Source organism: Bradyrhizobium sp. SZCCHNS3052 (genome assembly GCF_032484495.1).
Classification (GTDB): Bacteria; Pseudomonadota; Alphaproteobacteria; order Rhizobiales; family Xanthobacteraceae; genus Bradyrhizobium.
This window is the reverse complement of sequence record NZ_JAUETB010000004.1, coordinates 398,819-456,489: the sequence shown is the minus strand read 5'-3', so window position 1 is coordinate 456,489 and position 57,671 is coordinate 398,819. Positions and strand designations below refer to the sequence as shown.

The 57,671-nt window shown below is 61.4% G+C and carries 46 protein-coding genes, 1 tRNA gene and 1 pseudogene (1 of these 48 cut by a window edge); 31 read left to right on the top strand and 17 right to left on the bottom strand.

Annotation, left to right across the window (positions count from 1 at the left end):
* Positions 1–57 precede the first annotated feature (57 nt).
* Positions 58–300, top strand: a complete 243-nt coding sequence (locus QX073_RS16970; RefSeq protein ID WP_315751895.1) for a hypothetical protein — start codon at positions 58–60, stop codon at positions 298–300.
* 103 nt (positions 301–403) lie between these two features.
* The gene (locus QX073_RS16965) at positions 404–664 is read left to right on the top strand and encodes a DUF1488 domain-containing protein (RefSeq protein ID WP_315715133.1); all 261 of its coding nucleotides are present in this window, start codon (positions 404–406) and stop codon (positions 662–664) included.
* A 156-nt stretch (positions 665–820) separates the two neighbouring features.
* Here the strand turns inward: QX073_RS16965 and QX073_RS16960 are convergent, their stop codons facing one another.
* Positions 821–1,303: an MmcB family DNA repair protein gene (locus QX073_RS16960; RefSeq protein WP_315751894.1), complete on the bottom strand. Its 483-nt coding sequence runs from the start codon at positions 1,301–1,303 to the stop codon at positions 821–823.
* Between the two features lie 124 nt (positions 1,304–1,427).
* Between QX073_RS16960 and QX073_RS16955 the strand changes: the two genes are divergently transcribed.
* The gene (locus tag QX073_RS16955) at positions 1,428–3,149 is read left to right on the top strand and encodes an alpha-amylase family protein (protein ID WP_316226061.1); all 1,722 of its coding nucleotides are present in this window, start codon (positions 1,428–1,430) and stop codon (positions 3,147–3,149) included.
* 27 nt (positions 3,150–3,176) lie between these two features.
* Here QX073_RS16955 and QX073_RS16950 read toward each other — a convergent pair whose 3' ends face one another.
* The 3 genes from QX073_RS16950 to QX073_RS16940 form a co-directional block, all read right to left on the bottom strand.
* Positions 3,177–3,833 carry a nucleotidyl transferase AbiEii/AbiGii toxin family protein gene (locus QX073_RS16950; RefSeq protein WP_316226060.1) on the bottom strand — a complete coding sequence of 219 codons (657 nt, stop codon included), beginning with the start codon at positions 3,831–3,833 and terminating at the stop codon, positions 3,177–3,179.
* Positions 3,805–4,146 (bottom strand): hypothetical protein, encoded by a 342-nt coding sequence (locus QX073_RS16945; protein WP_316226059.1) that lies wholly within the window; start codon positions 4,144–4,146, stop codon positions 3,805–3,807. The genes QX073_RS16950 and QX073_RS16945 overlap by 29 nt, the downstream gene beginning before the upstream one ends.
* Before the next feature lie 239 nt (positions 4,147–4,385).
* On the bottom strand, positions 4,386–5,984 hold the full coding sequence (locus QX073_RS16940; protein ID WP_316226058.1) for an alpha-amylase family glycosyl hydrolase: 1,599 nt from the start codon (positions 5,982–5,984) through the stop codon (positions 4,386–4,388).
* Positions 5,985–6,137: 153 nt separating this feature from the next.
* Between QX073_RS16940 and QX073_RS16935 the strand changes: the two genes are divergently transcribed.
* Complete coding sequence (locus QX073_RS16935; protein ID WP_316171024.1) at positions 6,138–6,806, top strand: MBL fold metallo-hydrolase; 669 nt, start codon at positions 6,138–6,140, stop codon at positions 6,804–6,806.
* A gap of 44 nt (positions 6,807–6,850) precedes the next feature.
* On the opposite strand, the gene QX073_RS16930 is transcribed toward QX073_RS16935, so the two are convergent.
* Complete coding sequence (locus QX073_RS16930) at positions 6,851–8,308, bottom strand: PHB depolymerase family esterase (RefSeq protein ID WP_316226057.1); 1,458 nt, start codon at positions 8,306–8,308, stop codon at positions 6,851–6,853.
* 134 nt (positions 8,309–8,442) lie between these two features.
* Here QX073_RS16930 and QX073_RS16925 point away from each other — a divergent pair, with 134 nt between their 5' ends.
* Entirely contained in the window at positions 8,443–8,724 is a 282-nt protein-coding gene (locus QX073_RS16925; RefSeq protein ID WP_315751889.1) for a hypothetical protein, read from the top strand.
* 45 nt (positions 8,725–8,769) lie between these two features.
* Entirely contained in the window at positions 8,770–10,011 is a 1,242-nt protein-coding gene (locus QX073_RS16920) for an LLM class flavin-dependent oxidoreductase (RefSeq protein WP_316166297.1), read from the top strand.
* Between the two features lie 212 nt (positions 10,012–10,223).
* Here QX073_RS16920 and QX073_RS16915 read toward each other — a convergent pair whose 3' ends face one another.
* Entirely contained in the window at positions 10,224–10,634 is a 411-nt protein-coding gene (locus tag QX073_RS16915; protein WP_315751887.1) for a response regulator, read from the bottom strand.
* 289 nt (positions 10,635–10,923) lie between these two features.
* Between QX073_RS16915 and QX073_RS16910 the strand changes: the two genes are divergently transcribed.
* The 4 genes from QX073_RS16910 (at position 10,924) to QX073_RS16895 (ending at position 14,830) form a co-directional block, all read left to right on the top strand.
* Positions 10,924–11,742, top strand: a complete 819-nt coding sequence (locus tag QX073_RS16910; RefSeq protein WP_315751886.1) for an outer membrane protein — start codon at positions 10,924–10,926, stop codon at positions 11,740–11,742.
* Between the two features lie 115 nt (positions 11,743–11,857).
* Complete coding sequence (locus QX073_RS16905; RefSeq protein ID WP_315715122.1) at positions 11,858–12,169, top strand: hypothetical protein; 312 nt, start codon at positions 11,858–11,860, stop codon at positions 12,167–12,169.
* A 216-nt stretch (positions 12,170–12,385) separates the two neighbouring features.
* Complete coding sequence (locus QX073_RS16900; protein ID WP_213737209.1) at positions 12,386–12,544, top strand: hypothetical protein; 159 nt, start codon at positions 12,386–12,388, stop codon at positions 12,542–12,544.
* A gap of 909 nt (positions 12,545–13,453) precedes the next feature.
* The gene (locus tag QX073_RS16895) at positions 13,454–14,830 is read left to right on the top strand and encodes a cytochrome P450 (RefSeq protein WP_316171084.1); all 1,377 of its coding nucleotides are present in this window, start codon (positions 13,454–13,456) and stop codon (positions 14,828–14,830) included.
* A gap of 173 nt (positions 14,831–15,003) precedes the next feature.
* On the opposite strand, the gene QX073_RS16890 is transcribed toward QX073_RS16895, so the two are convergent.
* Positions 15,004–15,846 (bottom strand): SDR family oxidoreductase, encoded by an 843-nt coding sequence (locus QX073_RS16890; RefSeq protein ID WP_316226056.1) that lies wholly within the window; start codon positions 15,844–15,846, stop codon positions 15,004–15,006.
* A 181-nt stretch (positions 15,847–16,027) separates the two neighbouring features.
* On the opposite strand from QX073_RS16890, the gene QX073_RS16885 reads away from it, so the two are divergent.
* The 10 genes from QX073_RS16885 (at position 16,028) to QX073_RS16840 (ending at position 28,156) form a co-directional block, all read left to right on the top strand.
* Entirely contained in the window at positions 16,028–16,996 is a 969-nt protein-coding gene (locus QX073_RS16885) for a sensor histidine kinase (protein ID WP_316166301.1), read from the top strand.
* Positions 16,997–17,187: 191 nt separating this feature from the next.
* On the top strand, positions 17,188–18,966 hold the full coding sequence (locus tag QX073_RS16880; RefSeq protein ID WP_315825571.1) for a putative bifunctional diguanylate cyclase/phosphodiesterase: 1,779 nt from the start codon (positions 17,188–17,190) through the stop codon (positions 18,964–18,966).
* A gap of 133 nt (positions 18,967–19,099) precedes the next feature.
* Positions 19,100–20,293 carry a substrate-binding domain-containing protein gene (locus QX073_RS16875; RefSeq protein ID WP_316226055.1) on the top strand — a complete coding sequence of 398 codons (1,194 nt, stop codon included), beginning with the start codon at positions 19,100–19,102 and terminating at the stop codon, positions 20,291–20,293.
* A gap of 66 nt (positions 20,294–20,359) precedes the next feature.
* The gene (locus QX073_RS16870) at positions 20,360–21,124 is read left to right on the top strand and encodes an ABC transporter ATP-binding protein (protein ID WP_315751883.1); all 765 of its coding nucleotides are present in this window, start codon (positions 20,360–20,362) and stop codon (positions 21,122–21,124) included.
* On the top strand, positions 21,121–21,843 hold the full coding sequence (locus QX073_RS16865; RefSeq protein WP_315825573.1) for an ABC transporter ATP-binding protein: 723 nt from the start codon (positions 21,121–21,123) through the stop codon (positions 21,841–21,843). The genes QX073_RS16870 and QX073_RS16865 overlap by 4 nt, the downstream gene beginning before the upstream one ends.
* Positions 21,840–22,850 (top strand): branched-chain amino acid ABC transporter permease, encoded by a 1,011-nt coding sequence (locus QX073_RS16860; protein WP_315715114.1) that lies wholly within the window; start codon positions 21,840–21,842, stop codon positions 22,848–22,850. Before QX073_RS16865 ends, QX073_RS16860 begins: the two co-directional genes overlap by 4 nt.
* On the top strand, positions 22,847–23,917 hold the full coding sequence (locus QX073_RS16855; RefSeq protein ID WP_315715113.1) for a branched-chain amino acid ABC transporter permease: 1,071 nt from the start codon (positions 22,847–22,849) through the stop codon (positions 23,915–23,917). Before QX073_RS16860 ends, QX073_RS16855 begins: the two co-directional genes overlap by 4 nt.
* A 203-nt stretch (positions 23,918–24,120) precedes the next feature.
* Positions 24,121–27,222 carry an EAL domain-containing protein gene (locus tag QX073_RS16850; RefSeq protein WP_316226054.1) on the top strand — a complete coding sequence of 1,034 codons (3,102 nt, stop codon included), beginning with the start codon at positions 24,121–24,123 and terminating at the stop codon, positions 27,220–27,222.
* 146 nt (positions 27,223–27,368) lie between these two features.
* Positions 27,369–27,773, top strand: a complete 405-nt coding sequence (locus QX073_RS16845) for a YccF domain-containing protein (protein WP_315715111.1) — start codon at positions 27,369–27,371, stop codon at positions 27,771–27,773.
* A 306-nt stretch (positions 27,774–28,079) separates the two neighbouring features.
* Positions 28,080–28,156 (top strand) — tRNA-Arg (locus tag QX073_RS16840).
* A 185-nt stretch (positions 28,157–28,341) separates the two neighbouring features.
* Here the strand turns inward: QX073_RS16840 and QX073_RS16835 are convergent.
* Positions 28,342–28,578: a multiprotein-bridging factor 1 family protein gene (locus tag QX073_RS16835; protein ID WP_172110469.1), complete on the bottom strand. Its 237-nt coding sequence runs from the start codon at positions 28,576–28,578 to the stop codon at positions 28,342–28,344.
* A 176-nt stretch (positions 28,579–28,754) separates the two neighbouring features.
* On the opposite strand from QX073_RS16835, the gene QX073_RS16830 reads away from it, so the two are divergent.
* The 4 genes from QX073_RS16830 to QX073_RS16815 all read left to right on the top strand — a co-directional run bounded on the left by QX073_RS16830 (position 28,755) and on the right by QX073_RS16815 (position 36,523).
* Positions 28,755–29,237, top strand: coding sequence for a hypothetical protein (locus QX073_RS16830; RefSeq protein ID WP_315825576.1), 483 nt, complete (start codon positions 28,755–28,757; stop codon positions 29,235–29,237).
* A gap of 51 nt (positions 29,238–29,288) precedes the next feature.
* Positions 29,289–29,468 carry a hypothetical protein gene (locus tag QX073_RS16825; RefSeq protein WP_315825577.1) on the top strand — a complete coding sequence of 60 codons (180 nt, stop codon included), beginning with the start codon at positions 29,289–29,291 and terminating at the stop codon, positions 29,466–29,468.
* Between the two features lie 936 nt (positions 29,469–30,404).
* A complete protein-coding gene (locus tag QX073_RS16820; protein ID WP_316226053.1) occupies positions 30,405–35,099 on the top strand; it encodes an AAA domain-containing protein in 4,695 nt (1,564 codons plus the stop codon).
* Positions 35,096–36,523: a hypothetical protein gene (locus QX073_RS16815; RefSeq protein WP_316226052.1), complete on the top strand. Its 1,428-nt coding sequence runs from the start codon at positions 35,096–35,098 to the stop codon at positions 36,521–36,523. The genes QX073_RS16820 and QX073_RS16815 overlap by 4 nt, the downstream gene beginning before the upstream one ends.
* 225 nt (positions 36,524–36,748) lie before the next feature.
* Here the strand turns inward: QX073_RS16815 and QX073_RS16810 are convergent, their stop codons facing one another.
* On the bottom strand, positions 36,749–36,994 hold the full coding sequence (locus QX073_RS16810; protein ID WP_315825580.1) for a conjugal transfer protein TraD: 246 nt from the start codon (positions 36,992–36,994) through the stop codon (positions 36,749–36,751).
* Between the two features lies 1 nt (position 36,995).
* The gene (locus QX073_RS16805) at positions 36,996–37,322 is read right to left on the bottom strand and encodes a conjugal transfer protein TraD (protein ID WP_315825581.1); all 327 of its coding nucleotides are present in this window, start codon (positions 37,320–37,322) and stop codon (positions 36,996–36,998) included.
* Between the two features lie 171 nt (positions 37,323–37,493).
* Here QX073_RS16805 and traA point away from each other — a divergent pair, with 171 nt between their 5' ends.
* The 4 genes from traA to QX073_RS16785 all read left to right on the top strand — a co-directional run bounded on the left by traA (position 37,494) and on the right by QX073_RS16785 (position 44,884).
* Positions 37,494–40,505: a Ti-type conjugative transfer relaxase TraA gene (traA, locus tag QX073_RS16800; protein ID WP_315825582.1), complete on the top strand. Its 3,012-nt coding sequence runs from the start codon at positions 37,494–37,496 to the stop codon at positions 40,503–40,505.
* 130 nt (positions 40,506–40,635) lie between these two features.
* On the top strand, positions 40,636–40,851 hold the full coding sequence (locus QX073_RS16795) for a helix-turn-helix transcriptional regulator (RefSeq protein WP_315825583.1): 216 nt from the start codon (positions 40,636–40,638) through the stop codon (positions 40,849–40,851).
* Positions 40,852–41,778: 927 nt separating this feature from the next.
* A complete protein-coding gene (locus QX073_RS16790) occupies positions 41,779–42,513 on the top strand; it encodes a trypsin-like serine protease (RefSeq protein WP_315825584.1) in 735 nt (244 codons plus the stop codon).
* Entirely contained in the window at positions 42,494–44,884 is a 2,391-nt protein-coding gene (locus QX073_RS16785) for a S8/S53 family peptidase (protein ID WP_315825585.1), read from the top strand. Before QX073_RS16790 ends, QX073_RS16785 begins: the two co-directional genes overlap by 20 nt.
* A gap of 5 nt (positions 44,885–44,889) precedes the next feature.
* Here QX073_RS16785 and QX073_RS16780 read toward each other — a convergent pair whose 3' ends face one another.
* Positions 44,890–45,969, bottom strand: coding sequence for a hypothetical protein (locus QX073_RS16780; RefSeq protein ID WP_315825586.1), 1,080 nt, complete (start codon positions 45,967–45,969; stop codon positions 44,890–44,892).
* A gap of 36 nt (positions 45,970–46,005) precedes the next feature.
* The gene (locus tag QX073_RS16775; protein ID WP_315825587.1) at positions 46,006–47,181 is read right to left on the bottom strand and encodes a hypothetical protein; all 1,176 of its coding nucleotides are present in this window, start codon (positions 47,179–47,181) and stop codon (positions 46,006–46,008) included.
* Between the two features lie 265 nt (positions 47,182–47,446).
* On the opposite strand from QX073_RS16775, the gene QX073_RS16770 reads away from it, so the two are divergent.
* From QX073_RS16770 to QX073_RS16760, 3 genes are all read left to right on the top strand, one after another.
* Positions 47,447–47,767 carry a cytochrome c gene (locus tag QX073_RS16770; RefSeq protein ID WP_315825588.1) on the top strand — a complete coding sequence of 107 codons (321 nt, stop codon included), beginning with the start codon at positions 47,447–47,449 and terminating at the stop codon, positions 47,765–47,767.
* A gap of 602 nt (positions 47,768–48,369) precedes the next feature.
* A complete protein-coding gene (locus QX073_RS16765; RefSeq protein WP_315825589.1) occupies positions 48,370–49,743 on the top strand; it encodes a lipase/acyltransferase domain-containing protein in 1,374 nt (457 codons plus the stop codon).
* A gap of 3 nt (positions 49,744–49,746) precedes the next feature.
* Positions 49,747–50,886, top strand: coding sequence for a serine protease (locus QX073_RS16760; protein WP_315825590.1), 1,140 nt, complete (start codon positions 49,747–49,749; stop codon positions 50,884–50,886).
* A 158-nt stretch (positions 50,887–51,044) separates the two neighbouring features.
* Here the strand turns inward: QX073_RS16760 and QX073_RS16755 are convergent, their stop codons facing one another.
* The 5 genes and pseudogenes from QX073_RS16755 to QX073_RS16740 form a co-directional block, all read right to left on the bottom strand.
* Positions 51,045–53,855 carry an SEC-C metal-binding domain-containing protein gene (locus QX073_RS16755; protein WP_316226051.1) on the bottom strand — a complete coding sequence of 937 codons (2,811 nt, stop codon included), beginning with the start codon at positions 53,853–53,855 and terminating at the stop codon, positions 51,045–51,047.
* Between the two features lie 493 nt (positions 53,856–54,348).
* Positions 54,349–54,630 (bottom strand): hypothetical protein, encoded by a 282-nt coding sequence (locus QX073_RS16750; protein ID WP_316226050.1) that lies wholly within the window; start codon positions 54,628–54,630, stop codon positions 54,349–54,351.
* A gap of 185 nt (positions 54,631–54,815) precedes the next feature.
* Positions 54,816–55,505 (bottom strand): tyrosine-type recombinase/integrase, encoded by a 690-nt coding sequence (locus QX073_RS16745; RefSeq protein WP_316226049.1) that lies wholly within the window; start codon positions 55,503–55,505, stop codon positions 54,816–54,818.
* 314 nt (positions 55,506–55,819) lie between these two features.
* Positions 55,820–56,146: pseudogene (locus tag QX073_RS34420) on the bottom strand (DUF6538 domain-containing protein); the annotation flags it as partial.
* 223 nt (positions 56,147–56,369) lie between these two features.
* Positions 56,370–57,671, bottom strand: partial view of a tyrosine-type recombinase/integrase gene (locus QX073_RS16740; RefSeq protein ID WP_315825593.1) — the 3' portion only. Its footprint extends 57 nt past the window's final position; only the last 1,302 of its 1,359 coding nucleotides appear in the window; the start codon falls outside the window, past its right edge; the stop codon is at positions 56,370–56,372.

Here is a 57,671-nt window from a genome sequence, read left to right as displayed (position 1 = left end):
GGCCGCGCGCAAGCAGCGACGACGCGGCCGACCGGTAGACAGCCCAAAGGACAGAACATGGCGCGCGAAACGATCTATGTCGTTCAGGCGTTCAGCGCCGGCCGGGGCGGACGCGCGAAAGCCGAGACGCCGATCGCCTGCAAGACGGAAGCGAGCGCGCTCCGGACTGCGGAACGGCTGGTGTCCAGCAAGGCAGGCGTCGTCGCGTTCTCATCCTCGGGCGATCCCGACATGGGCGACTATGACGATGAGCCGACGATCTTCTTCCGCCACGGTGAGTTGCCGTCGGCCTTCGATTGAGATGCGCGCAACCCCTTTGTCGCCGGCGACCATTGCCGAACGACGCCCCTTGGATGACGTCCGCCCTCACCGCGGTGTCCTCCGAACCTGATCGGTCACACACATGATTGAGTTTCCAAATCACAGCCGCTCCTATGACCGCACGCGACGTGCCGTACGGTTCTGGGGCTATGACAGCGCGATGGAAGCGTCGTTCTTCGTCGACGAGGGTGCGTTGAGACGCCTTCAGCCCGACGCCCGCCCCGACGAGTCGGGCTTTCTGACCGCATTCGATTCCAACCGCGAGCGGATCTGCGCCGCCGCCGCCCGGCTCTATGTCCGCGGCAGCCGGGGCTCCTACGATCTCGTCGCCGCCAATTTCTGAAGGCGATGCCTGCCGGCGATCGGCCAGGCCGGCGGTGATGCGGATCGGTTCTCAGCGATGCTGATGTCTCTCATCTCGAGACTCGTGACCTGACGGAGCCTCTGTCACCTACCTAGGCGGGGAAACCCCGTCCAGTGGAGCGCATTTGAGGATTGTCTAGCGGTCCGCGTGGCCCTGCGGGTCGATCAGCCGGTTGATCCGCTGCGCCGCCGCGAGCCCGAAGCGTACCGTCATCAACTTGCGCGTCGGTGCCGGCAATCTGTGCTCAGGCGCCTCGCAGTGCAGGTGGGCGCCATAGGCATCGGCGACGATCAGGCCGGTGTCCTGCGGAAAGATCTCGCACGGCAGATCCTGCGTGAAGGCGAAGAACAGCCGGTCGCAATGGGCACGGTAGTCCTCCCATTTGTGATCCGCGCGCAGATCCTCGACCGACGACTTGATCTCGACGATCCAGATCTCGCCGCGCTCGTTCAGCGCCACCAGGTCGGCGCGACGGCCCGACGGCAGCGGCAGCTCGCTGATGGTGGCAAAGCCGAGCGAGCGCAGCAGGCGCGAGGTGCCGCGCGCGATCGCCAGCGCCGTCTCCGACTGGCGGCGGTCGGTGGGAACGAGGCTGATCCTGGCGGCGGACGATTCCATTGCCGCAGCATAACCGATTCCAGGCGTCGCCCAAGCCCGCCGATCACCCGGGAACCGGAACCTGACGCCGGCCTTCCGCTTAACAAGCCGGCCGCCGGCCGGGCGGCGCAGCGAGGCGCCGTCCATGATCGACGATCTCTGGTACAAGAACGCGGTGTTCTACTGTCTGTCGGTCGGCACCTATATGGACGCCGACGGCGATGGCATCGGCGATTTCAAGGGGCTGACGCGCCGGCTCGACTATCTGCACGGGCTCGGCATCACCGCGATCTGGCTGATGCCGTTCCAGCCCTCGCCGCAGCACGACGACGGCTACGACGTCGCCGACTATTACGGCGTCGACCCGCGCTACGGCACGCTCGGTGATTTCGTCCAGTTCACGCATGGCTGCAAGCAGCGCGGCATCCGGGTGATCATCGACCTCGTCGTCAACCACACCTCCGACCGGCATCCCTGGTTCGTCGACGCCCGCAGCTCGAAGCAATCGCGCTATCGCGACTGGTATGTCTGGTCGGACAAGAAGCCGGCCAATGCCGACAAGGGGATGGTGTTTCCCGGCGTGCAGAAGTCGACCTGGACCCGCGACAAGGAGTCGGGCGGCTGGTACTTCCACCGCTTCTACGACTTCCAGCCCGATCTCAACACCTCCAATCCGGAGGTGCAGGCAGAGATCCTGAAGATCATGGGCTTCTGGATCCAGCTCGGCGTCTCCGGCTTCCGCATGGACGCGGTACCGTTCGTGATCGCGGCCAAGGGCGCCGATGTCAGGAAGCCGGTCGAGCAGTACGACATGCTCAGGACCTTCCGCGAATTCCTGCAATGGCGCCAGGGCGAAGCGATCATCCTGGCCGAAGCCAACGTGCTGCCGGAAACCGACATGGAGTATTTCGGCGACGACGGCGACCGCATGCACATGATGTTCAACTTCCACGTCAACCAGCATCTGTTCTACGCGCTCGCGGCCTCCGACACGCGGCCGCTGGCCGAGGCGCTTTATCAGACGAAGGCGCGGCCGGCCTCGGCGCAATGGGGCCTGTTCCTGCGCAATCACGACGAGCTCGATCTGGGACGCCTGACCAAGCCGCAGCGCGCGGCGGTGTTCGCGGCGTTCGGCCCGGACAAGAACATGCAGTTGTACGATCGCGGCATTCGGCGGCGGCTGGCGCCGATGCTCGGCGGCGACCGCCGCCGCATCGAGCTCGCCTACAGCCTGATGTTCACCTTGCCCGGCACGCCCGTGATCCGCTATGGCGACGAGCTCGCGATGGGCGACGATCTCAGCCTGGCCGAGCGCAATTGCGCGCGCACCCCGATGCAATGGTCGACCGAGCCGCATGGCGGCTTCACCAAGAGCGACGCGCCGGCGTCTCCGGTGATCGATCACGGCCCCTATGGCTATGATCACATCAACGCCGCCCGGCAGCGGCGTGATCCGAATTCCATGCTGAACTGGACCGAGCGCATCATCCGCATGCGCAAGGAGGTGCCGGAGGTCGGCTGGGGCGATTTCGAGGTGATCGCGACCAGGGATCCGGCCGTGCTGATCATGCGCTACGACTGGCGCAACAACTCGGTGCTGTTCGTGCACAATCTCGACGAGAAGCCGCGGGAGATCAGCTTCGATGCCGGACTGCCGGACGATGGCGGGAAGCTGCTGATCAATCTGCTGTCGGAGGATCACAGCCAGGCCGACGACCGCGGCCGCCACACCCTGGTGCTCGAGCCCTACGGCTACCGCTGGTACCGCGTCGGCGGATTGGACTATCTGCTGCGGCGAAGCGATATCGAGACGAAGAGCCCGGTGAAAAAACGGCGGAAGGCGCGGCGGCGATCGACGACCAACTGATGACGGGCGTCTTCAAGGAGAACGGCTTCAGCCGCTCGGCTGCGCATCTCGTTCGTGAACGAGGCGCTGAATTTCGACCAGCGCCTCCAACGCCATTTCGCAGGAGGTGTCGACGAACTGCTCTCCGCGAGCCGTCAAATTGATGAGGTCGCGCATTTCCGCCTGGAACTGATATCTTGCCAGGCTCAAACGATTGTGTGCGGCCGATACGACATCGCGGGTCATTGCCGGAGATTGCGCGATCTCGCCGAGCGCCGGACGATCATAGAGATAGACCGCGGCAAGGTCGAACGTGTCGCGCGCCGTGTAGGTCGATGCACGATAGATCAACTTTTTCGTCGCAATCTCTGCCGGTCGCTCCGCCGGTATAATCCGGCCGCCGAAGCTCAACGGATACGTCGGATGATCCGTAAAGGTGGGCGCATTCAAGAAATCGATTTCACCCACGTCCCGGAGAATCAGCTTCAGATATTTGCCCGGCCATTGCCACGTATCGCAAAGGGCCTTCGTGACAGGATTCATGTTCGGCGCGAGCCGCTTCAGGGCCGCGCTCGAATCCAGAAAGATGTCGACGTCGTAGCTGATGCGATGATCGAAGCTCTGCGCCAGGGCCGTGCCGCCCCCGAACGTCCACGCCCCAGGGCCGCCCTCCAGGCTATCGAGGGACAGCAGCGCCTTCTGCATGAGGTCTTGCCACCTCGAAGGCCGCCATTTCCCTGACCCATCTCTCATTTTCGGACCCCGCAACCTGCCAAGTGTCGATCGCCTTCGATAGTTCTTCGAACGTCACAGCCTTGTCGAGGACGAGATGATGGATCACAGAGGCATCAATTTCGTCAAAGAACGCCTGCACGTGGACACGCCATTTCGGCTCCAGTTTCTCGGCTTTGAGGCAGGCCAGCAACGTCGCCTCGCCAATGCGGACCGGCAGCGGCGTATTGATCGTGGTCACGGCCGCGGTGAGACTGTCAGACGTCGTCGGCGGCAGCGTATTCATCCGTTCGAACTCCCGCGAAGTACCGGTTTCGGAGACCAGTACACGTCATCTCCTTGAAGGCCGAAGATTCCCCGGCATCTGTCGCGCAATATGGCGCCGTTCAGTGGGAACCTCAACAATTCCGAGGACACGGCGGCGCGGAAGACCCGAGCAATACGGCTGAAGGCGTCCAGCGAAGCCCTGCGATCGGGCCTCAACGACATCGATTGCGACGCGCCGCCGCCTCGCCAGGGACGTGGCTACGTCCTCCTGCCGACGACCACGCCCTCATTGCCGCGCAAATCCAGCGTGCCGTCGATGCGTTCGCCGCCGCGGTCGAGCCAAGTCGAGAGCAGGATCTCGCCGGTAAGGCCGCCTGCTTCGATCGCGATGGAAACCGGCTCGCCGCCGAGATTGAGCGCGATGGTCAGCACCTCGCCGTCGTCTTCGCGGCGGTAGAGCAGGAGATCGCCTTGCGCCGCGACCGACCGATAGGACCCGGTGACGAGCACGCGGTGCTGCTTCCGCAGACGAATCAGCGCACGGGTGAGATTGAGGATCGAGCGCCGGTCGGCGGTCAGATTGACGACATTCTCATGCATGTAGTCATCGGCAACCGGCAGCCACGGCGCGGCTTGGCTGAAGCCGGCCTGCGGCAGCGCGCTCCATTGCATCGGGGTGCGGCAGCCGTCGCGGCCGACGCCGATGCCGGGCACGTTCTTCTCGAAGGGATCGCGCACCTGCTCCGGGCTGATGGCGACCTGATGCATCCCGATCTCGTCGCCGTAATACAGCGTCGGCGTGCCGCGCAAGGTCAGCAGCAGCATCGCCGCTACCCGCGCCTGCTCGGGTCCGACACGGCTCGCCACCCGGGGCCGGTCGTGGTTGCCGAGCACCCAGTTGGGCCAGGCGCCCGGTGGCAGCGCGGCTTCGTAGTCGGCGATGATCCTCTCGATCTCGCGGGCATGCCAGGGCGCGGACAGCAGCGCGAAATTGAACGGCAGATGCGCGCCGCCGAGATCCTTGCCGTAATAGGTCATCAGCCGCTCCAGCGGCAGGTAGATCTCGCCGATCAGCACGCGGTCGTCGAATTCGTCGATCACCTGCCGCATCTCGGCGACGACCTCATGCACTTCCGGTTGGTCGGCGGAGTAGCGCGACAGGATCTGCTCATGCGGCGGCCTTCCGCCGTGATATTCGGGATTGGCCGGGTTGTCGCGAAACTCGGCGTCCTTGATGAGGTGCCAGATCACGTCCACGCGAAAGCCGTCGACGCCCTTGCGCAGCCAGAACCGCATGACGTCATAGATCGCCGCCCGCACCTGCGGATTGCGCCAGTTCAGGTCCGGCTGCTGCGCCAGGAAGGCGTGATAGTAGTACTGCCCGGTCTGGGACTCGAACTGCCAGGCGCTGCCGCCGAACTCGGACAGCCAGTTGTTCGGCGGCCCGCCATCGGCGGCGGGATCGCGCCAGATGTACCAGTCGCGGTGCGGGTCGTCGTGCGAGTGGCACGCCTGCAGAAACCAGGGATGCTGATCGGAGGTGTGGTTCGGCACGAGATCGAGAATGAGCTTGAGGCCGCCGTCATGCGCGGCCTTCACCAGCGCGTCGAAATCCTCCATCGTCCCGAACAGCGGATCGATACCGGTGTAGTCGGCGATGTCGTAGCCGAAATCGGCCATCGGCGAGGTGAAGATCGGCGACAGCCAGATCGCATCGACACCGAGCGTCAAGAGATAGGGCAGGCGATGGATGATGCCGGTGAGGTCGCCGACCCCGTCGCCGTCGCTGTCCTGGAACGAGCGCGGATAGATCTGGTAGAAAATCCCCTCGCGCCACCAGGCGCCCTGCTCCGCCATGTCGACCGCTTTCTGCTCGCAACCTGCGGCCCAACGCAGGAACCGGCGGCAGGTTCACAAGCCCCCGCCTTGGTCACCCTGGCCGGAACGTCGAGCCGCCGCCCGCAGGTGTTTTTCACTTGGCGCATTGCGAAAAATCGGCATGCTGGCGCCATGACCGAGCAGAACCAGACCAGGGCGAAGGCCGGCGCGATGATCGTGCCCGTGACGCCGTTCGAGCAGAACTGCACCATCCTGTGGTGCGAGGCGACGAAGAAGGCGATCGTGATCGATCCCGGCGGCGACGTGCCGAACATCCAGGCGGCGATCGCGCAGGCCAATGTCACCGTGGAGAAGATCTGGCTGACGCATGGCCATATCGATCACGTCGGCGGCGCGGCCGATCTGCGCGATCAGCTGAACGTGCCGATCGAGGGGCCGCATGTCGCCGACAAATTCCTGCTCGACAACGTCGTCGCCAGTGGCGCGCGCTTCGGCATCACGGGCGTGCGCGACGTGACGCCCGACCGCTGGCTCGAGGAAGGCGATACGGTCGAGATCGGCGAGCTCGTCTTCGATATCCTGCACTGCCCCGGCCATTCGCCGGGCAGTGTCGTGTTCTTCAACAAGGAAATGCGCTTCGCCCATGTCGGCGACGTCTTGTTCAACGGCTCGGTCGGCCGCACCGACCTGCCCGGCGGCAGCCACGACACGCTGATCCGCTCGATCAAGGACAAGCTGCTGCCGCTCGGCGACGACGTCGGCTTCATCTGCGGCCATGGCGCCGGATCGAGCTTCGGCCAGGAGCGGATGACGAACCCGTTCCTGACGGGGACCGTCTGACCCGCACGTCCCTCGCGCGCGAGCCCTGAACGGCTGCGGAGCGTCTACTTCAGGCCGGCCGCTTGCAGGGCACGGTCGATCACGGCGGCGACGTTGATGGTCCGGCGCCGCGGCTTGGCGGTCACGCCACTGCCGTTGATCGAAGATTCGCCGGTCGACGACTCCAGCCGTTTCGGCTCTGGGGGCTTGGAGACGGCCACGGGCTTGGACTCCGGCTTCTGGTCCGGCCTGGGCTTGGCCGCTTTCCGCGACTCGGATGCCGGCGACTCCGACGCGACCTTGGGCTGCGGGACAGCAGCGGATCCCGGTGCAGAGAGCAACATGCCGGTCGGCGACATTCGGGGCTCGACCACTTTGATCTCGGCTGGCTTGACGTCGACCGGCTCCGCAGCGGGGGATGGGGCGTCCGCCGCGCGTCGCAAGATCTTGGTCAAGGCCGGCACCGCCGAGATCGGCGACACCTGCGGGATCAGCTTCGTGCTCGGCGACGTCGTGGCCGCCTTGAGCGGACGAATCCAATCGGTGACGCCGAAGAATTTCGCGATGTGATAGGACGAGGAAATGCCGGCCTCGAGCAGGAACGGTCCGGCCTTGCCATAGCGCTTGTCGTTGGCCGCGAGCCCGATCGGCGTGCCATGCGCCATGTTGGAAATCGTGAACGATTCCACGACGGTCTCGCCGTCGGCATTCCACCATTGCTCATGCGGATAGCCGTTCACCTCGGCTGCGGCCATTGGCGCCAACGGCAGATGGTGCAGGTCCAGCCACTGCTTGACGATCTCGCCCGCATTGTCGGGATGCACCGTGTAGTCCGCTGTGCCGTGCCACACCGACAGCTTCGGCCACTTGCCGCGGTGGTTCGAGGCACGGCGAACGAGATCGCCGAGCTCGCCGGCGGGGCGCGCCGGCGGCATCCGCATCTGCAGGATCGCGTCGCGCATGCTGCGCGCGGTGCCGAACGGCAGCCCGGCGATGACGGCGCCGGCAGCGAACAATTCGGGATGCGCGGAGAGCAGCGCCATGGTCATCGCGCCGCCCGCCGACAGGCCGGTGACGTAGATGCGCCTGGGATCGATGGCATAGTCCGCCACCATGCGCGCGATCATCTCACGGATCGAGGCGACCTCGCCCTGGCCACGTGTGATGTCCTCCGACTGAAACCAGTTGAAGCAGCGCTGCGGATTGTTGACCCGCTGCTGCTCCGGCAACAGCAGCGCGAAGCCGAAATGCTTGGCGAGCGTCGACCAGCCGGCGCCGAGATCGTACTCGGCGGCGCCCTGCCCGCAGCCATGCAGCACGACGACCAGCGGCGCCAGCGGCTGACGCTGCGCCGGCACATGGGCGAACATCTTCAGGCGCCCAGGATTGGTGCCGAAATGCTCGATCTCGATCAGCGGAGTCTCCGGGGCGCGACGCGGCTGACGATGAAAATCGGCAAATCCGGTGATGCTGTTCAGCTCGCGCAGCCGTCGCAAGTACTCAACATTTTCAGCGAGGGACAACGGCAAGCTCCTTAGGCATTCACGTATTCACGTCAGCGGGTAGACAATCCACCATCACCCAGATGGTTGCTGCAGTGCAAAAGAAAAAGCCCGCGAGACTGCGGACCTCAGCAATTTGATTGCGAATTTCGTTCTTGCTGCGATCTAAATGCCACGCCGAGGCGGCACTTCACGCAGCAATCACCGAAACGCGAACCGCGGGGCACGTCAATCGCCGCGAACGTGAGAGCGAGGCGCGCCGCAACCAGCAAGACCCGCACCACGCGCTCGACGGCATCATTCTTCATCACATGGCGAATCGCTCCGCGCGAATGAAGTGTGAGCACCGATCGGCGATCAGTAAACAAACAAATGGCAGCCATGCACCGGTCGCCGTGCGCGGCAAGATGATTGCCTCACACCGAGGCGCCAACTAGCCTGATCGGCAAGCAACAACGAATTCCGCTTGGGAGAAAACACACATGGCGCGGCTCAAATTTGGCGCTTTCCTCGCTCCGCATCATCCGATCGGCGAGCATCCGATGCTGCAATTCCGCCGCGACCTCGATCTGGTTTCTCAGCTCGACGAGCTCGGCTATGACGAGTTCTGGTGCGGCGAGCATCATTCCAGCGGCTGGGAAATGATTGCCTCGCCCGAGATGTTTCTCGCCGCAGCCGGCGAGCGCACCAAGCGCATCAGACTCGGCACCGGCGTCATCTCGCTGCCCTATCATCATCCCTACAACGTCGCGCAGCGGATGGTGCAGCTCGATCACATGACCGGCGGCCGCGCCATCTTCGGCTCGGGCCCGGGCGCGCTCGCCTCCGATGCCCACACGCTCGGCATCGATCCGATGACGCAGCGCGACCGTCAGGACGAGGCGATCGCGATCATCCGTCGCCTGTTCAACGGCGAGCGCGTCACCGCCAAGAGCGACTGGTTCACGATGAATGACGCAGCGCTGCAGATCCTCCCCTTGCAGGAGGAGATGCCGTTCGTCGTGGCATCGCAGATCTCGCCGTCCGGCATGACGCTCGCGGGCAAATACGGCATCGGCATCATCTCGCTCGGCTCGATGTCGACGCAGGGCCTGATGGCGCTGCCGCAGCAATGGGAGTTCGCCGAGGATGCTGCGAAGAAGCACGGCACGAGCGTGAGCCGCGCGAACTGGCGCGTGCTTTTGTCCTGGCACATTGCCGAGACGCGCGAGCAGGCGCGCCGCGAGGCCGGCCCCGGGCTGATGCGCTGGCACAACGAGTATACCGTGGGCACCCTGATGCGGCCGGGCCTGAAGCCGTTCTCTTCGCCCGATGAAGCCGTCGACAAGACCGCCTTCGTCGACGGCGCGGCGTCGACGATCGGCACGCCCGACGACCTCGTCAAGACGATCAAGAACCTGATGCAAGTGTCCGGCGGTGTCGGCGCCATCATCGGCTTCGTGCACGACTGGGCCAATCCGGAGAACACGCGCCGCAGCTGGGACATGGTCGCGCGCTACGTCGTGCCGGAGATCAACGGCTACATCGACGGGCTGCGCCGCTCGCAGAAATTCGTCATCGAGAACCGCGCCATCTTCGAGCGCGCCGGCCAGGCCGTGATGGCCAAGATCATGGACAACGACAAGGCCGCCGCGGCGCTGTCGCAGACGGGACCCGGCCGCGTCGCGATTCCCGCGGTGAATGCGCCGGACCTGCAGCAGGCCGCGGCGAAGCAGCGCGGGTGACGTCCGCGCTCCGCGTAGCACGGTCATTCCGGGGCAATCGTCAATGCGCCGTTGCGAAGCGGCGGCGCGTTGGCGATTGAACCCGGAATCCCGAGATTGTTGAAATGCCCGCAAGACGACAGCGAGATTCCGGGTTCAAGGCCTGCGGCCTTGCCCCGGAATGACGGTGTGCGGGGCAACGAGGAGGAAGCGCCGTTCGCCGCCCGCCGCGCCTACCTCACCGCCGCGACCAGCTTCCCGCAGTCGGCGATGGTCGCGATCTGCTTCAGTGTCTCGCGGAGCGCCGGCAGGTCGACGGGCTTCTGGAATTGCGGATAGACGACGAGCCCGAGCACGGTCGCGAGCCGGACGTGCTCCTCGCGCGTGGCGTCCTCGGCGCCGCTGATGAAGATCACCGGCGTGCGCGATTTCAGCTCGTTGAGCAGCAGCAGGATATCGGCGCCGCAGCGATCGCCGAGCGACAGATCCAGGGTGATGCAGTCGAAGGTCCGCTGGCGCAGCACCTCCGCCGCAGCCCCGACCGAGGTCACGCAGGTCGCCTCGTAGCCGCACTGCGCGGCGATCTTGCGCAGGATCGACAGATGCACCTCGGCATCCTCGATCACCAGCAACTGATTGCTCATGCCCTTGCCCTCGTTGTCTGCTGACCAGACGTCAGGTCTGGCCGTTGCTAGATGAGGCCGATGGCCGGGTGGTAAACATTTGGCTCCGTGGATTTACGGGTCAAGAGGACGCGGGGGCCGACCTCGGGCGGGGTGGACCGTCCAACGTCGCTTCGGCCAAGTCGACGTATCCCACCAGCAACACCGCGAACTTTTTGGCTCAGCCGATCGCGATGCAATTGCCGCGTTCGATGCAACCGGCGATGGTGCCGCAACCATGTCGAATCGACGTCGCGCGCTAGGGCAAAGCATGACGAAATCTGGAGTAGCGGCGATTGCGTTCGCGTTCGCGAGCATCGCGCTGGCGGGAGCGGCGAAGGCGGCCGACCTGCCGGTGAAGGCACCGCCGGTTGTCGCCGCGCCGTCGTGGACCGGCGTCTATGCCGGCGTGTCGGTCGGCGCCCGCTGGGCGGACAATGATTGGCGGACCAGCGACATCTCCCCGAACTTCGGTGCCGGCGTGTTCGTGCCGACGGCCGGCACCGGCGGGGCGATGGACAGCGTCGCCGCCAGGATCGGTGGCTATCTCGGCGTCAACTGGCAGTTCGCTCCGTCATGGGTGGCTGGCGTCGAGGGCGACTTCGGCTGGGCCGACAACACCAAGCGGGCGAGTGCGCTGCCGGGCACGGCCGGGCTGTTCTTCGGCATCCCGCTGGTCGGCCTTCCGTCCGGCTCGGTGAAGGAAACATGGGACGGCAGCGTGCGCGCCCGTCTGGGTTATCTGATCGCGCCATCTACGCTGGTCTATGGCAGCGGCGGCGTGGCATGGCAGCGCCTCGAGCTGAACGCCAGTTGCACCATCGTTCCCGGCAACCCGTTCTGCTTCGGCAGTCCGCACGATGAGACCTACGCCTCGACCCGGGTCGGATGGACCGTCGGCGGCGGCATCGAGCACATGATCGGCGGCCGCTGGCTGGTGCGGGCCGACTACCGCTACGCCGATTTCGGCACCTGGACTCAGCCCTTCTTCGTCGCCGGCGGCGTCGGGGTCGGGTTCGACGACCGCTTCACCGCGCACGTGACGACGCGAACTCATACGGCGACGATCGGCCTCGCCTACAAGTTCTGAGGCGCGGCTGGTCCTGACGCGCACTGTCATGCGCTCGCCGATGAGCGTGAGCACCGTCAAACCATAGGGCCGGCGAGGCTTGGCTCCAAACTGCCCGGGCGCTACTTTGAGCGGCATGCCTGCTGCCAAACCTCAATGCTTTCCACGGCCGCCCGCCCCCGTGTCTGCTGATGAAATCATTTTCATCAAGGACACGATCAAGCGATTCTATGGCGACGACGCGATCGTGCGCAACTTCGGCCCAGACCCGGCTCGCCTACAGCTCCACGTCGAAACCAGCCGCGACATTGGAGCGGCGAGATATGACTGCCTCGGCGTCTTGATGACCCGAATCGACCGCGATCAGATCGCCCTTGAGGTGACGCGGCGGGGCACACGGATATACGGCCACGCGAAACTCGCCTACCGTCATGGCGTCGCACTTTGAAAATAGCCGCCTTGGGACGAACGGACGCGTGCGCGACGCGGCTACGCGCGCAGCCGAGGACGCATCGGCGATCGGGCGTCACGAGGATTTTCTTAACCCCGGCCTGCCATGTTCGCCGCCAATCGCGCACGGTCTGCGGGGGACCGCTCGCGCGTAGGATGCGCCAGGCAGCCCGCCGTCTCGACCCGGCAGGTTTTTCCGCGAGAAAGGTCGCAAATGTCGCTCTCCTCAGCCAAGAACTACGCGCTGCGCGCCGAACGTTCGCAGGACCCCAAGGAGGCCGCCGACCTCCTGGCGAAGGCGATCCTGGAGCTGGCGGCCTCGATCGAGGCAACCGACGCCAAGGTGAAGAAGATCAACAAATCGGGCGGCTGATGGACTTGGCTCCAGGTCGGAACGCGTGGCGGCTTCTGCCTGCGGCGAGGCTTGCCCGCCTCGAAAGATGATCCGCTGACCCTGCGCGGATTGACCGCCGAAATCGCGGCATCACCGGCGAGCGACAGCAGGACGTATTGGCGACCGTCGGGGCCGACGGGCAAATCGCTTCCAGCAAAGCGCCTTTGAGAAGGCGAAACCGCACCGCGCCGGCCTGTCGATCACAGGCTCATCACCATGAAGCGGTGCGCGCCGAAAAACTCATTTCACGAAACACCTCAATCACATCATCCCTGTCCAGTCCTGCGCGCAAAAATATTCTGCTTTCGTTTTTCCGAATCAAGCATACCTTAACGCAGTCCCGTCTCGATTAAGAGGGGCGCTTCGCGGGTCGTCACGAACGTTGAGGCGGGATGCGGTGGGCGTGTCGATGTCGCAGCGTGGTTGTCCCGCGCGGACGAACGGCGGCGATGCGCACGGTCAAGTCGCGTGGTCCTGGCACCCCGATGCTGGTGTTACGCTTGCAGCGGCGCTCACGCGTCGCGCAGGCAACGGTGGCCAAAAAGCCCGGCGCACCGGGGAGAACGCGAAGCAGCCGTGAAAACCATCGCGCGGGGAATGCCGGGATGCCTCGGCTGAACCTGTGGTACCTGCCGCCTGCATTTTTTTCTGCAGGCGGGCCATGGGTGCGGCCAGCGCCCGGCATTCCCCGTGCCCTCTGCTTGGGGGGCAGCAAGTCCAGCAGGACTCGGACGCATGAAGCGCGTCGCGAGATCGCCAACGCGTGCGATGCAGCACAACTACACCGAGACGAAATAACGCAGCGTATTGCATGATGGCTGCAACCGCCCTTCAATGATGTGCCGGCGCGTCGCCGCGCCCCGCCGCCTCGAAAACGGAGCCTCCTTGATGTCGATGCAAAGTGTGGCCACGCCATCGTTCCGCCTGACCTCGCCGCGGCGCAACTCACTGACCCATATCCCCGGCGACGAAGGCTGGCCGATCATCGGCAAGACATTCGAGACCCTCGCCGACCCCAAGGGTCACGTCGAGCGCAACGCCAGGAAGTATGGCCCCGTCTACCGCACCCACATGTTCGGCGAGGTCAACGTCGTGCTGCTCGGCCCCGAGGCCAACGAGCTGGTGCTGTTCGACCAGGCCAAGCTGTTCTCCTCCGCGCATGGCTGGGGCCACATCCTCAACCTGCTGTTTCCGCGCGGCCTGATGCTGCTGGACTTCGACGAGCATCGCATGCACCGCAAGGCGCTGTCCGTCGCCTTCAAGGCCGGGCCGATGAAGTCCTATCTCGCCGGCCTCGACCGCGGCATCGCCGCGCGCATCGCGCAGTGGAAGGCAAATCCGGGCGAGATGCTGTTCTATCCGGCGATCAAGCAGCTCACGCTCGACCTCGCCGCGACGTCCTTCCTCGGCACCGAGATCGGGCCGGAGGTCGACGCCATCAACCGCGCCTTCGTCGACATGGTCGCGGCCTCGGTGGCGCCGATCCGCAGGCCGCTGCCAGGCACGCAGATGGCGCGCGGGGTCAAGGGCCGGCAGCGCATCGTCGCCTATTTCTCCGAGCAGATCCCGTTGCGACGTGCGAAAGGCGATGGCGACGATCTGTTCTCGCATCTGTGCCGCGCCACCGATGACCACGGCGCGTTGCTGTCGACGCAGGACATCGTCGACCACATGAGCTTCCTGATGATGGCGGCGCACGACACGCTGACCTCGTCGCTGACCTCCTTCGTCGCCCAGCTCGCCGCGCATCCACAGTGGCAGCAGAAGCTGCGCGACGAGGTGACGAGCCTCGGCCTCGCCAAGGACGAACCGATGAACTCGGAGCATCTGGAGAAGATGAAGCTGACCGAGATGGCGTTCCAGGAGACCCTGCGGCTGATGCCGCCGGTGCCGTCGCTGCCGCGCCGGCCGATCCGGGATTTCACCTTCAAGGGCTACGCGATTCCCGCCGGCACCGGCGTCGGCATCAACCCGATGTACACCCATCACATGCCGGAGATCTGGCCGGAGCCGGAGCGGTTCGACCCGATGCGCTTCACCGACGAGGCCCAGCGCGGCCGCCACCGCTTCGCCTGGGTGCCGTTCGGCGGCGGCGCGCACATGTGCCTCGGCCTGCACTTCGCCTACATGCAGGTGAAGTGCTTCGCGCGGCACTTCCTCGCCAACCTCGAGGTCTCCTTCGCCCCCGGCTATCAGCCCAACTGGCAGGTCTGGCCGATCCCGAAACCGCGCGACGGGCTGAAGGTGATGCTGAAGGCGGTATGACCCGCGCGCATTGATGCAGCGAGGGCGCCAAGGATCTTGGTTTGTTGCGGACTCTTTCCCCCTCGTCTTCCTCCTCGTCATGGCCGGGCTTGACCCGGCCATCCATCCTGCTGCAACGCGCGGATGAGCGACGTGGATGTCCGGGCATGACGAAATGTATACTTCGCCGTCCCCTACTCCACCGCATCCCCCAGCAGCTTGCGCATCGCCTGATAGCCCTGCTGCTGCTGGCTCCAGTTGCGGCCGCCGGTGATGGCGCCGTCGATGACGAGATCATGGCCGTTGATGAAGCTCGATTCGTCGCTGGCGAGAAACACCGCAGCGTAGGCGATGTCGTCGGGCAGGCCGGCACGCGGAATCGGCTGCGCCGTGGCATAGGCGTTGCGGATCGTCTCCGGCGTCTTCTCGGCCGCCTCGGTCGACAGGCCCAGCGCCTTGCCGAAGATGCCGGTGGCGATCAGTCCGGGCGAGATCGAGTTGACGCGCACGCCGGATTCGCCGAGCTCCATCGCCACGCATTTCGTCAGATGGATCACCGCCGCCTTCGCCGTGCTGTAGACCACCGAGGTGGAGAAGCCGGCGTGCCGGCCGGCGATCGAGCCGTTGTTGATGATGCTGCCGGAGCCTTGCCGCTTCATGTGGGGCGCGGCGTATTTCATGCCGAGCATGACGCTGCGCACCAGCACCGCCATGGCCTGATCGAACCGATCGGCGTCGAGGCCTTCGATGCCGCCGGTCTGCGCCGGACCGCCGGCATTGTTGAACACGCAATCGAGCCGGCCGAAGCGCTCGACCGCGCCATCGATCAATGCCCGCATCTGCCCGTCGACCGTGACGTCGGTCTGCCGGAACACGCAGCTCGCCCCGAGCCTGCTCGCCAGCGCCTCGCCCTCGGCGCTGCGCCGGCCCGCGACGACGACCTTCGCCCCCTCGGCTACGAAGATTTCCGCCGTCCGCAGGCCGATGCCGCTGGTCGCGCCCGTGATCACGGCGACCTTGCCCTCCAACCGTCCCATTCCCTGCTCCTTCCTTTGCTGCTGCGTGCTCGTTCTGGGCGGCGGAATAACAAGCGCCTGAGTTCCGCCGCGGAACCATCATCCTGCGCGCCAGGTTGCAACACACGCAAGACGGCCTCCATCAACCGGACAAATTACCGCCACGTCGGCCTTAATTTGGTTGCGCAGTTGAGGCTCATGGATGTCCATGACGCGACTCATCGACGACATCAAGCGGATCTGGCGCGGCGAGCAGCAGCCTTCCCTGACATGGAGTTGCATGTTTGCAGCGATGTGCCTGCTCGCAGCCACGGCGATCCGCTACGGCATGGCGCATCTGCGGCCCGACGTGTTCTTCACGCCCTACCTGCCGGCCGTCTTCTTCGCCACCGCGATGGGCGGATCGGGCGTCGGCCTGGCGACGGCGATCGCAGGCGCGGCGCTCGGCCTGACGCTCGATTTTGGCGGCGGTCCGGCCGATGGCGCCCGGCTCGCGCTGATGGCGATGTATATGGTCGTGGCGCTGCTGGTGATCTGGGGCGTCGATCACTACCGGCGCCTGGCCGCCAAGCAGCGCGAGATCGCCCGGCGGCTCACCCAGGAGGAGCAGTATCGCAAGCTCCTGGTCGACGAGCTGCACCACCGGCTCAAGAACAAGACATCCACCATTCACGCCGTGCTGCATCAAGTGCTGTACGACCAGCCGCAGGTGTGGAGCCGCATCGACCAGCGCATCCGCGCGCTCGCGACCGCGGACGACCTGATCGCGCGCGCCGACGGACAGGGCTGCGACCTGAAGGATCTGCTGGTCTCGGAGCTCGGGCCATATGGCCATGTCCGCTTCGAGCTCCACGGCCCGCCGCTGTTCCTGCCTGCCAAGCTCGCCGTCAGCCTCGCTTTGATCTTTCACGAGCTTGCGACCAATGCCGGCAAATACGGCGCCTTTGCCTCGCCGCGCGGCTTCCTTCAGGTGTCATGGACGATGCAGGAGGACCGCCTCCGTCTGACCTGGGACGAGGCCGCGGGTCCGCCGATCGGTCCGATCGGCAAGCCCGGTTTCGGAAGCAAATTGCTGAAGTCCGTGCTGTCGTCGTTCGATGGCAGGACCGAGACCAGATTTCTCGAATCCGGCCTTCACTGCACCTTGCAGTGTCGCGTGCCACCAAGCTGAACCGGCTGCCGGGCGGCCATTCCTGCCTACCACTTTCGCCGCATGCGCGCGGCCGCGTCGCTGCTCCGATTCAGGAACGGTTAATGACGCCGCGGCACAAAGCTCCGTCATTCCCGAGACTTGGCTCGCGCGTTCCGGGTTTCTACGTAGCGCTTAACTAAAATGAAGCGGGAACTTTGCACAATCGGCGCATGTACAGCAGCGACCGATTCAACTTTTCCCCCGGGCCGAACGAGGGGCTGGGCTCGACCGAGGCCGAGCTGCGCTTCCTGCGCAGCGTCCTCAGCCAGCTGCCGTCGGGCGTCACGGTCCAGGACGAGCATGGTCGCTTTCTGCTGGTCAACGATACGGCCGCCGTCCAGCTCGGCGCCGCCGCCAACAGCATCGACGGCCTCTCGGCGCCGCATCTCCATAACCGGCGCACGGCCTGCCGCGAGATCCTCGGCCGGGGTCGGACGGTGATCGGCGAGGAAAAAGTGGCAGGCGAGCGCGGCGCGCAGACCTTGCTGACCGCGCATCGGCCGGTTCGCATCGGCGACCAGACCGTCCTCATCTCCAGCTCGGCCGATATCAGCGAGCAGAAGGAGTTCGAGGACCAGTTGTTTCGCGCCGCCTATTACGACGAGTTGACCGGCCTGCCGATGCGCCGCGTGGTCGAGCATCGCGCCGACCTGCTGGTCCGGCGCGGCCGCGTCGACGGGCGCTTCGCACTCGCCTTTCTCGACCTCGACAATTTCAAGTACATCAACGACTATTACGGCCACGCCACCGGCGACGCGCTGCTGGTCGAGCTCGCCAAGCGCATCAGCCGCGACCTGCGCGAATCGGACCTGCTGTCGCGCATCAGCGGCGACGAGTTCCTGCTGCTGCTGCATCCGATCGAGCGCGCCGAGGAGGTCGCCGAATTCCTGCACGCGATGCTGGAACGCCTGAACGCGCCCTTCTTCATCGACGGCGCCGAGGTGTTCGCCTCCGCGTCCGTCGGAGTGAGCCTGTTTCCCGAACACGGCGCAAGCTACGACGTGCTGCGCCAGAACGCGGATCTGGCGATGTACCGCGTCAAGAACGGCGGCAAGGGCACGCTGGCCTTCTTCTCCAGCGCGATGGAGCACGAGGCGCTGGCGCGCATGAAGGTCGAGCAGTCGCTGCGGCTCGCGATCCTCGAAAAGCGCTTCTGCTGCGCGTTCCAGGCCAAGGTCGACATCCGCACCGAGGAGATCAAGGGCATCGAGGCGCTGGTGCGGCTGCGCGACAATGAAGGCGTGATCCAGGCACCCGGATCGTTCATCAACCTCGCGGTCGAGCTCGGTCTCATCGACGAGCTCGCCCATCTCGTGCTCGACGAGATCATCAAGTCGATCGATCTGATCAACGACGCGTTTGGGCCGGAAGCGACGATCAGCATCAACGTCGCGGCGAAACAGGCGTCGAATCCGGAATTTATGCAGCCCTTCGCCCGGGCGATCGCAGCGACCGGCTTTCCCAAGCGGTTCATGATCGAGGTCACCGAGGACGCGTTCGTGACCCGCAGCCATTTCCAGGACGAGATCGTGCCGCTGCTGCGCGGGATCGGCGTCGGCATCTCGATCGATGATTTCGGCATCGGCTATTCGTCGCTGTCGGCACTCGCCGACATCACGGCGGACGAGATCAAGATCGACCGCTCCTTCATCACCGACATTCATAAGCGACCGCGCAGCCAGGGCATCCTGCGTGCGATCGAATCCCTGAGCGAGGCGCTGGGCATGACGGTGATCGCGGAGGGCATCGAGTCGTTCGAGGAGCTCGCCTATCTGCAGGCCGCGACCAAGATCCGCTATGCGCAGGGCTACTACTTCTCGCGTCCGATCTTCCTGGAGGAGCTGAAGCCGGCGGCCCCGCTTGCAAGCGAAGCGCGCATCAGTCTCGCCAGTCGCCCTGTGCAGGAAAATCGCCAGGTCTATGCGCGCAGCAGCCGCTATCGGCGCTGAGCTTTTGGAGGACGACACCCTTCGACCCAAGGTATGAGCCGTCACGGGCTGCCGCCGAAAGCGCCTTGACCCAGGCCGAGCCTGCACACTATCAGTTGCAGGCAACAGCCGCCAGTAGCTGGGAGGAAGGCTCGTGAAGACGTCACATATTCTCAAAGGTATTGTTTCATCATTGACCGCCGCCCTGCTGGCGACCGCCGCCCAGGCCGATGATCTGAAAATCGCTCTCATCTACGGCAAGACCGGCCCGCTCGAGGCCTATGCCAAGCAGACCGAAGCCGGCCTCCGCCTCGGCTTCGAATATGCCACCAAGGGCACCAACATGATCGAGGGTCGCAAGATCGTCATCATCACCAAGGACGACCAGGGCAAGCCCGACCTGTCGAAGGCCGCGCTCTCCGAAGCCTATCAGGATGACGGCGCCGACATCGCGATCGGCACGACCTCTTCGGCCGCAGCGCTGGCCGATCTGCCGGTCGCCGAGGAGAACAAGAAGATCCTCATCGTCGAGCCTGCGGTCGCCGACCAGATCACGGGCGAGAAGTGGAACCGCTACATCTTCCGCACCGGCCGCAACTCCTCACAGGACGCGATCTCAAACGCGGTCGCGATCGGCAAGCCCGGCGTCACGGTCGCCACCCTTGCGCAGGACTATGCCTTCGGCCGCGACGGCGTCGCTGCCTTCAAGGAGGCGCTGGCCAAGACCGGCGCGACGCTGGGCGCCGAGGAATATGTGCCGACCAGCACCACCGACTTCACCGCCGTCGGCCAGCGCCTGTTCGACGCGCTGAAGGACAAGCCCGGCAAGAAGATCATCTGGGTGATCTGGGCCGGCGCCGGCGATCCACTGACGAAGCTGCAGGACATGGATCCGAAGCGCTACGGCATAGAGCTGTCGACCGGCGGCAACATCCTGCCGGCGCTTGCCGCCTACAAGCGTCTGCCCGGCATGGAAGGCGCCACCTACTACTATTATGACATTCCCAAGAACCCGGTGAACGACTGGCTGGTGGCCGAGCACCAGAAGCGCTTCAACGCGCCGCCGGACTTCTTCACCGCCGGCGGCTTCTCGGCCGCGATGGCCGTCGTCACCGCCGTAACCAAGGCCAAGTCGACCGACACCGAGAAGCTGATCGCGGCGATGGAGGGCATGGAGTTCGACACGCCGAAGGGCAAGATGATCTTCCGGAAAGAGGATCACCAGGCGCTGCAAAGCATGTATCACTTCCGCGTCAAGGTCGATCCGAACCTTGCCTGGGCCGTCAACGAGCCGGTGCGCGAGATCAAGATCGACGAGATGGCGGTGCCGATCCGCAACAAGCGGTGAGATAATGGATCGCGTGCCCGGCCCTCGCGCCGGGCACATTCTTACTGGCAGTGACAAGCTGGCGACATGGCCCTTACCCTCGAAACCCGCGACCTCACCATCCGTTTCGGCGGTCATGTCGCGGTCAACAGCGTCAGTTGCAGCTTCAGGCCCGGTGAGCTGACCGCCATCGTCGGCCCCAACGGCGCCGGCAAGACCACCTATTTCAATCTGATCTCCGGCCAGCTGACGGCCTCCTCGGGCTCCATCCTGTTCGACGGCCGCGACATCACCGGTCTCTCGGCGCCGCTGCGCACCCGCGCCGGCTTGGGACGCGCGTTCCAGCTCACCAACCTGTTTCCCAATCTCAGCGTCGAGGAGAACGTGCGGCTCGCTGTGCAGGCGCAGAGCGGCGTGCACTATGACCTGCTCCGCCCCTGGATGGCGCGGCGCGACCTGATTGCGCGCGCGGACGCGATCCTCGACCAGGTCGCGCTTGGCGGCCGCCGCAGCGTCACCGCGACGACGCTGTCGCATGGCGACCAGCGCAAGCTCGAAGTCGCGCTGATGATGGCGCTGGAGCCGAAGGTCTTCATGTTCGACGAGCCCACCGCCGGCATGAGCATCGACGAGGTGCCGGTCGTGCTCGACCTCATCGGCAGGCTCAAGCAGGACACGAGCAAGATCATCCTGCTGGTCGAGCACAAGATGGACGTCGTGCGCTCGCTCGCCGACCGCATCATCGTGCTGCACAACGGACAGCTGGTCGCCGACGGTCCGCCCGCGGAGGTCATCGCCTCGCCAATCGTGCAGGAAGCCTACCTTGGCGTGGCGCCGCGGAGCGCGGCATGAGCACGCTACTGAAGCTTGCGGGCGTCGAGACCTATATCGGACGCTATCACATTCTGCAGCGCGTCGACTTCGAGGTGCCCGAGGGCCAAACCACGATGCTGCTCGGCCGCAACGGCGCCGGCAAGACCACGACCTTGCGCACCATCATGGGCCTCTGGCAGGCCAGGAACGGCACCATCTCACTCGCCGGCGAGCCGATCGAGAGGTTGGCAACGCCCGACATCGCGCAGCGCGGCGTCGGCTACGTGCCCGAGAGCATGGCCGTGTTCTCCGACCTCACGGTCAAGGAGAACCTGATCCTGGCGGCGCGCAATGGGCCGCTCGACGATGCCCAGCTCGCCTGGATCTTCGGCTTCTTTCCCGCCTTGAAGAAGTTCTGGCTGTCGCGCGCCGGCAGCCTGTCCGGCGGCCAGAAGCAGATGCTGTCGATCGCCCGCGCGATCGTCGAGCCGCGCAAGCTGCTCCTCATCGACGAGCCCACCAAGGGCCTGGCACCGGCGATCGTGGTGTCGCTGATCGAATGCCTCAAGGAGATCAAGCGCCGTGGCGCAACCATTCTCCTCGTTGAACAGAATTTCCACGCCGCGCGCGAGCTCGGCGACCAGGTGCTTGTGATGGACAACGGCACCATCGTCCATCGCGGCGAGATGGCCGCGCTCGCGGCCGACGTGCCGTTGCAGGAGCACCTGCTCGGCCTCAGCCTGGAGGCGCATCAATGAGCGAGATCGCTGCGACCGAGGCACTGCCGAAACCGAAGCGCGACATCGCGCCGCTGCTGCTGCCGGTCGTGCTGGCGCTCCTGATGATCCCGCTGGTCGGGTCAGCGAGCTCCTGGGTGACCCTGACGGTCGCGAGCCTCGCGATGGGCATGATGATCTTCATCATGGCCTCGGGCCTGACGCTCGTCTTCGGCCTGATGGACGTGCTCAATTTCGGCCACGGTGCCTTCATCGCCGTCGGCGCCTACGTTGCGACGCTGGTGCTGCTGCCACTGGCGGGCTGGGCCCAGTCCGACTCGCTGCTGACCAACCTTGCCGTCCTCGTTCCGGCGGCGCTGCTGTCGATGGGCGTGACCGGCGCACTCGGCCTCGTGGTCGAGCGCGTGCTGGTGCTGCCGGTCTACGGCCAGCACCTCAAGCAGATCCTGATGACCACCGGCGGACTCATCGTCGCCGAGCAGACGCTGTATGCGCTGTTCGGTCCGCAGATCATTCCCATGCCGCTGCCCGCGGCGCTGCGCGGGTCTTTCATCATCGGCGACGTCGCGATCTCGAAATACCGGCTGCTGGCCATGCTCGTCGGCTTCGCGATCTTCGTCGCCATCGAGCTGGTGCTGAACCGGACCAAGATCGGCCTGTTAATCCGCGCCGGTGTCGAAAACCGCGAGATGGTCGAGGCGCTCGGCTATCGCATCCGCCGGCTGTTCCTCGGCGTGTTCATGACCGGCTCGGCGCTGGCCGGCCTCGGCGGCGTGATGTGGGGGCTGTATCGCGAGCAGGTGCATGCCTCGATCGGCGACGAGCTCACCGTGCTGGTGTTCATCGTCGTGATCATCGGCGGGCTCGGCTCGATCACCGGCTGCTTCATCGGCGCGGTCCTGGTTGCGATGGTCGCCAACTATGGCGGCTTCCTGGTGCCCAAGCTCGCCCTCGTCTCCAACATCCTGCTGATGGTCGCCGTGCTGATGTGGCGGCCGCGCGGTCTCTATGCGGTGACCAGCCGATGATGATCCTGTCCGGCGATCCGCCCCGCAGCCGCGCGCTGTCCATCCTGCTCACCGTCATCATCCTGGCGCTGCTGGCGACGCCCTTCATCTTCCCCGGCGCCAAGGCGCTCAACGTCGCCGCCAAGATCTGCATCTTTGCCGCGCTGGTCGCCTCCTACGATCTGCTGCTCGGCTATACCGGCTCGGTGTCGTTCGCGCATACGATGTTCTACGGCATTGGCTCCTACGCGGTCGCGATCGCGCTCTATGGCCTCGGTCCCAACTGGTCATCGGTGGCAATTGCCGCCGCCGCCGGGTTGCCGCTCGCGCTGCTGCTGGCGCTCGCGATCGGCCTGTTCTCGCTGCGGGTCGAGGCGATCTTCTTTGCCATGATCACGCTCGCGGTCGCCTCGGCCTTCCTGGTGCTGGCATCGCAATTGTCGTGGCTGACGGGCGGCGAGGACGGCCGCAGCTTCCAGCTGCCCGAGCTGTTGCGCCCGGGCACGGTGTTCATCGGCAAGGACTGGTTCGGCTTCCCGATCAACGGTCGCATCCTGACCTATTACCTGGTGCTGTCGGCCTGCGCGCTGATGATCCTGGCCCTGCTGCGCGTCGTCAACTCGCCGTTCGGCCGCGTGCTGCAGGCGATCCGCGAGAACCGCTTCCGCGCCGAGGCGCTCGGCTATCGCACGGTCTTTCATCTCACCTATGCCAACTGCATCGCAGCCATGATCGCGGCCTGCGCGGGGATGCTGAACGCACTCTGGCTGCGCTATGCCGGCCCCGACACGTCGCTCAGCTTCTCGATCATGCTCGACATCCTGCTGATGGTCGTGATCGGCGGCATGGGCACGATCTACGGCGCCATCATTGGGGCTGCCATCTTCATCCTGGCGCAGAATTATCTGCAGGCCCTGATGGGGATCGCTTCGACCGCGGCGGCGGACGCCGGACTGCCGCTGCTGCCCGGCCTGCTGCACCCCGACCGCTGGCTGCTGTGGCTCGGCCTCCTGTTCATCGCCAGCGTCTATTTCTTTCCGACCGGCGTCGTCGGCCGCCTTCGCAACAAGCCGGGCGCGGCGCGCTGAGCTGCAAGTACCCCCGAAATTCTGCGCGGCGGCGCCGGAGCAGCCTAGGCCGCACGGTATCCACATGCGGAAATTATCGTTTGCCGCGAAGTTTCGACGCGCGCTTAAGCGACGGCTAACCGCATTTCCTAACCGGACCGGCACCAGTGCCTTGTTATCAAGCGAGCTTGCAACAAGTCATTTCCTCCCGGGTCGATCAAGGCATGCAAGGCGCAGCAGACACGTCAGGGACCGGCGGTAGCGAGCCGGAATGGATTGGCACGTCCCTCTGGCGCGGTCCGGTGCCATGGCTGATCGCGTGCGGAGCGCTTCTGATCGCAGCCATCGTCATCGGGACGATCGTCATGGCCAGCGGTTTTCGGGCGCGTGCGATCGCCAACAACGAGCGCGAACTCGAAAACACCGTGCTGCTGTTGAGCCGGCATTTCGCGCAGCAGTTCGAAGACGCCGAGACCGCGGTGTCGCATGCGATCCGCCGCATGCAGCTCGAGTCGATCGGTTCGCCGGAGGCGTTCCGGTCCGAGATGGCAAGACCCGAGATCAGCGAGATGCTGCGCTCTCAGGTCAGCGGCCTGTCCTATATGGGAGACCTCACGATCGTCGACGTCGACGGCAATTTCGTGAACTGGTCGTCCAGCGACCCACTGCCGCCCATCAACGTCGCGGACCGCTCCTACTTCAAGGACCTGCAATCGGCATCGCGGCCGGACAGCTTCGTGATCCTGCCGGTCATGAGCCGCGTCACCGGCGGCTGGGCGACCATCGTCGCGCATCGCCTGAACGGCGCCAACGGGGAATTCCTCGGCTTGCTGACCCGCCGGGTGGATCCGCACACCTACGAGACGTTCCTGGAATCGATGGCTCTCGGGAAGGGCTCGTCGATCATGCTGGTCCATTCCGACGGCGCCGTGCTGGCGCGCTACCCGCACGCCGAATCCCTGATGGGCGCCAGGATAGGGAACGACGAGTTGCTGAAGGGGGTCGCCGAGAGCGGCCTGCGCACGACCCTGCTCACGAGCTCCGTCGGCAACCTGGAGAAGATCGCGTCGGCTTCCAGGATCGGGCGCTTCCCGCTCGTCATCTCGGCCAATAGGCCGGTCGACGATGCGCTCGCGGACTGGCGATCGCAGATGGTGCTGATCGTGGGTGCGGCGGTGCTTGCGATCGCGGTCATCGCCGTGACGTTCAGCCTGATGATCCGGCAGATCGTGCGACAGGGGCGTGCGGCAACGCGTCAACTGGAGACCGAGAAGCAAAGGGTCGAGACTGCGCTGGACAACATGACGCAGGGGCTGATCTCGTTCGACGCGAACGCATGCGTCGTGATGTTCAATCAGCGCTTCATCGACCTGCTCGGCCTGTCCACGGACGTGATCAGGCCCGGCGCCCACCTCAGCGAGGTCATCGCGCACTGCAAGGCGCGCGGATCCTTCAACGGCGACGTGACCGACTTCTGCGCCGACATCATCGACAGAGCCGCGGCAGGCGGCACGTCGCAGATGATCGCGGAGGGCGGAGCCGGCCGCTTCTTCAACATCATCGACAAGCCGCTGGCCTCGGGCGGATGGGTCACGACGATCGAGGACATCAGCGAGCATCGCAGGCTCGAGCAGGAGCGCGACCGCAACTACGCATTCCTGCGCGAGATCATCGACCACATCCCGTCGCACATCATGGTCAAGGACGTCCGCGACCGGCGCTATGTACTGGTCAACCAGTCGACCGAGCAGCGCTTCGGCGTGCCGCGCGAGGAGATCGTCGGCAAGACGGCGTTCGACCTGCTGCCGCGACCGGTCGCGGAAAAGGTGACCGCGGACGACGACCGGGCTCTGGAGCAGTCGGACGGGCTGTTTCTCGCCGAACATCCCTGGCAGAGTCCGGGGCTGGGATTGCGTTACATCACGTCACGGCGCATCGCCATCGCGGATGATGCGCAGCGGCCGCGCTATCTGATCAACGTGATCGAGGACACCACGGAGCGGCGGCTGGCCGACGAGAAGATCGCCCATCTCGCGCATTTCGACGCGTTGACCGAGCTGCCGAACCGCGTGCTGTTCCAGGAACGCATCGATGAGGAGCTGGAACGCGCGCGCCACGGCACCTTCTTCGCGCTGCTCTATATCGATGTCGACGAGTTCAAGGGCATCAACGATTCGCTCGGCCATCATGTCGGCGACGAGCTGTTGAAGACGATCGCGCGGCGCATCGAGAGCTGTCTCGCGCCGGAGGATATGGTGGCCCGGCTCGGCGGCGACGAATTCGCGGTGCTGCTGACCACCGTTGCGGACCGGGACGAGGTCATCGTGGTCGTGAAGGAGATCCTCGACGCGATCCGCAAGCCCTATAAATGCCTGGGCCACCAATTGTCGACCGACGCCAGCATCGGCATCGCGCTGGCGCCCCATGACGGCGTCGAGCGCGACCAGCTGACCAAGAATGCCGACCTCGCAATGTATGCCGCCAAGGCCGGCGGCCGCCGCACTTTCCGTTTCTTCGAGCCCGCGATGGATGAAACCGCGCGCGCGCGGCTGCAGTTGCAGCAGGACCTGCGCCGGGCGATCACCGAAGGCCAGTTCGAGCTGCACTACCAGCCGCTGCTCGGCTTCAGCGAGAACGTCATGACCGGCTGCGAGGCGCTGTTGCGCTGGCGTCATCCGGAGCGAGGGATGGTGCCGCCGCTCGACTTCATTCCGCTCGCCGAGGACACCGGGCTCATCAACGAGATCGGCGACTGGGTGTTGCGCACCGCCTGCGCCGAGGCCGCGCATTGGCCCGCCGGCATCCGCATCGCCGTGAACGTCTCGCCGGTGCAGCTCAAATCGCCGACCCTGGCGCTGCGGATCGCAGGCGCGCTGTCGGCGGCCGGCCTTGCGCCCGAACGGCTCGAGGTCGAGATCACCGAGGCGGTGCTGATCAGCGACGACGACGTCGCGCTCGGCATCCTGCACCAGTTGCACGACATGGGCGTGCGTATCGCACTCGACGATTTCGGCACCGGCTATTCGTCGCTGAGTTATCTGAAGCGGTTTCCGTTCGACAAGATCAAGATCGACCGCTGCTTCGTCAGCGACATCGGCGCCGGCAGCTCGTCGGCGATCGTCCAGGCGGTGGTGAGCATCGCCACCGCCAGCAACATGACGACCACGGCCGAGGGCGTCGAGACCGGGGCGCAGCAGACGGCGCTGCGCCAGCTCGGCTGCACGGAGATGCAGGGCTACCTGTTCAGCGCCCCGAAGCCGGCGGCCGAGCTGCGCAAGCTGTTCGGTCCGGAAGCGGCGGCAGGGAGCTTGCAGGCCGCCGGCTGAGCCCCGCTTTGCGGCGCCGTCAACGCCTGGCCGCCCCGGCCGAGCCTGCGGCGCGAGGCCACGCAGATTTCGACGACCGGCCCGCTACCGGCCTTGGCGCCGCGTTCCTATATCCGGAGCGGCAACAACGGAGTTGGCAGGTCGTCATGCAGCCGGTTTCCATGCTTCTGAACATCCTCTGGATCCTGTGCGGCGGCGCCTACATGGCGTTCGGCTGGCTGGTCGCCGCGGTCGTCATGGCGATCACGATCGTCGGGCTGCCCTGGTCCCGCGCCGCATTCAACATCGCCGCCTATACGCTGCTGCCGTTCGGCTCGCGCGCCGTCCGCCGCGACCAGCTCACCGGCATGGAAGACGTCGGAACCGGCGTTCTCGGGCTGCTCGGCAACATCATCTGGTTCGTGCTGGCCGGCTGGTGGCTGGCGCTCGGCCACCTCCTGACCGCAATCGTGCTCGCGGTAAGCATCGTCGGCCTGCCCTTCGCCTGGGCCCATCTGAAGCTCGCCGGGCTGGCGTTGTGGCCGATCGGCAAGACCATCGTGCCGGCGTAAGGCGGGTCGGCGGGAGCGGTCCGGCCGCGCACCCCGCCGAACTGCCGCCTCGCGGCGCGAGCGGCCCGTCCGCCTGGTCCGGGGAGCATCCAAGGCCGTTGCCGTCGCCCAGGCAATCGGCTAAACGATTTGCCGTACGCACCCGTAGCTCAGCTGGATAGAGCGTTGCCCTCCGAAGGCAGATGTCAAGCTGTTTTCCGGGAGCGTAAGACAGAAAAGAGACGCCAATTTCAAAGACTTAAGGAAACGGCGCGGATCGCTTCACAGCCTCGAAGTTTCCGCGTAAGCACTGCGTAAGCAGCGTAGGCACCCGTAGCTCAGCTGGATAGAGCGTCGCCCTCCGAAGGCGAAGGCCACACGTTCGAATCGTGTCGGGTGCGCCACCCAATCAAAGCTCAATTGCGGGCTCGGGAGGAGCTCGCTACCCATTCCCCGCGCCGCCAATCAGATTTGCGTTCAGCGCCTTAGATGCCTTCGGCCAATTGGATTTGGTCGTCAGAAGCTAACGCGATGGGCTCGAATTGCGCCGCCGTTGATGGGGCAAGGGCTCCTTAGATCTGGGGGCTGGTTAGGCCTTCGGGCTCTTGAGCCTCACGCCTTCGCCTTTTTGGTCCGCGTCTAGAAATTCTATGCCGGCTTTGACCAAAGCTTCCTGAACGGCCTGTACCGTACTTATCCGCGAATCCACAACGCCACCCTCGAGCCTTGCAACGGCGTTCAGGGACACGATCGCCTTGTCCGCGAGTTGCTGCTGGGACCAGCCAAGCAACGCTCTAGCAGCCCGAATTTGTCGAGAGGTGATCATGTGATCACCATCGACAGCCCTAGCAAAAGCGCCACTATAAGGTTATAAATCCACCTCTTAAGGGTATTATCTACCCGTACGGGTGCGAAATCTCATGTGGATAGCCTTGGGAATTCCGAGCTGACCGTCTGCGCAATTTCGGGTGCATGTTGCCGTTCGTTGAGGATGCCTGAGCAATGAAGCCCTTTTCGTCCCAACTGTCTTTCGAGTCTCAGACCAAAGTCGGTTCGCACTCTGGCCACCGCGACGGCGACAATCCGAACAATGCCTCTGGACGATCAACTTCAGACCTCGCCAAAAATCGAAGGGCAACCGACAACGATTTAGGCCTGATCGTATTGGGCAAGCAGCTCGAAGAGGCTTTGGCCAATATACGAGCCTCGCACGATCCGGCATCACCAGAAGATCTCGATCGACTTGAAACCATGCTCGCCGATCTAGCGCCCGTAGAACAGGCCATCATGGGCACACCGGCACGAACGATAGCCGGCTTGGGCGTAAAAGCTCGCCATGCAGCCTACGTCGTTTCAGAATATTGGGATGCGCCGCTTGATCAGATCGACTGGCATTCTCGGGCTGTCCGTTCCTTGATTGAAGCGGTTTGCGAGGTGGCATCCGTACCTTATTCCTTCGAGCCGAGTCCTACAGAAGAGAACTAATCACGCTGTACAAACTTTTGCTGTCAACTTTCGATGGAAGGATTGGAGCGAATGAGCATCGTATCCATCATGGCCGCGATCCTCGAAGAGGAGTTGCGAGAACATGGCATTCGCGGACTAACCAAACTCGACCGCGAAACGATTGTTCACAGCATGATTGAACGCACGGTCGAACTCGAAGCACACATTAAACAGCGTCATCTGGGATCACGCCTCGATGATCAAAACTGAGGGACTGTTGACGTGTTGCGGACCGCTTCCGAGGATGGAGGAGAGAGCGGACCGATAATGGACTGCGAAAGACTGCCGGCTGGAGTCAGCCTGTTTCGAAGGTTTCCGCAGCCGCAAAAACCGACGGCGGAGAGGGAGCCCGCGAATTGGGGCAGAATATCTCGTTATCATCAAATAGTTGGGTGATTAGGCCCTCAGAATCGTTCGCAACCAAGAAATGCCGAGCGCTGATCGTCGACTATAACTTCCTGCGGCAAGTCGACTGAACGGAACGAAGTGTAGCGACAGTGACTCTCGTTCAACCTGTCTAAATCTCTCAAGACATGGATAAACGACATCAGCCCGATTCGATCTGAGATATTTCTGTCCATATATCGAGTCCAAAAGTGTGGAGGTCACCATGACAGTCTACGGATATGCCCAAGCGCCGCGGGAGACCACTGCATTCGACGAATTTTCCATATACCCCTGCATCCCAAGGGAGCGGGCTGCCAGTATCTCCGGATGTTGCGGCGCTTGGAGAGGCTTCGGCCAGCCAAGCTTGCCCAAACTGGCCATGGCTCGCCCGGCTGATGTCTCCGATAGGATGAGGGATGAGGCAAAGGATCGTGTCCCCGTACGTGGTGTAGGTTGGTCGGGCCGTCCGAACGCGCGCTCCCCAATAGCGCTGTAGGGGGCGGACGGCTTTGCGCTGGTCACCGCCGATTGCCCGCTAGGGTCGGGTTGCTGTCACCAACCCGATTCGAGGAAGCACCGACTCCCGACGAGATGATGAACCTTCGCGCGCGCTCCTGGAGAAGGCGCCTGATGCCAGTCTGATACGCGCAACGATCGGCATCAGCCCTCGACCGGAATGCCCAATACCTTTTACTCAATTCCGGCTAAGGCGGACGTATGTAAGAGTGCATTTAGGCACCGATTCTCGGGAAGGTTGGAATGGTCTGTCGGGTCAGATACCTTAGCAGCGCCGGAATTCACCGACGTGAGATTCCAGGCATATCGGCCTTGGAAAGGACCTATCCTTCGCAATGGCTGCTTTACGCCTCCCTACAGTGCTTCCCTCGCGGCGAGCCGCCCATCGAAATGGATGCGTTGGTGGTAATGGACGACCGCGTCCTCATCCTAGAACTCAAGGATTTCAACGGCAGACTGACCCAAACCGGCGACCTTTGGTTCCTGAAGGGTCGACGATTTCGTTCGCCGATCCAGGCGTTGAGCATGAAGGCTCGCAAGGTAAAGACCTTCCTTCAGAACGGCATTCCCGGCTTCGACCATTACGTTGATTTCCGCCTCGTTCTGACGGGCACCGCAGATAAGGCCGGCCTTACTAAGCCCGATCGGGATCATGTGCTGACGCTCCGCGAAGCGGAATCGCTCGCTACACCTACCGGCAAGCGACTGCTGATGCCCACCACCCTACGAAACAGAAGGACGTTTTCGTTTGAGCCCGACTTCGAGCGGATCACGCAGAACACGAGGATGTTCGGCCCGCTAGAAGTGGAATGGGACGGTCACCGCGTGATCGAGGAAGACTTTGTCGTCCATCCAGATCGGATTTGGCGCGAACATCGGGCCGAGCAGATAAGCGACGCTCGTTACAAGGCGTTGCTCCGGGTGTGGGCGTTCGACAAGCTACCCTCTGGCCTGAATAGTCCCGATCGACGGCAGCTCATTGCAAATCGCGAGAGACGGGCCATAGGTCGGTTGTACGACTTGGGAAGTCCCCTCGTTGACCGAAATGCTATTCTGATGCCGATCGGAGAGGACAAAGACGAAATCCTGACGCAGCATTTCGAGCTTCGTCGGCTAGTGGCCGGGCAAACGACCCTCGATCGCTACCTGACCAGGTCGGGAGACGATCTGACCATCGAAGACCGCGTTACGATGGTAGCCTCTCTCCTCGAGATTCTCGCGGAACTGCATTCGCTAGAAATCGCTCACCGCGACCTCGGCCCACGCTCCCTTTGGGCATCGTCCCCGACGCGGCTCGCCCTTGGCGGGCTGATGACCTGCCAACTTCCCGACGAAGAATCTCTGGGCGATTGGTCTGCAATTCTTCGCGGACATGCCGAGCCTATTCCGGAAGACGCCGACAAGCAAAAGGCGGGTAGCGGAAAGCAACGGGACGTATATGCCCTTGGTCGACTCGCATTTAGAATACTGACCGGCGACGAATCTCTCTCCGATCTACGATCCGCTATCGCTCGCCTGCCGATTACGATGCCGGGCCTTTCCGACTGGCTGACTAAAGCCACCGAAGCCGAAGCCAAGAACCGGTATCGTGACGCACGCACGATGGCGGACGAATTCGCAGGTCTCGTGGAACGATCCTCTTCCGCAGAGATCGATCAAGTCCTTCTGGATAGGTACGAGACGTCCGATATCCCTTACGTCATATGGCCCGTGGGCAGAATGCTGAAGGGCTCAGACGTGTACGTCAGCAAGGATGCGGACGGGAACGAGATCGTCGTAAAGAGTTGGCCCCGTATCAGGCGCGGCATGAGTACCGCGGGCGACATCGCAATGAGCCGGCTCTTCGACGGTGCTGGCAGGCTGATCAGCACCCCTCTACCGGGCTTGCCTCGTTTCTTGCGAACTGGAATCGCGCCGACCGGGCCGTTTGTCGCATACCACTTTGAATCCGGCACACTGCTCTCGGACTCCCAGCCCTCGAGCTTCGAAAGCTCACTCCGGATTTCGGCGCAATTGGCGCAATGCGTCTCCGCCATCCATGACATGGGGTACTCCCATGGAGACGTCGCCCCGAAGAACATCCTGGTCCGGCAAGACGGGGATATCCGTCTGCTCGATCTGTTTGATATATCGGAGGTCGGCGACGGGCGGTTGAGGACGCCCGCCTTGTGTCCAGAAGCCTGGGAGAGCCTCACCGATGTACAACTCGACCGTTTTGCTACTACCAAGATCATTAGGCACATGATCGCCGCCTCGGGCGACGGACAGGTCGGAAGCGTTGTGGCCGAGCTCGACCGCGAACTGGCTCGACCACGGATCGAAACGTTCGAGCCAATAGTCATAGCCCTGCGCGAAGCGTTGAAGAAGCTCGAGGACGCGAAGCCACCGACGCTGCGCATATCGTTCGTCGGGGCGAGAGGTCCTTTCGTTTCCGACGGCGGCCGCTTCTATGTTCGCGCCGAGAGGACCGGTCCGGCCACGTTCGAATACAGCGTCGCCGGTATCGAGCGCATTCTCAAGGTGGAGCTGCGTGAAAAGGAAATCATCGGAGCTCGCATGGAAATCGCTTCGTTTCCGAGCCTCGCACATGCTTCGCAGCATGGGGTGCCTATCGAGTTCGCCATCGAACTCGCCGACGGCCCCGATGCAGGGCTCGACGAACTCCTCGCCAAGATCGCTCCTCTGGTCGAGCCACCGCCCCCGGAGACGGACGCCCCTCAAAAAACCACGACAAGACCGCTGGATGTCCCTAGATATTGGCGCAAGCTCCTGGATCTTGAGGCGGCGCTCCTGCCGGAGGTCGAGATCCTGAAAGACATAAGTCCCGACAGAGGACCCACGGCGATTTACACCTACGAGCGGATCGGCCGCGACTTCGACTTCGACGCGGGATCGTCCGTGGACGTCAAGTTGACCAACCGCAAGAAGATCGGCGAGCTCGACCTCGAGCAGACCGACGGTCAAAGACTGACGGTGAACTTTTCAGACCGCCGCCTGGTGCCTGGCGAGCGCGTCAACCTCGTGGACCGAAGATCCCGGACGTCATTCGACCGCAGGACGAAAGCGGTCGAGCGAATACTCGAGGACGAAGCAGCGGTCGACGGTCTCGTCGGCTATTTCCAGCCCGACTTGTCGCTGGAGGCGATCGACTACGGCCAGAGCGTCTCCGACGAAGTGCTGAACCGATACGGCCTCAATGAGGGCCAACGAGCCGCCTTCCGCCACGTCGTTCGATACGGTCCTGTAGGACTGTTGCAGGGCCCCCCGGGAACGGGCAAGACGCATTTCATTGCGTCGATCGTCCATTGGCTGACCACCGAACGGGGCGCTGGACGAATTCTCATCGCCAGCCAATCCCATGAGGCGGTGAATAATGCGATCGAGGCCATGCTCGACTTGCACAAGAAACACGGAGGCAAGAAGCCAAGCCTGCTCCGTATCGGCTCGAAGGGCATCACCGACAAGATCAGGCCCTATCACACCGCGTCCTTGCAACAGAGCTTTCAATCCCGCTTCGAAAACGCCTTTGCGTATCGCGTTATGGGACTTGCGGCCGCGGTCGGTCTCAAGCGCGGATTGGTCATGGATGCGGTGGAAATCGACCGGTCCGTCGGCGAGACCGCGCGGCGGCTCGAACTGCTGGCACAAGCCGAAAGCGGTCCATCGCGCTCGCCAAGAAGCGAACTTGGGCGTCGCGACGTAAACATCAGAGCCGCCGCTTCGGCGTTCGGGAGGGCTGCCGAACGCGTGTTGGGAAGACCCGCCGATACGGCGCGCCCGTCTGCTGAGGTCGATGCAGCCTACGGGACCCTGCTTTCACGCCATCCCGACGCTTCGCCTTCCGACCTCGTTCTCGCAAGGCAAATCATCGCACTCTCCCGCGAGTGGTCGGCGTCTCTTGCGACGCCCTACCGCAATTTCGAGGAATTTCTCGCCAAGACGCGCGGGATAGTGACGGCGACCTGCGTGGGAGTGGGACAGACAAAGATCAAGGTGGAGAAAAACACCTTCGATTGGGTGATCGTCGACGAGGCAGCTCGCTGCACGCCCGGCGAGCTCGCGGTGCCCATTCAGCTCGGCCGGCGTGTCCTTCTCGTCGGGGACCATCGACAGCTGCTTCCCATGACCGAACGCGTCGTCTTGGACGGTTTGCGGTCCCAGATGCCGGAAACATCCCGTTCGGAATTCGAACGTAGCGACTTCGAGCGCGCCTATCTGTCTCGCTATGGCTTAGAGAATGGCCGGACACTGACCGAACAGTACCGGATGACGCCCGCCATCTGCGATATGATATCCAAGATCTTCTACGAGCCTTATGGCACGAAGCTTGTCACGTCCAAGGATCGGGAAGCAGACCCTGCTTTTGCAGCCGACCTACGCTCTCCCCTCAGCCATCCAATCACGTGGATCGATACGTCCGACGAGCGCTCGTGTCACGAGACGCCGGCGAGCTGGGACGAAACCACCTTCAGTAATCGGGCCGAAACCGAGGCCGTGATGAGGCTTCTGGAGCGGATAGCCGAGGAAAAGCTGCTCGTCGACGCACTGGCAGCCGGTAAAAGCGAGACGCCGATCGGCATCATTTGCATGTACAGCGCCCAAAAGATGAAGGTCGAGGAAGCGTTCTCCCGAAGGCCTTGGGGAGCAAAATTTAGGAACATGATCCGGATCGACACCGTGGATTCCTACCAGGGTAAGGAAAACACGATCGTCATCGTGTCGCTCGTTCGGTGCAACGATAGGCGCGATCAGGGGCATGTAAGAATACCCAATCGATGCAACGTGGCCCTTTCGCGTGCGAAAGAACGTCTGTTCGTGGTAGGTGCCAAAAGCATGTGGAGCCACGTCGGAAAGCGAGCGCCAATGCGCAAAGTGCTTGAAGAGATCCTGTCAGGAAGCCCCGGCATGACGTTGGTGCAGGCAGGAACGCTGTCATGACGATCTCGCTGAGCGGCCCCATAACGATCCGCACGCTCGGGTTCAACGTTCCCTGCCGGCGCTTCCTGCTTCGCGCGAACGTGATGCGCGACAAGAGGCTTCCGGTCGTCGACGAGTTCGTGCTTCGCGCTCTTAAGATCTGCGAAGATCTTCCCGTACGACGGATCGCGTCCTACTTCGGTTTCACTCCATTCGAGACCGAGAAGGTGATGTCCGATCTCGTCGGAAGCGGCTTGGTCGTCGTGGAGGCAGATCGAGTTCGGTTGCACCCGTCGGCCCACGAACACTTTCGTGGTTCGGCCGACGGGTTGCCTCACGTAGTCGAAGTCGAGAGTTGGCCGATCAGGATATGGTTCGACCTCGTCAGTAAGAACATGGCCTCGCCGGGCACGCGAGCGGCCAGAAACCTGATCGATGTGCGTCCGGCGAGCCTGGCAAGGGATATTCCCGCCTCTTATGCGAAGGCGGCGTTCGAAGCCAATTTTCCCGACTATCTGCGCAGAGTGCGGCGGATGCCGAATCCAGATCGTTTCTCGCTCTACTCGGTGCCCGAGGCGGTTGCCGAACGGTTCGGTTCGTTGGTGTTTCTGGTTGACCAGAATCTCGTATTCGATCCGGATCCTCGCCTTGAACCTGACCTTCTCGCGATCCACTCCGATGACATGCCGAGACTGCGGAAGCTTGCCGACGCTGTGCTCGATACCTATCGGGGTCTGATCTATCCGAATTCGTCGCGTGCGGCTCTCGCCGAGTTCGCGAGCCTCTCCGGCGATCCCGGTGTGACGGACAGCTACGGAGGAACGGCGACATTCGATCTCCCGCGATGGATGTCACGCAATCCCGACGTCGAAGGTAAAGAGCGGCGGCCTATCGTCGGCGCGTCGTACATCAAGCGCAACATCGAGGGATTTACGGCACTGATCGACCTTATCCCTGCTCCACCGACGTCCATCGAAACTGCGCCGAAGGAGATCATCTGGTATCGCCCCGGGGGAACAGCTTGGGGATGCTCGCCGGACCTGCGGGATGCGATAAGGTCGATAAAGTCCGCCCTTCGCCGGAAATTCGGTAGATCGGCCATCCGCACGACTCTAATCTTTCCCGATGGATCGCGAGGAAGAGAATTACCGCGGCGCTTCGAGGGCCTCTTCGATGCAGGCTACATCGCCCCTCCCGGATTTCTCAGTCCGGCGATCGAGGTCATTCATATACCGAATGTTGCGTGTCTCCTATCGGTCGCGGTCGACGTCTCGTCTGCAGTGCAAATTCCGGTCGGGTTCGCGTCGATCTTGCCCGAACATCGCGATCGCATCAGAGACAAGCTATCGAGCCTACATTCGCGTTTGAGCGAGCTGTGGCGCGCGGATAGACAAGAGGAGGAAGAGCCCGTCGAGATGGAGCCGGAGGATGCAGACAACGAATGATCCGCTCTCCCTCCCGGACAGCAAAGATGCTTTGGAAGCGGCCACCTGTTTGCCGCACAGCTGCTGGCGCCAGCGAAACACCTGACAGGCATGCTCACCGAACGCGCGGCCACACCCAGGATCGTCGCTCCCGGCTCCAGCGCCGCCGCAATGACGCGCCCCTTCTCCGCATGCGACCAATGCCGCGTCGCCGCTCCGACGTGATCCGATGCTATTTATCACGGTTCAACGAACTAGGCCTATTTGCGGTGCCGCGTCCATGTCGAACGCTTGCCTTCCCTTTGCGGCCCAGAACGCGCGAGCCTGTTCACGCTGATCGCTTTTTAGTTTCTCGGCGATCCATATTAGCGCGCCGAGGATCGTGGTGCGGTCATCACCAGTCAGATCCACGATACCGGCTTTGAAGACGAGACCGCCCAGTTCGATGAGATGCCTCGTGCGCTTGCGGCGTTCGACCTGCCACGCGCGCATGTCATGTCGCGCCCTTGCGGCTTGATCCCGGTTGCGCGCCGCTCGGTTGCGCAGCAGCGCCGTGCATGTCGCGGTCAATTGTTGGCGCATTTCGCCGCGACCGACCTTGAAAGAACGCGGCCCCGCGCCTGGCCCATGCCTCCCTCTTTCCGGCCTCTGTTGTCTCGGCCAGTACAATCAGTGCACCGGCTAGTTCGTCGGGGGTGAGTGTATCCGCCCCGATGGCGATGACCAATTCGCCGAGCTGGCGCACTTTGCGGGTTTTCAGCGCGCGCGCCTTTTCTTCGAGTGCCTTCAGGTCCGCATCAAAGTCCCTCGGTTTACGCATCCTCGTCTCCATGAGTGTCGATGGAGAAATGATAGTCGAGCACCCGGCACAGTACAGTAAGGTCATCAGGACGGCCTGGGACGCAGTAGTCCCTCCCGAGAATTTTTCGAGGGAGGGCGCGCTTATACGTCGTTCCGACGTACGCTTCGCTGTGTCAGTGATCTGATCGCGATGGCGATCTATCATCTTCACGTCAAGGTCATTGGCCGTAAGGCCGGGAGCAGCGCGGTGGCATCGGCGGCTTACCGCTCGGGCTCGCGGCTGCGCGATGAGCGGCTCGGCCGTGATCAGGACTTTTCTGAGAAGCGCGGCGTCGTTCATTCCGAGGTGATGCTGCCGGAGAACGCGCCGCAAGCCTGGAGCGACCGCGAGCGGCTCTGGAACGATGTCGAAGCGTTCGAAGTTCGTAGGGACGCCCAGCTGGCCCGTGAGGTGGAGTTCGCCCTTCCGCAAGAACTGACTGAGGCGCAGGGCATCGAGCTGGCTCGTGACTTCGTTCGCGGCGAGTTCGTCGACGTCGGTATGGTTGCTGATCTCAATGTGCATTGGGACAGGGGTGAGGACGGCATGCCCAAGCCCCATGCCCATGTGATGCTGACCATGCGCGCGGTCGACGAGAACGGCTTTAGCCGGAAGGTCCGGGACTGGAACCGCACGGAGATGGTCGAGCGCTGGCGCGAACGCTGGGCAGAACTTGCCAACGAACGGCTGGCCGAGCTCGACATCGACGCGCGGATTGATCACCGCAGCCTGGAAGACCAGGGCATTGCGCTGGAGCCGCAAAGCCAGATCGGCGCGTCCGCCAAACGGATCGAGATCCGAAGCATTGCGGGCGAAGGGGCTGAGGCTGACCGGGCCGAGATGCACCGCGAGATCGCCCGCGATAATGGCGCGCGGATCGTTGCTGATCCCTCCGTTGGACTGGACGCGATTACTCAGCAGCAATCGACATTCACACGCCGCGACCTGGCAAAGTTCGCGCACCGGCACAGCGACGGGCTCGACCAGTTCAACGAGGTGGTGGGCGCAATGCAGGGAGCGCCCGATCTGGTCGAACTCGGCAAGGACGCCCGCGGCGAGGACCGGTTCACCAGCCGCAGAATGATCGAGGCAGAACAGCGCCTGCACCGAACCGCGGAACTGATGGCGGGACGGGATCGCCATGACGTGCCCGATGCGGACCGCTTAGCCGCTTTGGCGCGGGCGGAAGCGCTCGGCCTGGTGCTTTCGTCCGAGCAGGCCGAGGCGCTGGCGCATGTCACGGATGGAGGCGATCTCGGCGTCGTGGTCGGCCACGCCGGGACGGGAAAGAGCGCAATGCTGGGTGTGGCACGTGAGGCGTGGGAAGCGGCCGGCTTCGAGGTCCGGGGCGTGGCGCTGTCCGGAATTGCGGCAGAAAATCTCGAAAGCGGATCGGGCATCTCGTCGCGCACGATCGCCAGCCTGGAGCATGGCTGGGAACAGGGTCGTGATCTGCTCAAATCGAGCGATGTGCTTGTCATCGATGAGGCCGGCATGGTCGGTACGCGCCAGCTCGAGCGCGTGCTGTCGCATGCGGCCGAGGCCGGAGCCAAGGTGGTGCTGGTCGGCGATCCGCAACAGCTGCAGGCGATCGAGGCGGGTGCTGCCTTCCGCTCGATCCATGAACGTCACGGCGGGGCGGAGATCGGTGAAGTGCGCCGCCAGCGCGAGGACTGGCAACGCGACGCCACGCACGATCTGGCGACCGGCAAAGTGGGCCAGGCGCTCGAGGCCTACCGCTCCCGCGACATGGTGCATGAGGCCGAGACCCGCGAGCAGGCGCGCGGCGATCTGATCGAGCGCTGGGATCGTGATCGGCAGGCATCCCCGGATCGAGGCCGGATCATCCTCACCCACACCAATGACGAGGTCCAACTCCTGAACGAGGCTGCACGCGAACGGATGCGCGCCGCCGGTGATCTCGGTGACGAGGTGCGTGTGACGGCCGAGCGCGGCGCGAGGGGCTTTGCTAGCGGAGATCGTGTCGTGTTCCTGCAGAACGAGCGCGGCCTCGGCGTCAAGAACGGCACGCTCGGGACCATCGAGGAGGTCAGCGCGCAATCCATCACCGTGCAGACCGACGATGGCCGGTCCGTGCGCTTCGAGTTCAAGGATTACAACCGGATCGACCATGGTTATGCCGCGACGATCCACAAGGCGCAGGGCATGACGGTCGATCGCGCCTATGTGCTGGCGACGCCCGGCATGGATGCTCACAGCAGCTACGTCGCCCTTTCGCGGCACCGCGATGGGGTGGACCTGCATTATGGCCGTGACGATTTTGCCAATGCGGACCGACTCACCCGCGCCCTGTCGCGCCACCGCGCCAAGGATATGGCCTCGGACTACGACCGGGCCGATCCGGTCCAGAGCTACGCCGAGCGGCGCGGGATCACGTTCCGCGAGCTCGTGGCTGAGATCGTGCGCAAGATCGTGCCGGAAAAGCTGCGCGACATGTTCGATGGCCTTCGCTCGCCTGCAGATGCCCCCGAGCCGGATGGCGGACGCAAGCCGGAGCAGGCATCGCCGGAGCCGGAGATGAACGGCACGGCAGCAGACCGGCGCGCAGCCGAAATGCCGGCAAAGAGCGTGGCCCAAGATCCGGAAGCGGAAGCGCGTCGCATTCGGACCCGGGCGCTCGTGCGCCATGCCCGCGCCGTGAATGCGATCTTCGCCGCGCAAGAGACGAGCGGCAATGCCAACCCTGCGCAACTCAAAGAGCTGCAGACGGCTCGCCAAGTCTTCGAAGAGGTGCGGTCCTTTGGTCCGCACGATGCCGAAGCCGCCTACAGGAAGAACCCGGAACTGGCACGCGAAGCGGCGGGCGGCCAGGTCAGCCGAGCTGTCCGCGCGCTCCAACTCGAGACCGAAGTCCGCACGGATCCGAGCCGCCGCGCCGATCGCTTCGTGGAGCGCTGGCAGAAGCTCGAGCAGACCGGCCAGCGTCAGTATCGGGCCGGTGACATGTCCGGCTACAGGACGACGCGCGCGACTATGGGCAACATGGCCAAAAGCCTAGAACGCGATCCGCAACTCGAATCCATCCTCGCCAGCCGCAAGAATGACCTTGGCATCGCCTTCGAGTCGGGCCGCCGGCTTGGCCAGGAATTGACCTTTGCCCATGGCCTCGATCTCGGCAGGGGCCGGAGCATCGGAATTTGACCCATCCCGTTTGCCGCCAGCTCTACTCCACAGGCACCGACGTATAATGCTTTCTCTTGTCGGTCCGCGACTATTTGGTCTGTCTGGTCTCAGAAGGCGTCATATACTCTGAGCAATAGGCAGCACGGCTATGCGCGAACCAGATCGTATCATCCGTCTGAAAACTGTCCTCGCTAGGACCGGGCTGTCGCGGTCCACCATCTATCGCAAGATCGCCGAAGGCACGTTCCCGGCCCAGCTCAAAATCAGCACCAACGGGACCGGTTGGCATGAATCGGACATCAACCGCTGGATCTCAGATCCCGTCGGATGGCGCCCCGGGCGCAAGTTCGATGAAGTCCGATGAGCTTCGGACCGGCACCGCGGATTCAAGCTGCGACGCGGCACTCTCAAGGTACAGAAACTTGCGCGTCAGATTGCGCCGGTGGGCCAGCACAGCCAACCCGATAGCACGGCTCGACGCGCCGCCTACACAACGCCGAACCAAATAGCCCAGAATTGCCGCCGAAATCTCAATTTCCGCTAACCCCTGGTGTCATTCGGCCTGCAATATTGACCCCCTAAGCCGGGGGATCGGCGTCCAAAATTGCCCCCCTACAGTTAGGTCTGTTGCGCTGCCATTAGCACTGAGATCGCGGGAAAGCAGATCGTCGAGGTCTGCCCCACCCATACGTCGGCGACGAACTTGCCGCCTTCTACATATCAAGCCGTGAGAAGAAAGCTTTCGATCGCAGCCTCTGCCGCGATGTGGCTGTCTCCGTCGCCGGCGTTCGCCCAACTCCCATCATCGCCCGCGCCATCCTGGCGCGCTCGGCGATACCGGCGTCGAGGCCTGCACGCCCCTTCATGAAAGGATCTTTTCGGTCTCGGCGGCGCGGCGTCCGAGCGAGACCGCGTTCTTGTCGCTGCTCGGAGATCCTGGCAATACATGGTCAGGTAACGCTTGCTGCCCTTTCGCTGTCGGCCATTGATTGCCGCCCACGTACGGGTCGCAGCCCGCAGCCGCAGTCCGCTACCGTCGAACGCAGATTCTCGACGACGGCGAAAGAATTGATCTACCGCGCGAAACACGCGCATGCGCCAAACGTCTGTTCGAACAACGAAAAACCGCTTGAACGAGGCAGCGCTTGCAATCTACTATAGGTAGATATTTCCTCACCTCCCATTGACGATCAATTTTATGAGCCCTCGCAATCGGATCTGGACGCCATTTCTCACAGCGGTTTGCCTCTTGGTGGCCTTGTCTGCACAGCCAAAGGCGGACGAACTTGTAATGGTCGGATCGGCGAACAGTGCCGGCGGCACAGTTCAGATCGACGGGGGCGCAAAGCAGGACACGAAGAACTGGCCAGCAACGCTAAAGTATCTGGTTGCTGGAAAGTTTACTTGCACAAGCACGATTGTGGGCGAGCACTCCGTCATAACGGCCGCGCACTGTCTGCCGGACGGCACGACGGCAAGGGTTGAGATTGGCGACAAGAAGTTCAATCTGACTTGCACGCTGCATCCTCATTTTAACCGGGATACTTTGGAGTTCGACGTCGCGCTGTGTTTCAGTAAGGACCCCTTTCCCAACACAATTGGTTATGAGAACCTGGACGTTAAAGTCACCCGCGTTTCGGTGGGGTCCATACTCTTCTTGCTCGGGTACGGCTGCCGGGACGTCAATTCGCAGGTCGATTTTGGCCAGCTCTACGGCGGGAGCGCGACGGTATTCCAGTTAGCGCCCAGCCGGGGCACCCACATCAGGACTCACGATGGGGTTGTCATCTGCCCAGGCGACAGCGGGGGCTCAGCCTACGTACTCGCGAGCCAGGACCAACCAGTCAGCCCGAGATCGATCATTGGTATCAACTCGGGCTACGCCGCACTAACGCGCGTCTCAGCTATCACTCCTTTGGCCGGGGATGTAGCGGGGTTCATCCGAGATTGGGCCGACGACAGAAAGACCACGATCTGTGGCATCCACTCCAACGTTCTGTATTGCCATGACAGGTTCGTTCCCTAAAGCTCCAGCGATTTCGATTTTCGCTTCTGCCGTTTTTGCTGCCTCAACCCTACTGAGCGCGCCATGTGCGCTTGCTCAGTCGTCTCCAACAAATCTGTTGATTCAGACGAAGAAATTGACGCCCGAACTGGTTGTGGCGGTCGCAAAATGGGGACAGGAGAAGTCTATACGCGCCAAGGCCGGGACAGACATCATTCAATTGATCTCCCAGCAATGCGGCACGGCGAACGCCCGTCGTTATTACCTTCCACTCTTCCTCTCAGCCAACGCCAGCAATCCGGAAATTAAGAGCGGAAAGCTCGTCCTCACAAAAGAGGCTACGCTTGTATTACCCGCCTGCCTTTATGCAAACGAAAAGCTGGCGTTGGTGCCCGTATCAGAAACGGGAGTTGATTGGACGAAGCCCACGCCCGTACCTAGCAGCACTCTCCAAGATGTGCTGCGGACGTATCAAGAGTCTATAAAATCTAAGCCGCAGTCGACGAAATCAAAGCCTTCATCGCTGAACAAATGGATACCGATCCTGGGCTCTTCTAACAGCCTGATTTTTGACCCTGCAGAAAGTTCAAATTCCTCAACTTGGGCGGCTCAAACCATCGACTACGATTTCCTTGTTAAAGGTAAGCCCACGACTAAAGCCGCGCCGAACACCGGACCCATCTTGGTCGCTCGTGCAGACAGTGACCATCTTTCGAACATTTCTATCAATGATCAGTATCATAAGGTATTGAAGGACGCATTGAAGTACGACGTGAGTTCGGTCGAGCCTCGCCTCGTTCAGGGCTCGGCTGGGCTCGAGAAAATGCTTCGGGCTCAGGATGTGCTCGACTTCAACGACATCAAAAGCTTCAAAAATATCCCTACAGGAGCAAGTCTCGTGACGTCCGATTTTGCTCCGGGCGCTTACCCCATCACATTGAAAGAAGGCGCTGACGTCAAAGTGGCAGCAAGAGAGATATTTACGTCTGCGCCGCGAGCAACTGCTGCAATCGGGCAACTTAACAACATTAGTACATATTTTGCGGAACCTCTAGGAGGCGATGACAAGGAGTGCAAGCCAGGTCCATCGGATACTTGGCCAGTGAACCTTAAGGAATTGCAGACCGTGCTCCGGCTCCGCAAGGCGATAGGTGCTATGCCCACGACCGGCTTACTTCTGGTGCTCGATACAGGCTTTCCGCGAGGGCAGACCGATACGGCTCCTTTTGCCAAAATGTTCTTCTATCCAAGCCCTCAAGACGACGATCCCGCGCGCGAGCGTTATCTGTGGTCTGTGACCCGCCCGCCTGAGTATTTCAACGACAATTCGGAGAATGCTAGCCACGGCGTCGGCGTACTTGCGTTGGCGCTAGGAGGCTTGGGGGTCCTGAAGCAGAACATGCTCGCCTCGAATGTTGAGACCCAGGGAAAGCTCGTCCTAGACTTGATGGCCTACCAACGGCTGCCTGGCAATAAGCTCGGCGTAGCCCCCGAAGCAGTGACAAGAAGTCTATCCGGAACAGGCTGGGGACGGGCCGACATCCTGACTGTCAATCTGAGCCTCAAGTTTGAGCTGGAAAATCTCGAAGAAGCTCCAGACTTTAACGGCTATCTCGCGCTCCAGAACCAGGTCCTGTTTGTCTTGGCAGCAGGCAATGATGGCGAAGACGCGGCAGACGTGGTCCCAGCTCGCTGGGGAGGCATTGCTAACAAAAATGTCATTACGGTGGGCGCAATCGGAGCGGATAACAAGCTTTGGAAAAAATCGAACAAGAGCAGCGCATTCGTCGACATCGCAGCGCCCGGATGTGCAGTTCCGACCACCTACTGGAATCCTTCTACGAAGAAGTTCGATGAAGTTGTGCTGAGCGGCACGTCCTTCGCAGCACCTCTTGTCTCCTTTGCTTCCAATCTACTTCGCGAGTACGGGACCGGCGCTCGACGAAAGGCGCGTATTCTTGCCAGCGGACGCTATTTTCCGGATCTCCAGACGGTCACGCGCTCATCGCGCGCGTTGGACATCCCGACCGCCTTAGCGACACCCTTTGATGTTGTGCGCACCAGCGCCGGAACATTGCGATTTGGGCGCGTTAAATGGCTGCCGGGAAAGACCTTGTGCGGGATCCCCTTCACGCAAGGGACGTTTGCACAGGTTCATCGTATGAGCGATCAGCCAAACAAAGTGAGCGTGGTCAAAATGCAGGGAGCTCAAGCGTTAGGAGCGCTCGATCTCAAAACGTGTGATCTTGCAAATGGGCAATTGGACGCCATTCCATTCGAAGAAGCACAGCTTGGGGATAACGGTTTTAGCTATGCCCAAGCAGAACCAATAGACATTAGAAGCGTAGAGAGCATCACGTTCTGCGAGAGCTGTGAGCTTAGACCACAGTAATTACATCACTGGCTCGGAGATGGTGGGAATACCGCATTAGGAGCCAGAAGATAAGGTCGCTCGCGACCAATGGAAGGAACTCTTGTTGCCCCTGGCTCACGAGCTGCGGGTTTGATTTTATCCTTGCCCTCAGGCTCCTTCTTTGGCTCAGCTATATGGATCGGATTCTCCGCGCTTCCAAGCTCCGGCTTGGGTGTTGCGAAGCCCGACGACCCGGATTTGGCAGCATTGGCATATGCCGAGCTTGGGCCGTTGATGTACAGTTGTAGGTTGCTGTTTTGCTGCAGGGAGCCAGTCCCCTGGACCGCCAGCGGATTCCAGGAAACGGTTACGAGGGAATATTTCGCCTCGATGCCGCCGATGACCTGGACCGCGAAAGAGTAGTACATCTGTGCTGGCTCGGCCTTTTCTGAGCCTTTTGCGGGATATAGGAAGTTTTCGCTCATGAGAGAGCCGTTGTCGCGCAACCAGGCGGCCAAGGGCTTCTGACCGTTCACATTGATTCTCGTAAAGTTAATAGTATCGCTTTGCGAAGTTTCAGCTAACGCCTCGAGATCCTCAAGCGTCCTTATCGGAGCAGAAAAACACCTTGCTCGGTCGTTCTGGTTCGACAACTCGTCCGGTGAAATCGCCAGAGGCGCGGCGTCTTGCCTCAAGAGGAAGGACCAAATGAGATCATACGTCCCCTGCCCCGACAGCGTCGGCCCGACATGCACCGTCTCGCTTGATGACGGGCTCAGGATTCGTTTGAAGTCTTCGGATGTTCCGGCTCCTATGCCAGCAGAATCTGTGACCTTAAGTTCGACCGTGAAGGCACCATAGAGCTTCGGCGCGACTTCAAAATAGGAATAGCGAGTGAAGGCCTCCTCCGGGGCCGTCTTAGCCAATAGAAGATAGGCTGCCTTTCGTCTGCGCTCGATCTCATAGAAGGTCACCAGTTCACAACGGACAGCCTTCAGAAATCCAGGTAGCTGACCAGCAGAAATCACGCCCGCTTGAGGATCGTGAACGTAGTAGAGGCTCGTACAACTCGTTATCGCCGGCAAAATGAGGCCAATGCTCAACGCACGTGCAGCAGTCTTCATGAGGCACCGACTCAAGGCAATTTGCTAATCTGACAATTACTTCTTCGGTCTGGCCCGAAACAGCGACCAGACGAAATCAAGCTGGGCGTATCGGCCCGTCTGCTTGGAGTTGGCATCCCTGATGATGAACCAGTTTGGATCGGGTGACCCGTTAAAGCTTTGCCCATCAGGCCGGAAGATATCCAGCCTATCGTTCCCAGTGGGACCGATGGTGGATCGTGCATGACAAGTTATGCATGAGGACGTTGCCTGGAATCCCTCCTCAGGCTCCGAGTTTGCAAGCAAAGTAGCGCTTCCCCTAGAGTCAATGAAGTCGACCTGGGTACCTCTCAGTCTGTAGTTCGCCCACTTAGTGCCCTCAAGCCCGATCCCCTTGGGCGCGAGATTGCAATTAAAGGGCTTGGTCGGACAAGCGAATGTGTCGCGAGATTCGAGCTTCCAAGCCTCGTTGCCAGGACGCGTCGGATTGTCCACGTGTTCGAACGTTGCCCAGAGCCAATTGGGCAGGTCTTTCGTGGTTATGTGAAGAGCCGTAAGGCCATAAATGCGCTCTTGGCCATCAGGCGTCTTTAGCGCGGTCCAATGATATCTCGGCTTGTCGGCCTCGGAAATCTGTCGCCACTGCGCCTTGATTTCTTTCGCTCGGCTTGGGAACGAAATAGTCAATTGTCCTTGCTTCGCAAGCGCATTCTGGCCATCGAGATTATAGAGGGTATTCGAACGGACAAACTCGTACGCATCCTTATTCAAACGTGTTTCGTTAGTAAGCGTCAGAGCAGCCTGCGGGTCGAAGGCGGGGCGCGCAATGCCCAATTGAGCGTCGCGAGCGATCTGCTGCAGCGGCCTCGTCTCAAAGTCTGCCAATTCCCTTACAGCGGGCTTGACTTGATCCAGCCAAGCTCCCGGATCGCTGCCGTCTGGTTTGAATACGTCGTGAGCTATCTTCCAAGTTTCCCAGACGACGGGCCCGTCAGCTCCGAATTTTGCGGAGGGGTTTGCTGCTCGCTTTGCGATGTCAGCTGGCCAGTTAATCGACACAAACAGCTTCCACGCATATTCATCCGGCCGGCTTAGTGCCGCCGCGGTATCTTGCAAATCGTCCCACGGTTCAGCGCCAGCAGGTCCGATAGTGAGAACGCCCGCCGCTGTAGCGGCGAATGCGAAGGTTCTAAAGAACGAGAATACTGTTGAATGAAATGATCTTGTGGCCATTGGTGCCCCCCATTGGCTCAGTCAATTCTGGACCTCTCTACTAGCGCGTGTCAATATCTTTAACACAATCCAGATCTATCTGCCGGTTGGATGGTGTCTTTAGGTGCCCTACGGTTCGAGCGGTAAGGCAATCAGTTCTCGGGCGTTGCGTCCGGTGTCCGCAAGCGCGCTCAATGATCTGAGTGGCCCGGCGAGTTGGCGAACTAGCCAACACCCATTCGCAGGCTCAATTATGAGCAGTGAAATTCATAGTGGAGAGGAAGGTATGGGATTTGATCGCATCAAAACAATACTCGACCAAGGATTGGCAGCCTGGGAGCAGCAAAATGGCCCCGCGGCCCTGCATGGACACGGCCCGACCTTCAAGTGGGATACAAAGGAAAACCTCTTGGCTGCAATCGGACATGGTAAGCAACTGATACAGCCCGACCTGGTCGGAAAGGACGGCGCCAGCGCAAACCTGGTGATCGACTTGAGAACAGGAATTGCTAGTCCAGCATTCAGAATGCCGAAAGGTGGCCCCTTCATTCCGGACGCGGAAGTACAGGAAATCGTTGACTGGATAAATCAGGGATGTCCCGACTAGGAGCGATGCCGAAGCTTCGCGCCAAGTCCGCCCGCTTTCCACTCGCCCTCACTTAGAAGGATGAGAGGGCCACTGCGGCCGCTAGCATGCCGTTCTTTCTTGGAGCGGCTGATGAACAGGGCCGATTCTGAACGCGGATCGTTCAGCAACCCAAGTTTCTAACGTGCCAGATCTCATCTTAAGCCGGGGTGAAATTGAGACGTCATCTGTGGCTATGCGTTCAATGATGAAGCGGTCGATGCGCGCCGCGCAAGCTTCCGAGGACTGCCGATCTATCGCGATGATCGAGAAATGAAGCCGGGTGGCGCCTTGGCAGCGGCCCGGCTCACTACCTCACCACTGCCTTAGCTAGTTGAGGTTGCAGAAAAATTGCTCTGCGCCTAAGATCGCCTAGTCTGGATCGTCCAATTTGTGGCAATTCTTTTTGCGGAGCGCGTATGTTTCGCCAAGCTTGTTTCCTTCTCATTGCATTCGTTTGCGCTTGTGCTGGAGCCGCCCACGCGGCTGAATCGGTCAGGCGGCCTCTCGTCGTCGTTGCAGGCATATTGGGTAGTAAGCTCTGTACTTCTTCCGGCGAGGTGGTCTGGGGTACGGGAAGCTCCTTGCAGAATTTTGCCCGCCTAGAACTGGGAGGCCCTTCAAAGGAAGCCCTCTCCCCATGCGGCTTGATCGACAAAGTCGAGGTCTTTGGCCCATTTTATTCCATCAAAGCCTATGCTGCTCTTTTGACAAATCTCAAATCTCTTGGATTTGATCAATCCAATCTACATCTGTTTGATTACGATTGGAGGCAGAGCAATTTCGAGACGGCGGCGAAATTCAAAACCTTTATCGAAGAGCGACAGAAGGACGGCAGACTGCCGGGCCAGTTCGACATACTTGCTCACAGCATGGGCGGGATTGTTACGCGGATTTACCTGGACAAGAACCCAGACAATTCCGTGAATAAGGTGATCTACTTCGGCACGCCGTTTCTCGGGTCCGCAGACACGCTCGGTACGCTTTCGGAAGGCTGGGGACGGTTCGCAAACATTCTCGCGGGTGGGATGAACACGATCCGTCGCGTTGCGATCTCCTTCCCGGGATTCATGGAGCTCCTCCCGCGTTACAAGGAATGTTGTTATGTGCGCCTAACGAATAACGGCAAAAAACCCATCGACGTATTCGACGTCGAGCAGTGGCGATCGCTTCACTGGCTTCCTGATGAAATTAGCTCAAGCCCCGAGCGCCTTGCCGCGTTCAACACTAACCTCAATAACGCGAGGACCCTGAGCGATCTGCTCCGAGCTCCACCACCGAAGGTAAGCGAAGTCATCTTTGCGGGCGATGCCAAGCCCACGAATGTTTATTTTGCCGTCAAAGAGGGGGCTACCGCCCCCGATGCAAGTCGGTGGTACTTTTCGAAGGATCTCGGTGACGGGACAGTTCCCGCCTGGAGTGCGGCGCGAAACCCAGGTTTTGATGACCTTTCCGGAACCATGGTGTCGTTCTCTGAACATGCGACTTTGTTCGATGATAATTGGGCCGAAAGTGAGCTAAAACGTGAGCTACTCTCAATCACGCCCGTTGTGAGAGAGCCGATAAATGGCCGAGGCCATCCGATCATAAGCGCTCGATCCGGCGGGACCCAAATCAATTGGACAATCAGAACACTGGACGTGACTTGCGAACAGCCTACCTATGCCAACACTGATACCCTTCGCGCAACGGCGGCGATCAACGTGGATGGACCTACCGAGTCGCTGAAGACTGGATTGGTGATAGCCAAGGCCATCCTTCGCAATGGATCTCAGGAGATTGAGATCCCGGTGAATGAGACTAGCGGCACGGCAGATTTTTCGCGGGGGAGGCTGACATTTTCAATCACTGCCGATCTGAGTTCTTTCCAAAAAGGAACGTTCGAGCTCGAGTTTTCCTTGCCTACCGTCCGAGACGACGCCAAGTCTGCGTACCGTTTTGCCATCGTTGAGGACTGAACAGTGAAACGGCACCTTATTTGCGTGCTCAGCGCAACGCTCCTCAATTGTGCTTGGCCTAACCAAGTCTCTGCCATTGATGCAGGGCAGGTCCTGACAAAGATGGAAGGTAAAATCGTCCATCTGCGAGTAGCCGGCCAAGAAGCACCTGGGGAAACATTTGTACAGCCCATACATGGGTCGGGCGTAATCGTTAAGACGGGAGCGTCCGACCCAAAGCTCAAGTTTCGTATCCTCACGGCAGGACATGTCGTAAAATCCGACGCGTCCTGGGCTCCTCTTGGCAGCAGGGTGAATCGAGACGTCTACATCATCGCCGAATACGGCCCTGGTAGCATCGAGTTTCGACCCGTAACAGGGGTGTTAGTGAATGGTCAGAGCGACATCGCACAAGTTGTCACGGGACCAACGACAGCCCTCGCAGCCGATTTAAATCCCACACCCTTGATCTCCGGCAACAAGTACGTGGTCGTGAGTTGGGGCATGAGTGGGGATCGTGTTGCCGAGAGCGCCGGCGCGAAAGTCGTGAGGGTGATGGGTGCAGACGATGTAGATCCTGAGCTCGTACAGCTCGAGGGCGAGCTCGTGCCAACCGAAAGCGGATCTCCCGTCCTCGACGAGACGGGAGCGGTTGTAGCCATTGTCGTCATGAGGGAAGTTACAGGAGGCATTTCAAATAAGGCGCTGGCTCTTCCGATTCAAAAATTTATCGAATGGATAAGGGGCGATCAAGGAGGGCCCGTGACCGAAGCCGCTCGCGCCGATCTAGCAACACTTGTTGGACAGACAGCCGGGCTCTGCATCTTCCTTGGTAAGCGCTCCGCATTGGCGAGGAAGCAACTGAGATATCCGGATGCTCCGTTTGGCCGAGAAATCCTTTCGCAAGTTCAGCAAAGGGCGTCCGGGCAAGCTGAACCAAATTTCACGATTTTCGATCAGCCATTGCGTATTGCCCCCCAGGCAGAAGCTATAAATGTTCGGTCTCGATGCCCGGAAATCGAAGACGGCAAGGCATATTATGGCTCCGTGGTTTCTCAGCTCACGCCGAAAACCAAAATTAAAGTCGGCGCTATTCAAGCAATGCGCTACCTTGATGACGTCTTTTACTGGGCGAGAGTTACCGATGTCACCTCGAGCGAATAACGCTCTGTTTCTGCATTCCAAACGGTCAGCTTATGAAATGATGTTACAAGTGCGAGTGGCACCTTCTGAGCCATTTTGGGAGCGGAAGCGCGCCAAGTCTGACAAACTGCTCAAGACGCCGGTGCATCTTTCGTTGAGGACGATTGGAAGGTGTAACTCTACACTTGGCGTCCGTGGCACTTCTTGAACTTCTTGCCAGACCCGCAAAAACACTTTGCGTTGACTGGATACTTTCCAGTCGGCCGAGGAAATTGCCACTGCGGAGGCGGTGCCTTCAATTTGAGGCCGGCGATTATTTCGCGCTGCATTTGCAGCTCCTTGCGTCCTTGTGGCGAGAGACCCTGCTCGTAGGGGGTAAGACGAGCCATCTCAATGTCAGCTGCTGTGAACTTGCCGGCATATGCAAGCGCAACCGCGTAGTGGCTCCGAACCGGAATGACATGGCTCATCAGGTTCTTGCTGTGGATGGCAGGAAGCAAATTGCGTTCAAATACGTCCAGGGCGCCATCGTAATCAAAACGACCCAGAAATTCGTCAGCGAGATCCTGTCCGACGCGAACAAAGGAATCTAATGCATTCGCCATGGAATAGAACTTCATGGCGTGAATGCGACAAAACCCAGAAGACGTTCCCATCCGATTGAGGGCCATAGCATGAAGATCGAGCGTGTCCGCCAAGTGCTTGAGGTCGTCAGCTTGGCTTTCCCCGTCCTTCAGCACTTGCATTAATTTGTCCGGGTTGGCCCCGATTACCATCTCCGGAGATAGACCGAGCAGATCAAAATACTCGGGAATTAGCGCGCTGGTGATGCTCGAACAATCCGAATACTCTTTGAGAGAAAAGAGGGCGCGTGCGAAATTGTATTTGGCAATACGCAAGTAGTCTGGCTCATGCGGGACAGCGTCAATGACGTGTTCCATGGCCTCGTGAGCTCGTTTTGAATCACCCTTCCTCGCATAGTTGTTGACACGTTTCATCGCGAGCGAAAGCCGCTCCCGCGATCCCAGGTCGTTGGCTTCGATGAGCTCCTCCATCAGTGCGAGGCGCCGGTCGAGAAGCGCGAGGTCTCCTTTCTTGAAATCTGCGAAGGCCAGACCGTCCAGCGCCCAAAAGCGGTCGATGGCTTTTGTCTCTGCGGATCCAGCGAGATTTTCGAGATAAGTGGCAACTTCCGTCATATAGCCGAGCTCATGAAATAGCTCGTCCGTCGCCATGTCGATCAGCGGCTCTGTCTCTCCAAGAGCAACGAACATACGCAGCATTAGAGAAACGCGCTGCATCGAGTGCTTCTTAGGAAGCTGATCGACAAGCAAGTTCTTGATAGCCAACTGGGCTCGATGACGTTCATCGGATCCGAGATCGTCCAAGTATGCGCGCCCAAGCAGCCGCATCGCATCGTGAACTTTGAAGTTGTCGACGCCAAAAACTTGCGCGGCACCTGCTGCCTGCAGCTTCCGCAAGAGCGTTGCCGTGTTCCGCTCACTGACGTTGTAGGCGTCGCTCAATACTGTTACTGCTTCGGATCGGCTCAGAGGCACGTCAACTAGGCTAAGAGCAGCGATCGCGCGACGATCGCTATCTCGAAACTGCTCAAAGACACGCGACAAAATCAGCTCTTGGGCAGTTTCCACGGCATGCGTCCGTCCCTCTAGCTCGTCGCAAAACCGAGCTACATCTCCCTCGTAATGATTTGCGGAAATTTGGAGAGCGTTTTGGACGTACAGTGGTAGGCCCGCCGTCAGCACCTGCAATCTTTGGTATGCGGAGTAGTCGCCCTTACATCCAAGAAACGATCCTTCCGCGGCGATGGTTTCATTCGTCCACCCACCCAGACTTTCGGGAACGATATTGAGGATCGCCTGCAATAGTCCCACCGCGGGCCCAGGTTGGGCGAGCAGGACAAAATGGAGGTGGGGCGCAAGCGCGATCAAAGAGCGAACATCTTCATGGGAGACGCGATGGACATTGTCGATCACGACAGTTGCGCGCACATCACTGTCGGTCAGATATTTGCCGATCGCGAATAATATCTGCGGGCTAGTTGCGCCCGGAAACAGTATTTCGCCAAGCTTTCCGCCGGATTTGGAGAACAGGCGCGCTGCAAGCTCCCGGGCAACGGTCGAGACGAGAGCCGTGCTGGGGACTTCACTTAGGTTGAAATACGACAAGGCATCTGTGGCATGAAGTGCGGTCTGAGAAACCCACGAGGTCTTCCCCGCGCCGGAAAACCCGGTGATGAGCCGAACGCGAGCGGAAGAAATCAGTGGCGGCTCATTGTCCTGCGGACGATAGCGCAGTGGGGGCGCGGGAAAGTCCTGCAGCTGAATGACCAGTTGCTCGAAAATGCCCGGCAGCTCTGCCGTCTCGAAGCTATGATCGGCGTGCGGGGCGAGCCCCGCCGCTGCGTGCATCACTCTCCCAGCAAGTTTCCAAACAAGCGTCTCCGGAGCCAGCATCGCAAATGGCAGCGATCGAGCGAGGTCACAGCAGGCCGCAAACATGGAATTGACATCGGCTTGCGGAACCGGAATCCCGCTGCCAGCCGTTGAGGGACCTCCAGGCCAAAGGACCGCAACATCCGTCGGCCAATCTGGCTCGGTAAGTCGCTCTTTTAACTTAGGGCCGGGTGAGACGTTTGCAACAATTGCAAAGATGGGACGTCCTTTACGGCGTCCGGCTTCATGTTCTTTCCGTACCGCAGCGAAGCGATCCATCGCCTCGTCGATGTCGCTGAAAACGAGCGAGGCTTGTCGGGTCTTAACCTGAAGATAGACCTGTCGATCGACACTTAAGAGTTCGACATCCTCGTCATGCTCCACTACGACTTTAGTTGCACCAGCATTTGCTGCACCGAACAAACAAGCTGCGGTGTAGAGATGCTGATAGAGGAAGCCGCGATGGACTGACTCTATTCGCACGACCTGACAGCTATCGAGAGCTGCGACGATACTATTGGCGGCTATCGGCATGGACAATCTCTGTCTGGAGCAGACGATGATCGGTCACGATTCGGGTGGGCCGTCAAGTTGCGTGCAATGTAACAATCAACAGCTTCCTCGCATTGCGGTCGTTCCGACTCTGAAGAATTTTCGGAGCGCGTTATGTGCGATAGCGAAATCATTGAATCCTTGATCCGGGCATCAAACTTCTCTTGACGCGAATCCTTCCACGACGTTTTGTCCATGGATTCCATAGCCGGGTTGCCAAAGCGACCCGACGCAACTTATCGTGTTTAGATGCCGAATATCAAATTGCTAGAAGCACAATGGCTTTCGGACGTAAAGCAGGCCGTCGCTTTTGCTGAAAGGTCGTTCGGACAAGACGTCGTCTCGACGCGAAACGCCCATTACGCGCTATGGCTGACGGTCGATCAGTCCCCGGGATCAATCCGTGACCTGTTCCGACAGTTCAAGGAAGAGGACCTTGTAAAGGCCGCCGAGGACATCACTGCTAAAGAGCTCTTTACCAACCTCCCGCTAGGAGTTGGGTCGGTCGCCGAGCGAACAAAGCCACCGCCTTGCGGACGCCAAGGTCGCCGGCTTTGGGGTCTATGAAGATATAGCCGCTCTTTGAGTTCTCGTAGAACTCCAAGAAGCCTTCCTCAATGATTTGCTGGTGCAGTATGACGTCTCTGGCTTCGTCCGTCTTCACGGGGCCAGCCTCGGGCGTCACGTGCACGACCCAATCTTTGCCCTCGCGCCGAACATCCTCCTTGCGAAGCTCAAGCAGCTCGCCAATCCACATTTCCTCTCGCAAGCGTCGCACCGATAGATGTGGACCGATCTGTCTCGTTTCACATCCAGGCGCTCACAGAGTGAGTATAGGAATTTTCGACAGTTCTCTAAGCATGGCTTCCGGCGGAAACTCACCATAGGTATCTGCCACCGTCTTGCGACCGTGGCCGGTCATCGCATCAAGGATGTCCAAGGCTAGCCCATTACGACGACCGGCGTTTTGAGACGATGACGCCACGAATGGTTTGGTGAAATCCGTTTGTCGGTGACACCGAGTGACCTGATCCATCGGCTTAGAATCTTCGTGCCCGTCCTACCGCGGCTGCCGAAACGATCCGGCGCGAGATCAGCAAACAATGGTCCCTTGCGGACCGACGCCGCAAATTTCAGAAAGCCTTCGTTCTGTAAGGCCGAGCGAACCGGCACCACGCGCTCTGCATTCACATTCTTCAGCGAGCCCGCCTCACCTGCGAACGCAATGCACCAGATGCCATCGATCTGCTTGATGTCTTCCGAGCGCAGTTGGCAGATTTCCGAGATGCGCGCGCCAGTGTAGGAGCAAACCCACGGCACCCATCGCTTGTGCGCTTCCGTCTCGGTGCGTGCAGCTCGTAGAATGATCTTGGCCTCATCGTCGGTGTATCCACGTCTTTTCTCGGAAGATCTGGCCTTGAGATCGATGTTGATGCGCGCAGCAGGATTGGCATCGAGCTTTCGGTTGTCCACGGCCCATTGGAAAATTGCACGCACCGGCGCGAGCTTGCAGTCACGAATAGTCTTGGCCTTCAGGCCTTTGGCTAGAAGATCGGCTTTCCAGGACACGAGATCGTCTGGACCAACGCGGCGCGCATCATCGTGTTCGAGAAAGTCGGACAGCTGCGTCATAACTTTACGCTAGGTGTACTCGGTCTTCTGGTTCGGCTTTTTCTCGACAAGCCAACCTTCAATGATGGCATTAAAGGTTAGAGGTGCCGCTGGCAGGCGGGTCGCCGACAGAGAGCTCCCGACCGGTCGGACTTCCGTCCTGCCGAGCAGATAAGCCTGGTGCTCGTGCACACTCCTCTGCAGTTCCAGAGAGACCGCGCGGGCTAGTCGTTCGCGATCGTCATCCTGTAGAGCGAGTCCTCTCGCAGCCAAGCGGTCATCCACGAGGGCACAACACCTTGCTCTTTGTGCAAGTCGCCTCTCATCCGCCGCACTCAGCGGCTGCATGATGTCCGTGTAGTAGCCGCAATCGCTTTTATCCGTAGCCCAAAGGCCCGCGCCGATTTCAACGTCCCAGCGCAGTGGTTGGTAGGATCTGCCTCGAGTTGTCGTCGCACCTGATCGCCGATCGCCGCCGCTTCTCGAGCGATATCTTCTGGCGACAGCGGACGCTGGCCGGCGCGCAAGTTCGCCCAACGCTCCTCGACTTCAGCCAGCTTGATCGCGTGGAGCCGCTTCGCCTCAGTCGGGTCTCGCGTACCTAAGCTGAAGCGCTCCTCGCGCTTCCCAAGCAGGTTGCGAAGATCATCCGGAACACGCTTCCGGAACCAGTATTAGCCGCTTTCGGGATGCTTCCAGGGACGAGTCATCGAAAGAGTCACGTGCACCATCCGTGTGTACCAACTTCGGGCGGAAAAGCCTATGCCAATCAATAACCTAATGATTTTATTGGGCTTCTGCGTGTGCTGGCGGAGAGGGAGGGACTTTCCTCCGGAATGTCGAAGGTCTGATCCACAATTAACACTCCGCTCATCTGTCGTCTCTCTAGGCGGCAAGACTCTGAACGTCCTCAGCGCCACTGAGACGCTCGCCAATTGCCGACTTAAGAAATTGCGCCAACGCCGCTTTACGAGACTTGCGATCCAACGCGTATTCGGTCTGCTTAAACTTTACGCCGTCCAGGAGGCCTTGGATGTAGCCGGAAATTGTGTCGGCCGCCATGATGAGCGCTGTGTCAAGCGTATGGATGTACTTGCTGGTAACGGATCCCTTCGAATGACCGACCAGAGCTGCAATCGTCACTTCGGTAAAACCGAGATCGTTCGCGATGCTGGCGAAGCTATGACGTAGGACGTGCGGGGTTACGTCAGGGAGGGGCGATTTTCTGAAGAGCTGCTCCCAATGGTTCGGGAAGCTACCGAACGCATTGTCGTCCCCATACCCAGGAAAGACATAGGAGCCAACCTTCTGGTTTCGCCGAGCTTCCATGAATTCGACAACGGGGAGTCCGATTGGACGGATAGAAGCGCCCTCTTTGCTGTCTGCCAAACGCAGACAACTTGTTTCCGTGTCTACCTCCGACCACTTAAGACCGATAATCTCGCTGCGGCGGCAGCCGGTCAGCGCGATCTGGCGAATAATATCGACGCTGATGGCGTACTTCTCGTCCCGGACGGCTACCCGCAACATTTCCCCGAGCGTTCGATACTCCGCTTCGGTGAGCCGACGCGTGCGCACATTGTCCTTGGGCTTGCGGATCCCGTGGGCCGGATTGCTCTCTATAATGCCTGTTTCAACCGCATAGGTGAGGATGCCACCGAGAAGGCCCACGGTCCGCGTTGCCGTGCCGGCGCCTCCGCGCACGTTCGCCTTTCCACGGAGTTTCTTGGTTTTGACGCTGACGCGGGTCTTACCGGCCATGATATCCTTCAGGACCTTGTTGATATCGGCTTTGACAAGGTCCTTGACGCGACGAGTGCCGATCAAGGGCACAATATGGCGATTGATGCGACCCGTGTCCGTCACCATGGTCGTCGCCTTCTTCGGGCGTCCGCCCTTACCAAGAAGAAGACCCGCTTCGAAGTCTCTGAGGTACAACTCGCAGAGTTCTTTGACAGTCACCGCCTTGTGGTCGAGCTGCCGCTCTTCGGCAGGGTTGTCCCCCTGTGCCACTCGACCCAATTGGATCTTGGCTTCCTTTCTCGCGAGCTCCGGCGTCCAGACGCCGTGAACACCAATCGTATAGCGGCGGGAGCGCCCAGCCGAGCGGTACTGGATCAAATAGCTACGCTTGCCGGACTTGAATACACGTAAGCCGAAACCGGGCAGTTCATCGTCCCAAATGAC

Excerpts from the sequence above, each read along its gene's own strand:
- QX073_RS16970 (WP_315751895.1), top strand. The coding sequence starts at position 58 with ATGGCGCGCGAAACGATCTATGTCGTTCAGGCGTTCAGCGCCGGCCGG.
- QX073_RS16965 (WP_315715133.1), top strand. The coding sequence starts at position 404 with ATGATTGAGTTTCCAAATCACAGCCGCTCCTATGACCGCACGCGACGT.
- QX073_RS16960 (WP_315751894.1), bottom strand. The coding sequence starts at position 1,303 with ATGGAATCGTCCGCCGCCAGGATCAGCCTCGTTCCCACCGACCGCCGC.
- QX073_RS16955 (WP_316226061.1), top strand. The coding sequence starts at position 1,428 with ATGATCGACGATCTCTGGTACAAGAACGCGGTGTTCTACTGTCTGTCG.
- QX073_RS16950 (WP_316226060.1), bottom strand. The coding sequence starts at position 3,833 with ATGCAGAAGGCGCTGCTGTCCCTCGATAGCCTGGAGGGCGGCCCTGGG.
- QX073_RS16945 (WP_316226059.1), bottom strand. The coding sequence starts at position 4,146 with ATGAATACGCTGCCGCCGACGACGTCTGACAGTCTCACCGCGGCCGTG.
- QX073_RS16940 (WP_316226058.1), bottom strand. The coding sequence starts at position 5,984 with ATGGCGGAGCAGGGCGCCTGGTGGCGCGAGGGGATTTTCTACCAGATC.
- QX073_RS16935 (WP_316171024.1), top strand. The coding sequence starts at position 6,138 with ATGACCGAGCAGAACCAGACCAGGGCGAAGGCCGGCGCGATGATCGTG.
- QX073_RS16920 (WP_316166297.1), top strand. The coding sequence starts at position 8,770 with ATGGCGCGGCTCAAATTTGGCGCTTTCCTCGCTCCGCATCATCCGATC.
- QX073_RS16915 (WP_315751887.1), bottom strand. The coding sequence starts at position 10,634 with ATGAGCAATCAGTTGCTGGTGATCGAGGATGCCGAGGTGCATCTGTCG.
- QX073_RS16910 (WP_315751886.1), top strand. The coding sequence starts at position 10,924 with ATGACGAAATCTGGAGTAGCGGCGATTGCGTTCGCGTTCGCGAGCATC.
- QX073_RS16905 (WP_315715122.1), top strand. The coding sequence starts at position 11,858 with ATGCCTGCTGCCAAACCTCAATGCTTTCCACGGCCGCCCGCCCCCGTG.
- QX073_RS16900 (WP_213737209.1), top strand. The coding sequence starts at position 12,386 with ATGTCGCTCTCCTCAGCCAAGAACTACGCGCTGCGCGCCGAACGTTCG.
- QX073_RS16895 (WP_316171084.1), top strand. The coding sequence starts at position 13,454 with ATGTCGATGCAAAGTGTGGCCACGCCATCGTTCCGCCTGACCTCGCCG.
- QX073_RS16890 (WP_316226056.1), bottom strand. The coding sequence starts at position 15,846 with ATGGGACGGTTGGAGGGCAAGGTCGCCGTGATCACGGGCGCGACCAGC.
- QX073_RS16885 (WP_316166301.1), top strand. The coding sequence starts at position 16,028 with ATGTCCATGACGCGACTCATCGACGACATCAAGCGGATCTGGCGCGGC.
- QX073_RS16880 (WP_315825571.1), top strand. The coding sequence starts at position 17,188 with ATGTACAGCAGCGACCGATTCAACTTTTCCCCCGGGCCGAACGAGGGG.
- QX073_RS16870 (WP_315751883.1), top strand. The coding sequence starts at position 20,360 with ATGGCCCTTACCCTCGAAACCCGCGACCTCACCATCCGTTTCGGCGGT.
- QX073_RS16865 (WP_315825573.1), top strand. The coding sequence starts at position 21,121 with ATGAGCACGCTACTGAAGCTTGCGGGCGTCGAGACCTATATCGGACGC.
- QX073_RS16860 (WP_315715114.1), top strand. The coding sequence starts at position 21,840 with ATGAGCGAGATCGCTGCGACCGAGGCACTGCCGAAACCGAAGCGCGAC.
- QX073_RS16855 (WP_315715113.1), top strand. The coding sequence starts at position 22,847 with ATGATGATCCTGTCCGGCGATCCGCCCCGCAGCCGCGCGCTGTCCATC.
- QX073_RS16850 (WP_316226054.1), top strand. The coding sequence starts at position 24,121 with ATGCAAGGCGCAGCAGACACGTCAGGGACCGGCGGTAGCGAGCCGGAA.
- QX073_RS16845 (WP_315715111.1), top strand. The coding sequence starts at position 27,369 with ATGCAGCCGGTTTCCATGCTTCTGAACATCCTCTGGATCCTGTGCGGC.
- QX073_RS16835 (WP_172110469.1), bottom strand. The coding sequence starts at position 28,578 with ATGATCACCTCTCGACAAATTCGGGCTGCTAGAGCGTTGCTTGGCTGG.
- QX073_RS16830 (WP_315825576.1), top strand. The coding sequence starts at position 28,755 with ATGAAGCCCTTTTCGTCCCAACTGTCTTTCGAGTCTCAGACCAAAGTC.
- QX073_RS16825 (WP_315825577.1), top strand. The coding sequence starts at position 29,289 with ATGAGCATCGTATCCATCATGGCCGCGATCCTCGAAGAGGAGTTGCGA.
- QX073_RS16820 (WP_316226053.1), top strand. The coding sequence starts at position 30,405 with ATGGTCTGTCGGGTCAGATACCTTAGCAGCGCCGGAATTCACCGACGT.
- QX073_RS16815 (WP_316226052.1), top strand. The coding sequence starts at position 35,096 with ATGACGATCTCGCTGAGCGGCCCCATAACGATCCGCACGCTCGGGTTC.
- QX073_RS16810 (WP_315825580.1), bottom strand. The coding sequence starts at position 36,994 with ATGCGCGCGTGGCAGGTCGAACGCCGCAAGCGCACGAGGCATCTCATC.
- QX073_RS16805 (WP_315825581.1), bottom strand. The coding sequence starts at position 37,322 with ATGCGTAAACCGAGGGACTTTGATGCGGACCTGAAGGCACTCGAAGAA.
- traA (WP_315825582.1), top strand. The coding sequence starts at position 37,494 with ATGGCGATCTATCATCTTCACGTCAAGGTCATTGGCCGTAAGGCCGGG.
- QX073_RS16795 (WP_315825583.1), top strand. The coding sequence starts at position 40,636 with ATGCGCGAACCAGATCGTATCATCCGTCTGAAAACTGTCCTCGCTAGG.
- QX073_RS16790 (WP_315825584.1), top strand. The coding sequence starts at position 41,779 with ATGGTCGGATCGGCGAACAGTGCCGGCGGCACAGTTCAGATCGACGGG.
- QX073_RS16785 (WP_315825585.1), top strand. The coding sequence starts at position 42,494 with ATGACAGGTTCGTTCCCTAAAGCTCCAGCGATTTCGATTTTCGCTTCT.
- QX073_RS16780 (WP_315825586.1), bottom strand. The coding sequence starts at position 45,969 with ATGAAGACTGCTGCACGTGCGTTGAGCATTGGCCTCATTTTGCCGGCG.
- QX073_RS16775 (WP_315825587.1), bottom strand. The coding sequence starts at position 47,181 with ATGGCCACAAGATCATTTCATTCAACAGTATTCTCGTTCTTTAGAACC.
- QX073_RS16770 (WP_315825588.1), top strand. The coding sequence starts at position 47,447 with ATGGGATTTGATCGCATCAAAACAATACTCGACCAAGGATTGGCAGCC.
- QX073_RS16755 (WP_316226051.1), bottom strand. The coding sequence starts at position 53,855 with ATGCCGATAGCCGCCAATAGTATCGTCGCAGCTCTCGATAGCTGTCAG.
- QX073_RS16750 (WP_316226050.1), bottom strand. The coding sequence starts at position 54,630 with ATGTGGATTGGCGAGCTGCTTGAGCTTCGCAAGGAGGATGTTCGGCGC.
- QX073_RS16745 (WP_316226049.1), bottom strand. The coding sequence starts at position 55,505 with ATGACGCAGCTGTCCGACTTTCTCGAACACGATGATGCGCGCCGCGTT.